Below are 57,671 nucleotides of genomic sequence, written 5' to 3'. Positions count from 1 at the left end.
GGCCCTGCAGGCCGAAGGCATCCCCACCCGGGTCGTGTCCATGCCCTGCGTGGAATGGTTCAACAAGCAGGACGCCGCCTACCGCGAAGCCGTGCTGCCCGCCGCCGTGAAGGCCCGCGTCTCCGTCGAGGCCGGACTGGCCCTGGGCTGGAAGGAATTCGTCGGCGACGCCGGCCGTTCCATCAGCCTCGAGCACTTCGGTGCGTCCGCGGACTACAAGCGCCTGTTCCAGGAGTTCGGCATCACCGCCGAAGCCGTCGCCGCCGCCGCGAAGGACTCCCTCGCCAGCGTCACCAACTGACCCACCCCCTCGGTTCCGGGGGACGCTGTGCCCCCGGAACCCATCATTTCCAGGAGTTATGACATGACTACCCCCACCCAGCAGCTCTCCGACGCCGGCGTCTCGATCTGGCTCGACGACCTCTCCCGCGGCCGCCTGCAGACCGGCACCCTGGCCAAGCTCATCGAAGAGAAGAACGTCGTTGGCGTCACCACCAACCCGTCCATCTTCCACGCGGCCATCACCACCGGTCACGACTACGACGCCGTCATCGCAGCCCAGGCCGCGGCCGGTGCCACCGTTGAAGAGACCGTCTTCGAAATCACCACCACCGACGTCGCCGACGCCTGCGACCTCTTCGCTCCCGTCGCCGCCGCGACCAAGGGCGTCGACGGCCGCGTGTCCATCGAAGTGGACCCGCGCCTGGCCTGGGACACTGCCGGCACCATCGCGGAGGCGAAGCACCTCTACAAGAAGGTCAACAAGGACAACGTCCTGATCAAGATCCCGGCAACCCTCGAAGGCCTCGAGGCCATCACGGCTACTCTGGCCGAGGGCATCAGCGTCAACGTGACCCTGATCTTCTCGCTGGAACGCTACCGCGCCGTGATCAACGCCTTCCAGTCCGGCCTGGAGCAGGCCAAGGGCAACGGCCACGATCTGTCCACGATCCACTCCGTCGCCTCGTTCTTCGTCTCCCGCGTCGACGCCGAAATCGACAAGCGCCTCGACGCCATCGGCACCGACGAAGCCAAGGCACTCAAGGGCAAGGCCGGCCTGGCCAACGCCCGCCTGGCCTACCAGGTTTACGAGGAGCTCTTCTCCACCGAGCGCTGGGCCCTCCTGGCCGAAGCCGGCGCCCTGCCGCAGCGTCCGCTGTGGGCCTCCACCGGCGTGAAGGACCCGGCCTACCCGGACACCCTCTACGTCACCGAACTCGTCGCACCGGGCGTGGTCAACACCATGCCGGAGAAGACCCTGGACGCCACGTTTGACCACGGCACGGTCACGGGCGACACCGTCACCCGCGGCTACGACGACGCCAACGCGACGCTGAACTCCCTCGACGCGCTGGGGATCTCCTACAACGACGTCGTGGCACTGCTTGAGTCCGAGGGCCTGGACAAGTTCGTGGCCAGCTGGAAGGAACTGCTGGGCGACGTCGAAGGCGCCCTGGCCTCTGCACGGAAGGCTTCCTAACCCACCATGAGCACACTCAGCTACGACGCCACCGGCGCAGCCCGCCAGGCCCATGAGCAGCACCTCCCCGCACTGCTGGAGGACCGCATTGCGACCCGGATCTTCGCGAAGGACCATACCCTCTGGGGACCCGACGCCGAGGCCGAATCCGCTGTCCGGCTGGGCTGGGTCGAGGCGGCCACCGTCTCCCAGCCGCTGGTCGGCGACATCCTGGCACTCCGCGACGCACTGAGGGGCGAGGGCGTGACGCGCATCGTCCTGTGCGGGATGGGCGGTTCCTCCCTGGCGCCTGAAGTCATTGCGGGCACCGCTGGCGTCGAGCTGACCGTGCTGGACAGCACCGACCCCGAACAGGTCAGTGCCGCCCTGGCGGACCGCCTGGCCGAAACGGCGATTGTTGTTTCGTCCAAGTCCGGCTCCACCGTGGAAACCGATTCGCAGCGCCGGATCTTCGAGCAGGCTTTCACCGACGCCGGCATCAACGCGAAGAGCCGGATCATCATCGTCACCGACCCGGGTTCGCCGCTGGACAAGGCCTCGCGTGAGGCCGGCTACCGCGCCGTCTTCAACGCCGACCCTAACGTCGGCGGCCGCTTCTCGGCGCTGACCGCGTTCGGACTGGTCCCCTGCGGGCTGGCCGGCGTGGACATCCAGGCCTTCCTGGATGAGGCCGAGGAAGCCGCCGAGATCCTCAACGACGACTCCGAAGACAACATCGGCCTGGCCTTGGGTACCGCCCTGGGCGGCACGAGCCCGCTGCGCAACAAGATCGTCATCGCCGAAGACGGGTCCGGCATCGTCGGTTTCGCCGACTGGGCCGAACAGCTCATCGCCGAATCCACCGGCAAGCTGGGCACCGGCGTCCTGCCGGTGGTGGCCGGTCCCGACTCCCCCGAAGCCACCCTTGGGGCACCGGATGTCCTGGTCGTCCGGCTCGTCTCGGCTGACGCCGACGACGTGCAGCTGCGCGAGAACGAGGTCGCGATCGCCGGCGGCCTGCCGACCCAGATGATGGTGTGGGAATTCGCCACCGCCGTGGCCGGCCGGCTGCTGGGCATCAACCCGTTTGACCAGCCCGACGTCGAGGCCGCCAAGGTGGCCGCACGCGGCCTGCTGGACGCCCAGCCCGAACCCACACCCGCAGCGTTTGTTGATGGTGCCATCGAGGTCCGCGGCGGAGCCTGGCTTGGCAACGCAGCCACCGCGGCAGAGGCCGTCAGCGCCCTGCTGGCCGAGCTGGGCCCGGACAACTACCTCAGCGTCCAGGCCTATTTCGACCGGCTCGCCTATGCCAGCCTCGAGGGCGTCCGGGACGAACTGGCGGCGGTCAGCGGCCGCCCGGTCACCTTCGGCTGGGGCCCGCGGTTCCTGCACTCCACGGGCCAGTTCCATAAGGGCGGACCCGCGATCGGTGTGTTCCTGCAGGTCACGGCTGACTCTGCCACGGACCTCGCCATCCCGGACCGTCCGTTTACTTTCGGCGAGCTGATCTCGGCACAGGCCGCAGGCGACGCCCAGGTCCTGTCCGAGCACGGCCGTCCGGTCCTCCGGCTGCACCTGACCGACCGCGCAGCGGGCGTGAAGCAGCTCCAGGAGCTCGTCACGTCCCTCGCCGGCCACGCCGCATCTTCCACTGAAAGCTAAGGCACCCAAGCAACCATGCCAGAAACCTACAACGGCGGCAGGACCACGGCCGGCCGGAGGCGTAATCCGCTCCGGGACCCCCGTGACCGCCGTCTGAACCGTATCGCCGGACCGTCTTCGCTGGTCCTGTTCGGGGTGACCGGGGATCTCGCCCGCAAGAAGCTCATGCCGGCGGTGTATGACCTCGCCAACCGCGGGCTGCTGCCGCCGAGCTTCGCCCTGGTGGGCTTTGCCCGCCGGAAGTGGGAGAACGAGGACTTCGCTGCGGAGGTCAAGGAGTCCGTCAAGGCCTACGCCCGGACCCCGTTCGATGAAACGGTCTGGAAGCAGCTCTCCGAGGGCATCCGCTTCGTGCAGGGCGAGTTCGACGACGACGAGGCGTTCAAGCGATTGTCCGAAACGATCGATGAGCTCGACGAGCAGCGCGGGACCCGCGGCAACCACGCGTTCTACCTCTCGATCCCGCCGAAGGCCTTCGAGCAGGTCTGCCGCCAGCTCTCCAAGCACGGCCTGGCGCAGGCCGAGGGCGACAAGTGGCGCCGGGTGGTGATCGAGAAGCCGTTCGGGCACGACCTGGAGTCGGCCCGGCAGCTCAACGACATCGTCGAGTCGGTGTTCCCGCCGGACGCGGTGTTCCGGATCGACCACTACCTGGGCAAGGAGACGGTGCAGAACATCCTGGCGCTGCGCTTCGCGAACCAGCTCTTCGAGCCGCTCTGGAACGCCAACTATGTGGACCACGTCCAGATCACCATGGCCGAGGACATCGGCACCGGCGGCCGGGCGGGCTACTACGACGGCGTGGGCGCGGCCCGCGACGTCATCCAGAACCACCTGCTCCAGCTCCTGGCCCTGACGGCCATGGAGGAGCCGATCTCCTTCAACGCCGATGACCTGCGGGCGGAGAAGGAAAAGGTCCTCGCCGCCGTCAGGCTCCCGCACGATCTCTCCACCCACTCCGCCCGCGGCCAGTTCACCGGCGGCTGGCAGGGCGGCGAGGAGGTCCTGGGCTACCTGGAGGAAGAAGGCATCCCGGCCGATTCGAAGACCGAGACGTTCGCCGCGATCCGGGTGGACATCAACACCCGCCGCTGGTCCGGCGTGCCGTTCTACCTGCGCGCCGGCAAGCGGCTGGGGCGCCGGGTGACGGAAATCGCCGTCGTGTTCAAACGCGCACCCAACCTGCTGTTCCGCGACCACAGCGAGGACGACTTCGGCCAGAACGCCGTGGTCATCCGGGTCCAGCCCGACGAGGGCGCCACCATCCGGTTCGGGTCCAAGGTCCCGGGCACCCAGATGGAGGTCCGCGACGTCACCATGGACTTCGGCTACGGCCACTCCTTCACCGAGTCCAGCCCCGAAGCGTACGAACGCCTCATCCTCGACGTGCTCCTCGGCGAGCCCCCGCTGTTCCCCCGCCACGCCGAGGTCGAGCTGTCCTGGAAGATCCTTGACCCGTTCGAGGACTACTGGGCGTCCCTGCCCGAACAGCCCGAGCCGTACCGGCCCGGCAGCTGGGGCCCGGCCTCGGCCGATGAACTCCTTGCCCGCGACGGACGAACCTGGAGAAGGCCATGATCGTAGATCTTCCCGACACCACCACCTCCAAGATCTCCAAGAAGATCATGGCCCTGCGCGAGCAGGGCGGCGTGATCGCCCTGGGCCGGGTGCTGACCCTCGTGGTCGTCACCCGCTCCGGGCTCGAGGAGGAGGCCATCGAGGCCGCCAACGAGGCCAGCCGCGAACACCCGTGCCGGATCATCGTCCTCGCCGACGCCGGGGCCTCCGCCCCGACCCGGCTGGACGCCCAGATCCGGGTCGGCGGCGACGCCGGGGCCTCCGAGGTCATCCTGCTGCGCGGCTACGGCGAACTCGCCGAGGAAAGCGAATCGCTGGTCGCGGCCCTGCTGCTCCCGGACGCCCCGATCGTGGCCTGGTGGCCGCACGGCGCCCCCCGGAACGCCTGCCAGACCTCGATCGGGAGCATCGCGCACCGCCGGATCACCGACTCGGCCAACGAGGCCGACCCGGTCGCGGCGCTGGAAAACATCCGGGCCACGTACAAGGCCGGCGACACGGACCTCGCCTGGACCCGCCTGACCAACTGGCGCATCCAGCTCGCCGCGGTCCTGGACCAGGTCGACGACTCACCGGTCACCGCCGTCGCCGTCGAAGGGGCCTCGGACTCCCCCTCCACCATCCTGCTCGCGGCCTGGCTCACCCTGGCCCTGGATGTCCCCGTGACGATCGTCGCGGACCCGGCCGGCACCGGCATCCGCCGCGTCCGCCTCACCCGGCCAGGCGGCGACATCCAGCTCTTCCGGCCCGGACTGACCATCGCGGAACTGACCCAGCCCGGCCAGCCCGCACAGCGGATCTCCCTGCCCCGCCGCAGCCTCAAGGACTGCCTCGCGGAGGAGCTCCGCCGCCTGGACCCCGACGAAGTCTTCGGCGAAGTGATTACTATGGGACTGCCACGTACCAACCTAAGGAGTGTCCGTCCCAGTGAGCGCTGACCCCAGAGTAAGCATCCATCCTGACTCAACCGTCCTGATGGCTGCAATCGCCGCCCGCCTCATCACTAAGCTGGTCGATATCCAGGACCGGCACGGCGAGGCAACGGTGGTGCTTACCGGGGGCACGATGGGCATCGGTTCGCTCAAGGCCGTGGCTGAATCGCCGGCGGCGCCCGCCGTCGACTGGTCCAAGGTGAACTTCTGGTGGGGCGACGAGCGCTTCCTGCCGGCCGACGACGCCGAACGCAACGCCCGCCAGGCCGACGCGGCTCTCCTGTCCCATATCGCCGTTGATCCGGCGCGCGTCCACGTGCCCGGATCCGCGGATGATTTCGCCAGCCCCGATGAGGCTGCAGCGGATTATGCGCGCCGTCTGGCTGAGGCGGCCGCCGCCGAACATGCTGCGGACATGTCCGACGACAGGCCGGAACGTCCCGGGATGCTGCCCCGCCTGGACATCGTCCTGCTCGGTGTCGGCCCGGACGCGCACGTCGCGTCGCTCTTCCCGGAGCAGGCCGGCATCCGGGAGAAGGAACTGACCGTCGTGGGGGTGCATAACTCCCCCAAGCCGCCGCTGGGCCGGGTGTCACTGACCCTGCCGGCCATCAATACGGCTTCTGAGGTGTGGATGGTGGTTGCCGGTGAGGACAAGGCGGGAGCCGTGGGCCTGGCGCTTGCCGGCGCCAACCCTGTGCAGGTTCCCGCGGCCGGACCCCGCGGCCGCCGGGAAACCCTGTGGCTGATTGACGAAAACGCGGCCTCACGGGTCCCGGAGCAGCTCGTCCGGAAGGGTCCGTCCGGCGCGTAGCCGTTCCAGCGCTCCAGCCAGCACGTCTTCGGCGTCCTGGCTGGAGCGCCGTTCTTTAACGTATTCCAGGTGCGTTTTGAAGCCCTCGGCCGGCACGTCCTCGAGGGCGAATTTCGCTCCGTCGCGGGTTGCCGTGCCGCCGCAGCGACGGCAGTCCCACACCCCCGGGATCTGTTCCTCGGGCAGCTGCGCGAACACGAGCGAGGTTTCATGGCCTTTGGCGCACCGGTAGGAGACGCGAATACGGGGCTGGCGTGCGCCGGCCCCGTTGAGTGGTTCGTGGCGGGGCGAGGCCCCTTCGGTAGCGCCCACACGGATTCCTTTGAATCCGGAAGCAGAATGCAGCATCGGGAACTCCTGGCTACTCAGCTGGTGGAATGGTGCTTGCCTTCAGCAGTGTAGTTCGAGAGTTCCCGATGCAGGGAGGGCCGCAAGGCCCCTTATGAAGTTTTTGAGGACGACTCCTAGGAGTCGGCTCCGGTGCTGAACCGCATCAGCAGGCCCAGCGCAATGATCACGACGCCCCAAGTGATTCCGAGGATGACCGTGAAGCGGTTGAGGTTCCGCTCCGCGACACCGGAGGAGCTCAGGCCCGAACTCATGCCGCCGCCGAACATGTCCGACAGGCCGCCTCCGCGTCCCTTATGGAGCAGGATGAGCAACGTCAGCAGGAGGCTGGTGATGCCCAGGAGGACCTGCAGAATGACATGAAGAACGTCCACGACGGCCTTTCAGAAGATTTGGATTGCGGGGGCCAAAGCTGTGTCCGGACTAATCCGTCAACAGGTGACTCTCGAACCTGACAATATTAGCAAACTCGGCAGCGTCCAGGCTGGCACCGCCGACCAGCAAGCCGTCGACGTCGCGCTCCTTCAGGATCGAGGCCGCGTTGTTGGCCTTGACCGAACCGCCGTAGAGCAGCCGGGTCTTGGCCGCGACGTCGGCTCCGAAGAGTGTGGACAGTTCGGCACGGATGGCTGCGCACATTTCCTGCGCGTCCTCCGGCCCCGCGACCTCGCCCGTGCCGATGGCCCAGACGGGCTCGTAGGCGACGACGAGCTCGGCAGCCTGTTCCGGGGTGAGCCCCTCGACGCCGGCGCGCAGCTGGGCCAGCGTGTGATCCACGTGAGTGCCGGCCTGCCGGACCTCAAGGCCTTCACCGACGCACAGGACCGGCGTGATGCCATGCCGGAAAGCGGCCTTGGTCTTGGCGTTAAGGACGGAGTCTGATTCGTTGTGGATGGTGCGGCGTTCACTGTGGCCGACCAGGACGTAGCCGCAGCCGAGCTTGGCCAGGAACTGGCCGGAGATATCACCGGTATAGGCGCCGGAATCGAACTGGGAGAGGTCCTGGCCGCCGTACGCGACGGCAAGCTCGTCGCCCTGGACGAGGGTCTGGACGCCACGGAGATCCGTGAACGGCGGGAAGACGGCAACCTCCACCCGGCTGAAATCGTGCTTGGCGTCGGACAGGGTCCACGCAAGCTTCTGCAGGAGGGTGATGCCCTGGACGTGGTCCATGTTCATCTTCCAGTTACCGGCGATGAAGGGCTTGCGGTCGAATTTACCGTTGGTTGACGTGGTCACGTGATCTCCAAGAGTGCTTGTCGTGTGAACAGCCCGCAGGGTGCCCGGTTCCTTGCGGAGGGGCACCCTGCCGGCTTGGTTTCCTGCGGCTGGCGCTGATGTGCCGGGCCGCGGCGCTGGTAGTTGGCGGTCAGTGTTAGCGGACGGTTTTAACGGTCCAGGACGCTCAGGCCGGGAAGTTCCTTGCCTTCAAGGTACTCCAGGCTTGCGCCGCCGCCGGTGGAAATGTGGCCGAACTGGTCATCGGCGAAGCCGAGGGTCCGGACCGCGGCCGCGGAATCTCCGCCGCCGACCACCGTGAATGCGTCCGTCTCCGTCAGCGCCTGGGCAATCGCCCGGGTACCGGCGGCGAAGGCCGCGAATTCGAACACGCCCATGGGACCGTTCCAGAACACCGTCTTGGCGCCCTTGATCCGTTCCGCGAAGGCCGCTGCCGATTCCGGTCCGATGTCCAGGCCGATGCCCTGGGCGCCGAAGCTGCTGGAACCGATGGCGTCGGCCGCGACGGTCTCGTGCCCGGCGTCGGCGGCGAACTTGCTGGCCACCACAACGTCGGTGGGCACAACAAACTCGGTACCGGCGTCCGCGGCCCGCTTCAGGTAGTCCTGGACGACCGGGATCTGGTCCTCTTCGAGCAGGCTGCCCGCGACCTCGTGGCCAGCGGCCGCGAGGAAGGTGAACAGCATGCCGCCGCCCACCAGGATCGTGTCCGCCTTGCCGATGAGGTTGTCGATGACGGCGAGCTTGTCCGAGACCTTGGAGCCGCCGAGAACGACGACGTAGGGCCGCTGGGTGTCGGTGGTCAGCTTGCGCAGCACCTCGACCTCCGTGCGGACGAGGTCGCCCTGGTAGGACGGCAGCCGCGTCGCGACGTCGTACACGCTCGCGTGCTTGCGGTGCACGGCACCGAAGGCATCATCGACGAAGGCGCCGTTGTCACCCGTGAGGGCGACGAGCTCGTCCGCGAAGGCGCCGCGTTCGGCGTCGTCCTTGGAGGTCTCCCGGGCGTCGAAGCGCACGTTTTCCAGGACCAGCACTTCGCCGTCCTGGAGCCCGGAGGCCAGTTCCTTGGCCGACTCGCCGACCGTATCGGCGGCAAGCGAGACCTTGAACGCGGCAAGCTCGGCCAGCCGCGCGGCGGCGGGCTTGAGCGAGTACTTGTCCTCGGGGGCGCCCTTGGGGCGGCCCAGGTGTGCTGTAACCAGCACGCGGGCACCGGCGTCCGTGAGCTTCGCCAGCACTGGCAGGGAGGCCTTGATGCGGCCGTCGTCAGTCACTGTAGAGCCGTCGAGCGGCACGTTCAGGTCACTTCTGACCAGAACGTACCGCCCGCGGACACCATCAGCGATCAGTTCGTTGAGGGTGTGGAATGTCATGAGTCTTACCCTAGCCCAGCTTGGACGCGACAAGCTCCGTGAGGTCCACGAGGCGGTTCGAGTAGCCCCACTCGTTGTCATACCAGGACACAACCTTGACCTGGTTGCCGATCACCTTGGTCAGGCCGGAGTCGAAGATGGATGATGCCGGGTCACCGACGATGTCGGAGGAGACGATCGGCTCGTCCGTGTAGGTCAGCAGGCCCTTGAGCTCTTCGCTCTCGGAGGCGGCCTTCAGGGCGGCGTTGACTTCCTCGACGGTGGTCTCGCGGGACACCGTGACGGTCAGGTCGGTGGCGGAGCCGGTGGGGACCGGAACGCGGATGGCGTAACCGTCGAGCTTGCCCTTGAGTTCCGGCAGGACCAGGCCGATTGCCTTGGCCGCACCCGTGGAGGTGGGGACCATGTTGATGGCGGCGGCGCGGGCGCGGCGGAGGTCGTTGTGCGGGCCGTCCTGCAGGTTCTGGTCGGCGGTGTACGCGTGGATGGTGGTCATCAGGCCGCGCTCGATGCCGAAGGCGTCGTTGACTACCTTGGCCAGCGGGCCGAGGCAGTTGGTGGTGCAGGAGGCGTTGGAGATGATGTGGTGCGCGGCGTCATCGTACAGCCCGTCGTTGACACCCATCACGATCGTGATGTCCTCATTCGAGGCCGGGGCGGAGATCAGGACCTTCTTGGCGCCGGCGTCGATGTGCTTCTGCGCGTCTGCAGCCTTCGTGAAGAAGCCCGTGGACTCGATGACGATGTCGACGCCCAGCTCGCCCCAGGGCAGCTTGGCGGGATCGCGCTCGGCGAGGACCTTCACGGTCTTGCCGTCGACGACGATGTTGCCGTCCTTGACCTCGATGGATTCCGCCAGGCGGCCGCCCACGGAGTCGTACTTGAAGAGGTGAGCGAGGGCTTCCGGGCTAGTGAGGTCGTTGACCGCAACGATCTCAAGGTCTGCGCCCTGTGCGAGGGCGGCGCGGAAGTAGTTGCGGCCGATACGGCCAAAGCCGTTGATGCCAATACGGGTCGTCACGTTTTCAGTCTCCTTGGTGCTCTTGCGAGCACGACTAGTTGAGAAGGCGTTCAAGCCAACTAACAGATCCCGCACGCCATTGGGCAGAGATAATTACCAGATCGGAGGACGACCAGCCACGTTGCTGAAGGCTAACCGCCTTCCGTGATCCATCTTACGTTTAACTGGGACTGCCCCCGCAAGTGCGGGGGCAGTCCGTCCACATTTCGGGCCGAACGGCCCGTAATGTGAGGTTTGTTACAAGCAGGTGTCGGCCAGCTCACGCTTAGAGCGTGATGAGACCCGTCGCGTTCTTGCGGGCGGCGTCGAAGCGCTTGGCGACGTCGGCCCAGTTCACGATGTTCCAGAACGCCTTGACGTAGTCGGCCTTGACGTTGACGTAGTCCAGGTAGAAGGCGTGCTCCCACATGTCCAGCATCAGCAGCGGGGTGGTGCCAAGTGCGACGTTGCCCTGCTGGTCATAGAGCTGTTCGATGACCAGGTTGCCGCCGATCGGCTCGTAGGCCAGGAAACCCCAGCCGGAACCCTGCAGGCCCAGCGCCGCGGCGCTGAACTGGGCGCGGAAAGCGTCGAAGGAGCCGAAGGCGTCGTCGATGGCAGCCGCGAGCTCGCCCTCGGGCTTGTCGCCGCCGTCCGGGGACAGGTTCTTCCAGAAGACGGAGTGGTTGATGTGGCCGCCGGTGTGGAACGCGAGGTCCTTGGAGAGGCGGTTGATGTTGGCGAAGTCACCCTTTTCGCGCGCCTCGGCCAGCTGGGCGAGGGCGTTGTTGGCGCCGGCCACGTAGGCGGCGTGGTGCTTGCTGTGGTGCAGCTCCATGATCTTCGCGGAGATGTGCGGCTCCAGCGCCGCGTAGTCATAGTCGAGCTCGGGCAGTACGTACTCGGTCACAAAATCCTCCAATGTCGTGGACAGGTTGTCCGGTTCGGTATATCTCGGATTGTGCATCCGGGTGGCCAGGCACCCGGAAGTATGTGGTGAATCCGGGATCCGGTGGGCATAACCTCCGATGTCGCCGAGGTATTTCCACCGTCTGGATCCGATTCTAGGGGCGGGCTAGTCGTCGAGCATTTCCGGCGTCACATTGGCCTCCGTGCCAGGGATGCCGAGGTCCTGGGCCCGTTTGTCCGCCATGGCCAGGAGCCGGCGGATCCGGCCGGCGATGGCGTCCTTGGTCATGACGGGCTCGGCGAGGCGTCCCAGCTCGTCCAGGCTGGCCTGTTTGTGCGCAACCCTCAGTTCGCCGGCGTACTTGAGGTGGTCCGGGACGTCGTCGCCCAGGATTTCCAGGGCGCGGTCCACCCGGGCGCCGGCGGCGACGGCCGCCTGGGCCGAGCGGCGCAGGTTGGCGTCGTCGAAGTTCGCGAGCCGGTTGGCGGTGGCGCGGACTTCTTTGCGCATGCGCCGTTCCTCCCAGACCATGAGCGCGTCGTGGGCGCCCATCCGGGTCAGCAGCGCGGCGATCGTGTCGCCGTCGCGGATCACCACGCGGTCCACTCCCCTGACCTCGCGGGCCTTGGCCTGGATGCCGAGGCGGCGCGCGGCGCCGACGAGGGCCAGGGCCGACTCGGGGCCGGGGCACGTGACCTCCATGGCGGAGGAGCGGCCGGGCTCGGTGAGCGAGCCGTGCGCCAGGAAGGCGCCGCGCCAGACGGCCTCGGCGTCCGCGGCGGAGCCGTTGACCACCACGGAGGGCAGGCCCCGGACAGGCCGCCCGCGGGTGTCCAGGAGGCCCGTCTGGCGGGCGAGGGCCTCGCCGTCGCGGACCACGCGCACCACGTAGCGGCTGCCGCGGCGCAGGCCGCCGCCGGAGACGACGATGATCTCGCTCTGGTGGCCGTAGACCTCGGCGATCGCGGCGCGAAGCCGCCGGGCGGTCGAGGCGAGGTCGACCTCGGCCTCGATCACGATGCGGCCCGAAATGATGTGCAGCCCGCCCGCGAAGCGGAGCATGGCCGATACCTCGGCCTTGCGGACTGAGGATTTCTTGATATCCAGACGGGAAAGTTCTTCCTTGACTGATGCTGTCAGTGCCATGGCACCTTTCCTAACTATTCCCGAAAATATCGTGGTACGCCGTCGCCAGCCGCAACGGATCGTGGACCGGACGGCGACCAGACGCCCCCACTTTACCCAAGACCACCTCGGCACCGAGCATTCCGGCCGCGTGCTGAAAGTCGGGCACGTCCTGGACCGACGCCGGATCGGCCAGGACGACGTCGATCGTGAAGTCCGGCGCGTACTCGCGCAGCACCCGGAGGTGGTCGGCGGCGCTCATGCCGGCGGTCTCCTTGGTGTCCGTGGCGAGGTTCATCGTCAGGCAGCGCCGGGCCGCCGTGTTGCACAGGGCCTCGCGCATTTCCGGGAGCAGCAGGTGCGGCAGGACGGACGTGTACCAGGAGCCCGGGCCCAGGATCACCCAGTCGGCCAGCTCGATTGCGGTCAGGGCCTCCATGCACGCGGGCGCGTTCTCCGGCAGCAGCCGGACATGCTCCAGTGAGCCGGCCACGGCGCACCTGGCCTGGCCGGTCAGGGTCTGCAGTGCGGTGGTGCCGTCCGGGGCCGTAACCCGGACCTGGCCTTCGATGGTCAGCGGGATGCTGGACATCGGCAGGACCTCGCCGCGCGCGCCGAGCAGGGCTCCGGCCCACTTGAGGCCGGCGACCGTGTCGCCCAGGAGTTCCCAGAGCGTGACGATCAGGAGGTTGCCCATGGCGTGTTCGTCGAGGGAACCGCCGCGGCCCTTGCCGGGGGCGAAACGGTGCTGCATGACGTCCCGCCAGGTGCGGCCCCAGTCCGTGTCGTCACACAGCGCGGACAGGGCCATGCGAAGGTCGCCTGGCGGCAGGACGCCGTACTCCTCACGGAGCCGGCCGGAGGATCCGCCGTCGTCCGCGACAGTGACAATCGCGGTGAGCTCGGAGGTGAGCAGGCGCAGCGCGGACAGCGAAGCGGACAGGCCGTGGCCGCCGCCGAGCGCCACGACCGAGGGGCCCTTGTCCTGCTGGCTGGCGAAGGCCGCGCTGGCGGGCGGGACAAGGGGCAGGGGTCCGGTCAGCAGCGCCATTACTCGCGGCCCAGGTCCCGGTGCGTCGTGGTCACGGTGACGCGCGGGTATTGCGCCAGCCGCCGTGAAAGCTCCACCGCCACCGCCACGGAGCGGTGTTTGCCGCCGGTGCAGCCGACGGCGATTGTGGCGTAGTGCTTGTTCTCGCGCCGGTAGCCGTCCAGGACCGGTTCGAGGGCCAGGACGTAGCGTTCGACGAAGTCGCTGACGCCCTGGGCCTCCAGCACGTAGTCGCTGACGTCCTTGTCCAGCCCGGTATGCGGTCGCAGTTGCGGGACCCAGTGCGGGTTGGGAATAAAGCGGGCGTCGGCCACGAAGTTGGCGTCCACCGGCAGCCCGTATTTGAAGCCGAAGCTCATGACGTTCAGCCGGAGCGCCACGGGCCCGGTTTCGCTGAAGAGCTCGGTGATGGCAGTGGCGAGGCCGTGGACGTTGAGGGAGGACGTGTCCAGGACGATGTCGGCGGTGTCCTTCAGTTCACGGACAAGCTCGCGTTCGGCGGCAATGCCGTCGAGGATCCGGCCGCCGCCCTGGAGCGGGTGGGGCCGGCGGCCCTGCTCAAAGCGCCTGACCAGGACGCCGTCATTGGCGTCGAGGAACAAGACGCGGAAGCTCACGCCGGTCGCCTCCAGGGCGCGGAGTGCCGCGCGCATGTCGACGAACAGTTCCTTGCTCCGGACATCCATCACGACGGCGAGTTTGGACATCGAGTGCGGTGTCCGCGATACCAGCTCGGCGAGCGTGCCGAGCATCTGCGGCGGGAGGTTTTCTACGACATACCAGCCGTGGTCCTCCAGGGCGTCCGAGGCGGTGCTGCGGCCGGCTCCGGACATGCCGGTCACCACGAGCAGTTCCGCCTCGACGGGCTTGACGGGTGTCATGCCGTCCTCATCCGTCCCGGATCCTGCCGTCGACTCTGCCATCAGTGAAGCCCCATCTCTGCCTGTGCGATCTGTTGTTGCCGTGAAGTTCCGGCCGGGCAGCGGTGATGCCGCGCCGGGGCCGTTACCCAAGTCTTTACCCTAGCTAAGTTTGGCGGAGCTAGCTAAGCGTCGAGGATTTCACCGGTCGTCATGTTCACGGCCGGAACCGTGACGGCTTCTTCCCCGTCGGCGCTGAAGTGCCGGACGATCGCGGCGGCCAGCGACGGGCCGATCCCCTTGGCGCCGGTGAGTTCTTCCAGCGTCGCCGCCTTGATGCCCTTGACGGACCCAAACTCGGCCAGGAGGGCTTTGCGCTTCGACTCCCCCAGCCCCGGCACGCCGTCCAGCGCGGAGACGGTCATGGCCTTGCCGCGCTTTTGCCGGTGGAACGTGATGGCGAACCGGTGCGCCTCGTCGCGAATCCGCTGCAGCAGGTACAGGCCGGCGGACGCTCGCGGCAGGATCACCGGGAAGTCGCTGTCCGGCAGCCACACTTCTTCGAGCCGCTTGGCCAGGCCCACCACGTACACGTCCTCGATGCCCAGTTCCGCCAGCGCCCGGGCGGCGGCATTGACCTGCGGTTTGCCGCCGTCGACGACGACGAGGTTGGGCGGGTAGGCGAATTTGCTGCGCGGCGCCGGCGTGGTGGAGTCGGCGACCGCCGCGGCGGTTGCCGCTTCCAGTGCGGCCTGGTGTGCCGGTTTGGCCGCGGCTGCCGCCTGCTCGCGCTTCTCGTCGAGATAGTGGCGGAACCGGCGGGTCAGGACATCGTGCATGGCCGCGGTGTCGTCGGCGGCGGCTGCCCCGGTCACGGTGAATTTCCGGTAGTCGGACTTCTTGGGCAGCCCGTCTTCCACCACCACCATGGAGCCGACCACATTGGTGCCCTGGACATGCGAGATGTCGAAGCATTCGATCCGGAGCAGGGCGACCGGGAGGTCGAGGGCTTCCTGGAGTTCCTGCAGGGCCTGGGAGCGCATGGTGAGGTCGCCGGCGCGTCGGGACTTGTGGAGTTTGAGGGCGTGCTCGGCGTTCTCACGGACCGTGGACAGGAGTGCGGCCTTGTCGCCGCGCTGGGGCACCCGGACGTCCACCCGGGCGCCGCGCAGGCCGCTGAGCCATTGCGCGAGTTCCTCGGCGTTGCTGGGTTCGGTGGGAACCAGGACTTCGCGGGGCAGCCGGCCCTGCAGTCCGGCTTCCTCGCCGTAGACCTGCTGGAGCAGGTGTTCGACCAGCTCGGGCGTGGTGGAGTCCTCGACCTTTTCCACCACCCAGCCGCGCTGGCCGCGGATCCGGCCGCCGCGGACGTGGAAGACCTGGACGGCGGCCTCGAGCTCGTCTTCGTGCAGGGCGAAGACGTCCGCGTCCGTGCCCTCCGCGAGGACCACGGCGTTGCGTTCGAAGACCTTCTTCAGCGCCACGATGTCGTCCCGGAGGCGCGCGGCGCGCTCATAGTCGAGCTCGGCGACTGCCGCGGCCATTTCCCGTTCCAGCCGGTTGACGAACGGCTTGGCTTCGCCCCCCATGAAGGTGCAGAAGTCCTCGGCGAGGGCCCGGTGGTCCTCGGCGGAGATCCGGCCCACGCAGGGCGCGGAGCATTTGTCGATGTAGCCCAGGAGGCAGGGCCGGCCGCTGGCTTCGGCGCGTTTGAGCACGCCGGCGCTGCAGCTCCGCACCGGGAACACGCGCAGGAGGGTGTCCATGGTGTCCCGGATCGCGCCGGCGGTGTATGGGCCGAAGTACCGGGTACCCTTGCGCCGGTCACCGCGCAGCACCTGGACCCGCGGATACTTCTCCCCCATCGTGACGGCCAGGTAGGGGTAGCTCTTGTCGTCCCGGAACATCACATTGAAGCGTGGCGTGAATTCTTTGATCCAGGTGTATTCGAGCTGCAGCGACTCGAGCTCGCTGCCCACCACCGTCCACTCGACGCTGCTGGCCGTGTGGACCATCGCGTAGGTCTTCGGCATGAGCCCGGCGGGGTTGGCGAAGTAGGAGTTCAGCCGCGACCGCAGGTTCTTGGCCTTGCCGACATAGATGACCCGGCCGTGCGGATCGCGGAAGCGGTACACGCCCGGATTGGTCGGAATTTCACCTGTCTGGGGTCGGTAACTCGCTGGATCTGCCACGGTACAAGTCTACTGAGCCGCCGGAGGTGCCGGGCACCGGCCCCCGCCGGGGCCCTGGCCTCGGCCGGGGCCGGCGGTGCTGTTCGGCAGGCAGGCCGGCCAGCCGGGTGCTATTCGGCCGATTTGCTCTGGTTGTAGCTTGTGGAGCGTTCCTGGCCGCTCAGTTCAGCGATTGCATCCATGATGCGGTCCGTGACCTGGCGGCGGGCCGGCAGGGAGTGGTCCGGCCCGGTCTTCTCGAAGTACAGTGGCTCGCCCACTTTCATGGTGAAGTGCTGCGGCTTGACGGATTTGCTGTCCGCCGGCTGCAGGTGTTCCGTGCCGATCAGGCCCACCGGGATTACCGGCGCGCCGGTGGTGAGGGCCAGCCAGCCGACCCCGGTGCGGCCGCGGTAGAGGATGCCGTCGCGGGAGCGGGTGCCTTCGGGGTAGATGCCCACGCCGCGGCCGGCGTCGAGGATGTCCAGCAGCGTCTTCAGGGCCTGGACGCTGGCCGCCTGCTCGCCGCGCTCCACGGGAATGGAGCCCACGGCTTCGAAGAAGGACTTCATGACCTTGCCCTTGACGCCGCCGGTGGTGAAGTATTCGGCCTTCGCGAAGAACGCCACGGGCCGCGGCATGAGGGCCTGGACGATCACGCTGTCCAGGAAGGAGAGATGGTTCGGGGCCACAATAAACGGCCCGTCCTTGGGCACATTTTCCAGGCCGATGACCGTGGGACGGCAGGTGGACGATATGAGCCCGCGCGTGGTCCAGCGGATTACGTCAAACATTTCCATCGGTGTGCACCTCGTTCAGGGCTGTGGTCGCCGGGCGTCCGGCAAGTCGGGTGATCGTCGCGTGAAGCGCCGTGGTGGTGTGCACGATCTCGACGGCGCCGGCCGCCTGCAGTTCGCCGTCGGGCGCAAAACCCCAGCCTACGCCGATGCACTCCAGTCCGTTGGCGGCCGCTCCGGCCACGTCTTGTGCCCGGTCCCCCACCATCACGGCCCGGCCGGCCGTCGCGGGGGATGCTGCCGCCAGGTCCGCGAGGGCGGCCGCGACGATACCTGCTTTGCCTTCGGGCACAGGGACGGCTTCCCTGCGGCCGCCCGCCCCGCCGGCTGCCTCATCGGCCGCAGAGCCCCGGATGCTGTGAAAGAGCCCGGCGATGCCGTGGTGCGCCAGCACCGTGCGGGCCAGTCCCTCCGGTTTCTGGGTGGCGACGGCAATGGGGCGGCCGGCGGCCACGAAGTCCTCGAGGAGGGCGCGGATTCCCGGGTAAAGCCGGCTCTGCGCGATGCCGGTGGCAGCGTAGTGCGCGCGATAGATCCTGATGACATCCTCCAGAAGCGCCGCCGGGACGCCGGCGACTTCAGTGAGGGAATGACTCAGCTTGGGTCCGATCATGGCGTCCAGCCGGGATTTGTCCGGAACCGGCAGGCCAAGTTCGGTGAGGGCCGCTGCGATCCCGCCGGTTATCCCTCCGGCCGGATCGACAAGAGTGCCGTCAAGGTCGAAGATTACGGGCACTGTTGTATGCGTCACCGGCTTAGTTTCTCACGAGTGCGCGAATGCCTGAAATTCGCATGCGCCTTCAGGCATACATCAGGTATGCCCCCGTCGAGGACAGCAGGGAAATACCGTGCCGCAGCGGGGGAAGCGCCCGCCGCAGCCACGCACTTCCCCGCCCGCTTCGCCTGCGGCCGGTCTCTTGGGACGGTCCCAGAGGTCAGAAGCTCAGGCCAGGAGCTCGGCGAGGAACGCGGCAGTGTGGCTGTCGGTGGACTTTGCGACCTGCTCCGGGGTACCCGAGGCGACAACCCGGCCGCCGCCCGAGCCGCCGTCCGGGCCAAGGTCCACGATCCAGTCCGCGCTCTTGATGACGTCGAGGTTGTGCTCGATCGTGATCACCGTGTTGCCCTTCTCCACGAGGCCCTGCAGCACCATGAGGAGCTTGCGGATGTCCTCGAAGTGCAGCCCCGTGGTGGGCTCGTCCAGGACATAGACACTGCGGCCGTTGGAACGCTTTTGGAGTTCGGCGGCGAGCTTCACGCGCTGGGCCTCGCCGCCGGAGAGTGTGGTGGCGGGCTGGCCCAGCCGGACGTAGCCGAGACCGACGTCGACGAGCGTGTTGAGGTGCCGCGCGATCGGGGAGAAAGCCGCGAAGAACTCGGCCCCTTCCTCGATGGGCATGTTCAGCACGTCCGCGATGGTCTTGCCCTTGTAGTGGACCTCCAGGGTTTCACGGTTGTACCGGGCACCGTGGCAGACCTCGCAGGGGACGTAAACGTCCGGCAGGAAGTTCATCTCAATCTTCAGGGTGCCGTCGCCGGAGCAGGCCTCGCAGCGTCCGCCCTTGACGTTGAAGGAGAACCGGCCCGGGAGGTAGCCGCGGACCTTGGCCTCGGTGGTCTCGGCAAAGAGCTTCCGGATGTGGTCGAACACGCCGGTGTAGGTGGCCGGGTTCGACCGTGGGGTGCGTCCGATCGGGCTCTGGTCGACGTGCACCACCTTGTCCAGGTGCTCGAGGCCCTGGACGGATTTGTGCCGGCCGGCCACCTGCTTCGCGCCGTTGAGCTTGTTGGCGAGCACCTTGTAGAGGATCTCGTTGACGAGGGTGGACTTGCCGGAGCCGCTGACACCGGTGACGGCGGTGAAGAGACCCAGCGGGAAGCTGGCATCAACGTTGAGGAGGTTGTTCTCCTTTGCCCCGACCACCTTGAGCTCGCGCTTCTTGTCGTACTTGCGCCGCTTCTTCGGGATCTCAATTTTCTTCCGGCCTGCGAGGTAGTCGCCGGTCAGCGAGTCCGTATTTTCCAGCAGCGCCTGGTAGGAACCGGAATGGACCACCATGCCGCCGTGCTCGCCGGCGCCCGGTCCGATGTCCACTACCCAGTCGGCCTCCTGGATGGTGTCCTCGTCATGCTCCACCACGATCAGGGTGTTGCCGAGGTCCCGGAGCCGGGTGAGCGTTTCAATCAGGCGGCGGTTGTCGCGCTGGTGCAGGCCGATGGACGGCTCGTCCAGGACGTAGAGAACGCCGACCAGGCCGGAGCCGATCTGCGTGGCAAGCCGGATGCGCTGCGCCTCGCCGCCGGACAGGGTCCCGGACGGACGTTCCAGGTTCAGGTACTCGAGCCCGACGTCGAGCAGGAAGGTCAGCCGGGCCTGGATTTCCTTGAGGACCTGGTGGGCGATCTGGGCTTCGCGCCCGGTCAGGACGAGGTTGTCGAGGAAGTGCGCGCATTCGCGCATGGGCAGCGCCGCGACCTCGGCGATCGACTTGCCGTTGATCAGCACCGAGAGCGACGCGGGGTTCAGCCGTGCGCCGTTACAGGCCGGGCACGGGACCTGGCGCATATATTCCTCGTAGCGGTCACGCGCCGAGTCGGAATCGGTTTCGCCGTGCTTGCGGTGGACGTACTGCACCACGCCCTCGAAGCCGGTGCTGTACTTGCGTTCCCGGCCGAAGCGGTTCCGGTACTGCACCACCACCTTGTGGTCCTTGCCGTGCAGCACCGTCTGCCGGACATCGGCGTCGAGCTTCTCCCACGCCGTCGTCATGGAGAAGCCGAGCTCCTTGGCGAGGCCGCCGAGCAGCCGGTTCCAGTACTCGGTGGTGGCGGTGCCCAGCGACCACGGCGCGATGGCGCCCTCCGCAAGCGAGAGCTCCGGGTTCGGGATGATGAGTTCCTCGTCCACTTCGAGCTTGGTGCCGATGCCGCTGCAGGCGGTGCAGGCGCCGAAGGGGTTGTTGAAGGAAAAGGAGCGCGGCTCGATTTCGTCTATGGCGAGCGGGTGCTCGTTGGGGCAGGCAAGGTGTTCGGAGAACGCCCTGATCCGCTCGGGGTCATCCGCGTCGAGGTCGACGAATTCGGCGAGGACACGGCCCTCGGCCAGGCCAAGGGCGGTTTCGACGGAGTCGGTCAGGCGCTGGCTGATGCCTTCCTTGACCACGAGGCGGTCTACCACCACTTCGATGGTGTGCTTGAACTGCTTGCCCAGCTTCGGCGGATCGCTCAGCTGGACGAGCTCGCCGTCCACACGGGCCCGGGAGTAGCCCTTGGCGGTGAGTTCCTTGAAGAGGTCGACGAACTCGCCCTTGCGGCCGCGGACCACGGGTGCCAGCACCTGGAAGCGTGTGCCGTCCGGGAGCTCGAGCAGCTGGTCCACGATCTGCTGCGGGGTCTGCTTCGTCACGGGCTCACCGCAGACGGGGCAATGCGGCCGGCCAACACGGGCCCAGAGCAGGCGCATGTAGTCGTAGATCTCGGTGATGGTGCCGACGGTCGAGCGCGGGTTCTTGCTTGTGGACTTCTGGTCGATGGACACCGCCGGCGAGAGTCCTTCGATGAAGTCGACGTCGGGCTTGTCCACCTGGCCGAGGAACTGCCGGGCGTAGGCCGAGAGCGATTCAACGTACCGGCGCTGGCCTTCGGCGAAGATGGTGTCGAACGCCAGGGAGGACTTGCCGGACCCGGACAGGCCGGTGAAGACGATCATGGCATCGCGCGGCAGGTCGAGGTCGACGTTGCGCAGGTTGTGCTCGCGGGCCCCCTTGACCACCAGCCGTGTCATGTCCGGGCGTTTGACCGCGGGACGGGACGGGACGGCCTCACGGGCTGCCAGCGGTTCGATGGCGGACTGGACTTCAACGGCTGGATCTTCAGCTACAGCTTTAGGCACGAATCTAATGCTAATCGAAAACTTCTTCGAAAAACTATTCCGAGCGCCGCGGGGCGGCCCCGGATGTGCTAGTGCCGGTCGTAAGCGGCGGCCAGCAGCTGCACCGCCTCGGCGAAGCTCGCGCCCTGCGCCTTGGCGGCCGCGGCGAACTCGGCGGCGGCGGCAGACAGCGAGCTCCAGGCGGCGTCGCGGGCGCAGACCACCGTGCCGTTCCGGCCCCGCGTCACCACGACGCCGGCCGCCTCCAGTTCCTTGTAGGCGCGCGCCACCGTGTGGGGTGCCACGCCCAGTTCGCCGGCGAGGCTCCGCACCGCCGGCAGCCTCGTGCCGGGTGCGAGTGTGCCGTTGTCGGCGCGTTCAATGACGTAGAGCCGGAGCTGTTCGAAAAGCGGGACGGAGCTGGCCGGATTGGTCCGCCAGGCACCGGGGAAACGCTCCCCCGCGGTGTCGGCGGGGCTCACAGTTCCGGCTCCGGGGCGGCAGCCACCTGTTCGCGACCGGCGAACTGTGCCGCATACAAATCCTTGTAGAGCCCGCTCCTGGCCAGCAGCTGCTGGTGGGTTCCGTGTTCAACGATCCGTCCGTGGTCCATGACGAGAATTAGATCAGCGTCACGCACCGTGGACAAACGGTGTGCGATCACGAAGCTAGTGTGACCTTGCCGCAGCCGCTCCATTGCGTGCCGGATCTGCACCTCGGTGCGGCTGTCAACGGAACTCGTCGCCTCGTCCAGCACCAGGATGCTGCGCCCCGCGAGCTGCGCCCGCGCGATCGAGACCAGCTGGCGCTGCCCCCGGCTCAGGGAGTCGCCGTCGTTGCCGAGCATCGTGGCGTAGCCGGCCGGCAGGGACCGGACAAACTGGTCCACGTGGCTGGCCCGGGCCGCCTCGACGATGTCGGCGTCGGAGGCCCCGGGCCGGCCGTACTCGATGTTCTCCCTGATGCTGCCGGTGAACAGCCAGGCGTCCTGCAGCACCGTTCCAAAGATGGACCGCAGCTCGTCCCGCGGGATGCCGGCAATGTCGGTTGAGTCCACCAGGATCCGCCCGGAGTCGAGCTCATAGAAGCGCATCAGGAGGTTCACCACGGTGGTCTTGCCCGCCCCGGTGTGTCCCACGATGGCCACAGTCTGGCCCGGCTCCACCGTGAAGGAAAGGTCCTGCACCACGGGGGTCCCGGGGCTGTAGCTGAAGCTAACGTGCTCGAAAGTGACACGGCCCGCCACCGTGCCCGGATGCGGTGGCACATGGGCGCCGCGTCCGTTCGGGGATTTGCGCCCGTTAGGGGATTTGCGCTGGCCGGTGGATTTGAGCGCGCCAGGGATTCTTCGCGGAGCACCTGCGCCGCGGTGCTTGCCGGCGCCGTTTGCTGAACCGGCCGGCACCCCGGTGTCCGGCGGGATCTCCGGAGCGTCGAGCAGCTCAAACACACGCTCCGCGGAGGCCAGGCAGGACTGCAGGAGGGTCAGCATCCCGCCGATCTGGCCCATCGGCTGGCTGAACAGGCGGGAGAACTGAATGAAGGCCTGGATGCCGCCGATCGTCATGGCCCCCGCCGTCACCTGGAGCGCCCCCACAACAGCCACCGCAACGTAGTTGAGGTTGGCGACAAACACCATCAGCGGCTGGACAATGCCGGACAGGTATTGGGCGCGGGCACTGGAACGCGTCAGCTTGTCGTTGCAGTCCCGGAAGCTCGCCGCCGACTCCTCCTGCCGGCCGAAGGCCTTGACCACTTCGTGACCGGTGAAGAGTTCCTCGAGTTGGGCGTGCATGGCTCCTGTGCTGCTCCACTGCTCCGTGAAGTGCGCCTGGGAATGCCGGGCCACCATGACAGTGATGAAAGTGGACACGGGCACGGACAGGACCGCGATCAGTGCCAGCAGCGGCGAGAGCCACAGCATCATGGCGAGTGCGGCGGAGAGCATCAGGACCGACATGATCAGCTGGTTAAGGAGCTGGTTGAGGGCCTGCGAGATGTTGTCGACGTCGTTCGTGGCCCGGCTGAGCACCTCGCCGCGGCGCTGTTCCTCGAAATGGCTGGACGGCAGCACATGAAGCTTTTTTTCCACGGCGCCGCGGAGCCCGTAGCTGAGCCGCTGAACGGCGGTGGCCGTCAGGGCGCCCTGGATCCAGCTGAACAGCGACGCCCCGACGTACATGGCGGAAACCGCCAGTAGCCGTCCCGCCAGCACCTGTTCATCGAGGGAACCGCCCAGGAAACCCGAAACGACGACGTCGGTGGCCTCACCCAGGACTTTGGGGGCCGCCACGTTGAGTGTCACGAAGGCACATGTGGCCGCGATGACACCGGCCATCCGCCACTTCAACGGCCGCAGCAGGCCAATCAGCCGGCGCGCGGCCCGCCACTTGGTGCGCTTGTCAGCCTCCGTCCCCGCAGCCGTCCCGGCCCCCGTGCGGGATGCCCCGCCGCGGCTCACGGGGCTTCCTCCAGCACGAACTGGGAGGCGGCAATTTCCCGGTAGCTTGGCGAGGACTCCATGAGTTCGCTGTGTGTCCCCTGCGCGACGAGGCGGCCGCCCTCCAGCACGAGGATCAGCCCGGCGTCCACGATTGTTGCCACCCGTTCGGCCACGATCAGCACGGTCGCCGAACGCAGCAGCGGCTCAATCGCCGCACGGAGCCTCACATCCGTGCCGTAGTCCAGGGCCGAGAAACTGTCGTCGAACAGGTAGACGGGGGCGTCCTTGAGCAGGGCCCGCGCGATGCACAGGCGCTGCCGTTCGCCGCCGGAGAAGTTGGTGCCGCCCTGGCTCACGGGCGCCTCGAGCCCGAGCGGCAGGTCGCGGACAAAATCGGCGGCCTGGGCGGCCCCGAGCGCCTGCCACAGTTCCTGGTCCCCGGCCGCGGGCGACCCGAGCCGGAGGTTTTCCGCGACCGTGCCCGAAAACAGGTGAGACTGCTGCGGGACCATCGAGATGAGGCCGCGCAGGACATCCAGCGGCATGGCCCGCACGTCGCGGCCGCCGATGCTGATCTCGCCGGCGGTCGCATCCAGGAACCGGGGCAGCAGGTTCAGGAGCGTCGTCTTGCCGCTGCCGGTCGCCCCAATGATCGCCGTCGTGGTCCCCGGTGCGGCGGTGAAGGAGACGCCGTCCAGCACGGGTGCCTCCGCGCCGGGATAGGCGAAAGTCACGTTCCGGAACCCGACGGCATTCCCGGAGCGTGCGGTGCCAGGCAGCGCACGGCCACGCAGCGCACGGCCAGGCCCTGCGGCGCCGCCATCGGGCGTGGCGGGAGCGGCGGGTGCGGCCGGGTCCGCGATGGCCGGCACGGTGTCCAGCACCGCGCGGATACGTTCCGCGCACGCCGCCGCCCGCGGAGCGGTCATGAACACGTACATCGCCATCATGATGGCGATCAAGATCTGCAGGATGTAGGCCATGAACGCCGTGAGGGCACCCAGCCGCATTTCGCCGGCGTCGATCCGGTGGCCGCCGAACCAGACGACGCACACGGAGGACAGGTTGACCACCAGCATGATCATCGGCATCATCCCGGCCACCAGCAGGGCAGAGTGCAGGTTGTTGCGGGTGAGGTCCTTGTTCGCCTCGTCGAAACGGCGCATCTCGTGGTCCTGGCGGACAAAGCCGCGGATCACATTCGCGCCGATGATCTGCTCGCGCAGCACCCGGCTGATCCGGTCCAGGAGCCCCTGGCCCTCACGGTAGAGGGGAATCAGTCGGCGCACGATCATGGCCATGATCACCGTGAGGATCGGGATGACCGCGACCACGATCCAGGACAGGACGACGTCCTGGTGCACGGCCAGCGCGATGCCGCCGATGAAGATGGCGGGGGCTGCAATCAGCATGGTGAAGATCAGGACGGCGAGGTTTTGGATCTGGGCGACGTCGTTGGTGGCGCGGTTGACGAGGCTGGGCGCACCGAAGACGCCGACCTCCTGGGAGGAGAAGGACTGCACCTTGGCGAACAGTTCCCCGCGCAGCTGGCCGCCGAGGTTCATGGCGACAACGGCGCCCAGGTATCCGGCCGCGATGGCCGTGACCACCTGGACGGCAGCGATGCCGGCCATCCAGCCGCCGAGATGAAGGATCTCCCCCGTGTCGCCGCCGATGATGCCGTCGTCGATGATCGCGGCGTTGAGGGTGGGCAGGAGCAGGTTGGCGGTGGTTTGCACGAGCTGGAGCACAACGATGGCCAGCACGCTCCCCTTATGCGCGGACAGCAGCCGCGTCATCAGGCCTGTTAGCACCGAACCTCCATCACTAGCCCAGGGCCCGGAACGGGAAACAGCCTAACGGCTGCCCCCATGCCGCCACGTCATTGTAAGCCCCATTCCGGAGTGCCTCGTGTCACGTCCAAGGCACGCAGCTCACGCGCGTTTTTGCGCCACCGCGAACGTGCGCCGGAACGGGAAGACCGTCCCGTGCCGGCCCGCGGGATACGCGGCGTCCAGCCGCGCCGAGTACTCGGCCTCGAACTCCCCGGCCTCGTCGTGCGGCAGCGCCGCCAGAACCGGCCGGAGCCCGGTGCCGCGGACCCATTCCAGCACTGGGTGGGAGCCCGGGAGCAGCTGCAGGTACGTGGTCTCCCAGGCGTCGGCGGCGCAACCGGCGTCGAGCATGATCTGCAGGTACTCCGCCGCCTCCCCGACGACGTCGTCGTGGCGGAGCACCCCGGCGAGCCGCCCGGCCCAGGCCGGGGACTCCGCCAGCTCCCGCATTATGGTGTGGGAGGGTGCGTTGAAGTTCCCCGGCACCTGGAGCGCGAACCAGGCGCCCGGTTTGAGCGCATCGAGCCATGCCGGCAGCAGTTGTCGGTGGCCGGGCACCCACTGCAGGGCGGCGTTGGTGACCACCACGTCCGTGTCGCCGGACGGCAGCCAATGCTGGATATCGGCCAGTTCGTAGGAGAGATTGGCCGCCGCGGCCGCATGGCCCCTGGACGCGGCCAGCATCTCCTGCGACGAGTCCAGGCCGACCACCTGCGCCCCGGGCCACCGGTCCGCGAGGGTCGCGGTGAGGTTCCCGGGACCGCATCCGAGGTCGACGACGTGCCGCGGAGCTTCGGCATGAATCCGCCCGGTCAGGTCAAAGAAGGGCCTGTCCCGGTAATCCCCGAACTGCACATATTTTTCGGGATCCCACTTCATGGTGCCTCCAGTCCCCGGCTCTGCTGTCCTGTCCGGCTGTTCTCCTAACCGAAGCGTAGTCCGGCCCCGTTGGCCAGCCAAGGAGGCACGCACCCGGCGCGCGCGGCGCACGGCCCGCCGGTGCCGCGGGCATTGAGCGGGCACTAAGCTGGAAAGCAATGAAACTCGTTGATCAGCTCCCCGCCCCGGCCGCCCGAATTCCCGGCAGGACGGCCCTGGACCCGGACGAGCTCTACACCCGGTTTGTGGAGTGGACCGAGACCCGCGGCCTCGCCCTTTACACCGCCCAGGATGAGGCCATCATGGAGCTGGCCGCCGGCTCCAACGTCATCCTCGCCACGCCGACCGGGTCCGGAAAATCCCTCGTGGCCATCGCCGCGCACTTCCAGGCCATGGCCCGCGGAGCGCGCAGCTACTACACGGCCCCGATCAAGGCCCTGGTCTCGGAGAAATTTTTCGCCTTGTGCGAGATTTTCGGGGCCGAAAACGTCGGCATGATCACCGGTGACTCCGGCGTCAACCAGGACGCCCCGATCATCTGCTGCACCGCGGAGATCCTGGCCAACATCGCCCTCCGCGAGGGCGCCGCCGCAGAGCTCGGCGCCGTCATCATGGACGAATTCCACTTCTATTCGGACCCGCAGCGCGGCTGGGCCTGGCAGGTGCCGCTGCTGGAGCTTCCCCAGGCGCAGTTCCTGCTCATGTCCGCCACCCTCGGCGATGTCAGCCGCTTTGAGGCCGGGATCACCCAGCTGACCGGCCGCCCGACGACGACCGTCAGTTCCGCCGAACGTCCCATTCCGCTGCACTACTACTACGAGCAGACCCCGGTGCACGAGACCCTCGAAGAGCTTCTCGCCACCAAGCAGGTCCCGGTCTACGTCGTTCATTTCAGCCAGGTCGAGGCGATCGACCGGGCCCAGAACCTGATGAGCATCAACGTCTGCACCCGCGAGGAAAAAGACAAAATTGCCGAGCTCATCGCCGGATTCCGCTTCGCCGCGGGCTTCGGCAAGACCCTCAACCGGCTGGTCCGGCACGGGATCGGCGTCCACCACGCCGGCATGCTGCCGAAGTACCGCCGGCTCGTCGAGCAGCTCGCCCAAGCCGGGCTGCTGAAGGTCATCTGCGGAACCGACACCCTCGGGGTGGGCATCAACGTGCCCATCCGCACCGTGCTGCTCACGGCCCTGAGCAAGTACGACGGCGTCCGCACGCGGCTGTTGAACTCCCGCGAGTTCCACCAGATCGCCGGACGGGCCGGACGCGCCGGGTACGACACGGCCGGAACCGTGGTGGTCCAGGCCCCGGAGCACGTGACGGAGAACGTGAAGGCGATGGCCAAGGCCACGGCCAAGTTCGGCGACGACCAGAAGAAGCTGCGCCAGGTGGTTAAGAAGAAGCCCCCGGAAGGCTTCGTGTCCTGGGGCGAGCCGACGTACAAACGGCTCGTGGAGTCTGTTCCGGATCCCCTCACGTCCAGTTTCACCGTGACCCACGCGATGCTGATGAACCTCATGGAACGCCCGGGCGACCCGTTCCAGGCCGCCCGCCGCCTGCTTACCGAGAACCACGAGACCCGGTCCTCCCAGCTGCAGCTCATGAAGAAGGCCCTGGGCATCTACCGCGAGCTGCTCGCCGCAGGCGTCGTGGAGCGGATCCCCCCTGAGGAGCAGGGAGCTGACGGCCGCACGGTCCGGCTCACCGTCCACCTGCAGGCAAACTTCGCCCTCAACCAGCCCCTGTCCCCCTTCGCCCTCGCGGCCCTGGAACTGCTGGATCCGGAGTCGCCGTCGTACGCCCTGGACGTCGTGTCCGTGATCGAATCGACCCTGGAGAAGCCGCGCCAGATCCTGTCCGCACAGCAGAAGAAGGCGCGCGGCGAAGCGATCGCAGCGATGAAGGCCGACGGCATCGAGTACGACCAGCGGATGGCGATGCTGGAGGAGGTCACGTACCCGCAGCCGCTCGCGGCGATCCTCGGCGAGGCCTTCGATGTCTACCGCAAGGCCGCGCCGTGGGTCGGCGACTTTGAACTCGCACCCAAATCCGTGGTCCGGGACATGTACGAGCGCGCCATGAACTTCGGTGAATTCGTCCAGTTCTACGGCCTGGCCCGCTCGGAGGGAATCGTGCTGCGCTACCTCGCGGACGGCTTCAAGGCCCTGCGCCAGACCGTCCCGCAGGACGCCCTCCGCGAGGACCTCGAGGACCTCATCGCCTGGCTGGGTGAACTGGTGCGCCAGGTCGACTCGAGCCTGCTCGACGAGTGGGAAGAACTCACGTCCGGCGCCGCGCCCACACCGCACGACGCTCCCCCGCCCCCGCCGCCGTCGCTGACCTCCAACATCCGGGCCTTCCGGGTGATGGTGCGCAATGAGATGTTCCGCCGCGTGGAGCTGTTCGCCGATGAGGCCGCCACCGCCCTGGGTGAGCTCGACGCCGGGTCCGGCTGGGACGCGGAGCGCTGGGAAGACGCCCTGGATGATTACTTCGACGAACACAACGACATCGGCACCGGCCCGGACGCCCGCGGACCCGGGCTGCTGATCATCACCGAGGAACCCGGACTGTGGAAGGTCCGGCAGATCTTCGCCGACCCGGCCGGCCACCACGACTGGGGCATTTCCGCCGAGGTGGATCTGGAGGCATCCGATGAGTCCGGGACCGCCGTCGTTCGCGTCACGGACGTCAACCGGCTCTAACGCCGTGCCTCTGTCGCCGGGCCTCTGGCGCCGGACCCGGCGGCGCCACACGCCGCGGGTAAACTTGGACAATGAGTGTAATCCGGCCTGCCGCCCCGCATGACGTCCCTGCCATCCTGCAGATGATCCACGACCTCGCCCTCTACGAGAAGGAGCCGGACGCCGTCCGGAACACTCCCGAGATGCTCACCGAGGTCCTCTTCGGCGAGAACCCGCGGGTCTTTGCCACGATGGCGGAGAACACTGCAGGCGAGGTCCGGGGCTTCGCGCTCTGGTTCCTGAACTACTCCACGTGGGAAGGCGTCCACGGGATTTACCTCGAGGACCTCTACGTCAGGCCCGAGGCCCGTGGCGAGGGCCACGGCAAGGCGCTGCTGCAGCACCTGGCCGCGACCGCCGTCGACCGCGGGTACGCGCGCGTGGAGTGGAGCGTCCTGGACTGGAACGAGCCGTCCATCAACTTCTACAGGAAGCTCGGCGCCGCCCCGATGCAGGAGTGGTCGACGTTCCGCCTTACCGGCGCCGCGCTGGAGGCGTTCGGCAGCTCCCGCGCCGATTCCCGTGGCAATTCGCGTGCGGAGGCCGCCCGTGGCTGATCTTCCGCTGACGGGGCTCATGGGAGCGGCCCTCCTGGAATCTGCGCCCGCCGCCGGGCACAACGTCCGGCACACCGTCCGGGCACGCCACACCTACCGCGGCATGCGCACCGCAGAACACTACTTCCAGGTGCCCCTGGACCATTTCAGCGAGGCAGGACGCCGCGGTGAATCCGTCACGGTGTTCGCACGCGAGTACGTGTCCACGGAACACAGCGAGGACGAGGCAGCCGAGCTGCCCTGGCTGCTGTACCTGCAGGGCGGCCCCGGCGGCAGGGGCAACCGGCTCCCGGCCCTGGGCGGCTGGAGCAAGGCTGCCGCGCGGAACTTCCGCATCCTCATGCTGGATCAGCGCGGCACCGGACTGTCCTCGGCCGTTGACCGCAACACGCTCCCCCTGCGCGGCACCGGGGCGGAGCAGGCCCGCTACCTGACGCATTTCCGTGCCGACTCAATCGTCGCCGACGCCGAGGCCATCCGGGCGACCCTGGGCTCCGCCCCCTGGACCGTCTACGGCCAGAGCTACGGCGGCTTCTGTGCGCTGAGCTACCTCTCGTTCGCCCCCGAAGGACTCCGCGAAGTGCTCGTCACCGGCGGCCTGCCCCCGCTGGGCGGCTCCGCGGAGCGGGTGTACCGGGCCACGTTCCAGCGGGTCGCGGCCCGGAACGCCGAATACTTCGCCTGGTACCCCGAGGACCGTGCCGCCGTCACCCGGATCGCCCGGCACCTGCGGGACACCGAGGAGTTCCTGCCCGACGGCGACCGGCTCACCGTGGAACGGTTCCAGATGGTGGGCTCCTTCCTGGGCGGCAACACCCGGGTGGACGCGCTGCACCACCTGCTCGAGGACGCTTTCGTGTCCACGCCCGGCGGCAACCGCCTCTCCGATGCCTTCCTGGACCAGGTCCGGGGCCTCGTGTCCCGGGCCGCCAACCCCTTGTACGCGCTGATGCACGAGTCCATCTACGGCCAGGCCGGAGCCACCAACTGGGCCGCCTGGCGGGTGCTGGAGGAATTCCCCGAGTTCCGCCCCGACGCCGGCGAACCTCTCCTGACCGGGGAAATGGTCTACCCCTGGTACTTCGAGCAGGACCCTGCCCTGCGTCCGCTCCGCGACGTGGCCCACCTGCTCGCCGAGAAGGACGACTGGGCGCCGCTGTACGATCCGGAACGGCTGGCCCTCAACACCGTGCCCGTCGCCGCGGCCGTCTACACCGACGACATCTACGTGGACCGCGGTCTCTCCCTGGAAACGGCGGCCGCCGTGCGCGGCCTGCAGGTGTGGGAGACCGACGAGTTTCACCATGACGGCATCGCGGACGACGGCGAGGCGATCTTCGGCCGCCTGCTGGGCATGGCCCGCTCCGCCCGCCGCTGACCGGACTGCCCTGACCGCAGCCGGGTGCCCCCTCGAGAGGGCATATAACGGCAGTGATTTCTCCCAACACTGCCGCGATCTGCAACCTCGGCGCCGGCTAGGCCGTCAGGCGTGCCCCGCGGCCCCGCGCCACCGCCGGGACGGCGACGGCGAGCACCGCCGCGGCCAGTGCGGCCGCCGCGAGGTTGAGGCCCTGGTAGCCGACCCCGCTCATCACCAGGCCGGAGAAGCCCGCGCCGAGTGCCCCGGCGGCTCCCATGAGGGTGTCCGAGACGCCCTGGACGAGGATCCGGTCCTCGGCGGAAACGCTCTCGGCGAGGAGCGTGGAACCGGCGATGGTGGCCGCCGACCAGCCCAGGCCGAGCAGCACCAGTCCCACCGTGACCAGGGCAGGCTGCTGCTGTCCGAAGCCCGCGACGCAGACGGCGAGCAGAATCAGCCCGTGGCCGAGGACGATGACGGGGAGGCGCCCGGTCTTGTCGGTGAGCCAGCCCATCACCGGTGACAGGGCGAACATGCCGGCGATGTGCAGCGAGATGGTGAAGCCGATCAGGACCAGGACATCCGTGCTGGCGGCATGCACGTGGCCCGCCGGCATGCCGGCCATCGGCCCCTCGGTGACGAGTTGGAGATGCAGCGGCGTCATCGACATGACGGCCACCATGCAGCCGTGCGCGGCCACGATCGCGAACAGGGCCAGGCGGGCGCGCGGCGAGTTCCCGACGGCCCGGAGTCCGGCGCGCAGGCCGTGCCGGCGTCGGACGCCTGTGGCGCCTTTCGCCGCCTGCGGCTCGCCTGCGGTCCGAAGCCGGGCGGCCAGCAGCAGTGGATCCGGCCGCAGGCCGATCGTCAGCAGCAGGGCGGCCAGAGCCAGCCCGGCGGCGGAAAACACGAACGGGCCGGCCAGCGCCGGCAGGCCCAGGGCCTCCCCCACCGCCGCCCCGGGACGGATCAGGTTGGGTCCGGCGACGGCGCCGATCGTCACCGCCCACACGACGATGGCCAGCGAGCGTCCGCGGTGCCCGGCGTCGGACAGGTCGACGGCGGCGAAACGGGCCTGGAGGTTGGCGGCGGTCCCCAGACCCAACAGTGCGGCTCCGAGCAGCAGCACCGGGAAGACGCCGGACACTGTGGACGCGATGATGACCAGGGACCCCGCGAGGGCGGCCAACTGGCCGGTGACAAGGGCTGCGCGGCGGCCGCGGCGTCCGGCCAGGCCGGCGAGCGGCAGGGCTGCGACGGCGGCGGCCAGCGTCACTGCTGTGGTCACCGATCCGGCCCAGGCGTTGGAGCCGGAGAGCTGGACGGCCAACAGCGAACCCACAGAAAGGCTGGCGCCGCTGCCAACGCTGCTCAGGAGCTGCGCAACGCTCAAGACGGAAACGGTACGGCGCTGGACCCTCTGCAGGTCCAGCGCCGTACCGTCATGTGGTGCCGGGTAGAAGGTCTTCACGGTCCGAGCATAGCGCCTCGGGCCTGCGCCGGCGCCGCCCGGATCCGCCGCCCGGATCCGCCGGCCGGGGCCACCGGCCGGGGACCCGCGAGGCCGGGGCTACTCGACGTCGCTCAGGCTCTTCCGGGCGTCCTCTTCCAGCCGGGCGTCCAGCTTGGATTTGGACGCCTTGGAGCTGACCAGGCTGGCGACGACGGCAATGATGATGGTGCCGATGATCACGCCGAGCGAGACGTATGTGGGGATCTCGGGAGCCCATTCGATGTGCTGGCCGCCGTTGATGAAGGGCAGCTCGTTGACGTGCATGGCGTGCAGGACCAGCTTGACGCCGATGAACGCCAGGATGACGGACAGCGCGTGCTTGAGGTAGATGAGCCGGTTCATGAGTCCGCCGAGCAGGAAGTAGAGCTGGCGCAGACCCATGAGGGCGAAGATGTTGGCGGTGAAGACGATGAACGCGCTCTGGGTCAGGCCGAAGATGGCCGGGATGGAGTCGACGGCGAACAGCAGGTCCGTCATGCCGATGGTTACGAAGACGATCAGCATCGGGGTGAAGACCTTCTTGCCGTCCACCACGGTGCGGAGCTTGCCGCCGTCGAACTTCTCGGACATCGGCAGAACCTTGCGGATCCGGGCGATCAGCGGGTTTTCCTTGTCTTCCTCGTCCTCGCCCTCATCCTGGGCCTGCTTCCACGCGGTCCACAGCAGGAAGGCGCCGAAGATGTAGAAGACCCAGCTGAACTGCTCGATCACGATCGCGCCGAGCATGATGAAGATGCCGCGGAGGATCAGGGCGATGATGATGCCCACCATGAGCACTTCCTGCTGGTACTTACGCGGTACCGAGAAGCGCGCCATGATGATGATGAAGACGAACAGGTTGTCGATGCTGAGGCTGTACTCCGTCACCCAGCCTGCAATGAACTGCCCGCCGTATTCCGGTCCGGTGAAGGCGAACATGGCGCCGGCGAACACCAGGGCCAGGGCCACGTAGAACGTGACCCACAGTCCGGCTTCTTTCATGGAGGGCTCGTGCGGGCGTTTGAGGACCATCAGCAGGTCGATGGCCAGGATGACGCCGAGGACGACAAACGAGCCGATCTCGAACCACAGTGGAAGTTCGGGCACGGGGAAAGCCTTTCGTAGGGTACGGCAAAGCGGTGTAAGTCTCTCCGACCGCCGGCGCGTGATGCCGCCTGGCTGCCCGCTACGCCCGGCACGGCATCGTAGCCGTGCGTGTTGACGATCGTAGCGCTTGGGATACTCCCCTACGTCTGACCGAGTTTACCCTAGGCGTGCCCCGCCGACTGCATTTGCCGCAGCTCCTTCTTCAAGTCGCCCACCTCGTCGCGGAGCCGGGCCGCGAGTTCGAACTGCAGTTCCCCGGCCGCGGCGTGCATCTGCTCGGTCAGCTGTTCGATCAGCCCCACGAGGTCCTCCGCCGGGGCGGCAGCCAGACCGTCTTCCCGGATCACCGAGGCGCCCTTGCCCTTGCCGCGGTTCTTGCCGGCCGCGGCCAGTAGCTCGCGGGTGTCCGCGTCCTCCTTGGCCAGCTGGTCGGTGATGTCCGCGATCTTCTTCCGCAGCGGCTGGGGGTCGATGCCGTTCTCCGTGTTGTAGGCAACCTGGATGGCGCGCCGGCGGTTCGTCTCGTCGATCGCGTGGGCCATCGAGTCTGTGATGCGGTCCGCGTACATGTGGACCTGGCCGGACACGTTTCGTGCCGCACGGCCGATGGTCTGGATCAGGGAGGTCGAGGAGCGCAGGAAGCCTTCCTTGTCCGCGTCCAGGATGCTGACCAGCGACACCTCCGGGAGGTCGAGTCCTTCCCGGAGCAGGTTGATGCCGACCAGGACGTCGAAGACGCCCATCCGCAGTTCGCGCAGGAGCTCCACCCGGCGCAGGGTGTCGACGTCGGAGTGCAGGTACTCCACCTTCACCCCGTGGCCCAGCAGGTAGTCGGTGAGGTCCTCGGCCATCCGCTTGGTCAGGGTGGTGACCAGGACCCGTTCGTTCTTTGCCGTGCGGGTGCGGATTTCGCCCAGCAGGTCATCGATCTGGCCCTTCGTGGGCTTGACGATGACCTCGGGGTCGATCAGGCCGGTGGGGCGGATGATCTGCTGGACGAAGCCGTCGGACTTGCCGAGCTCGTACTTGCCCGGAGTGGCGGAGAGGTAGACGGTCTGGCCCACCCGTTCGAGGAACTCGTCCCATTTCAGCGGCCGGTTGTCCATCGCCGAGGGCAGCCGGAAGCCGTGGTCCACGAGTGTGCGCTTGCGGGACATATCGCCCTCGTACATGGCGCCGATCTGCGGGACCGTGACGTGCGATTCGTCGATCACCAGGAGGAAATCGTCCGGGAAGTAGTCGATGAGGCAGTGCGGCGCGGTGCCGCCCTCGCGGCCGTCAATGTGCCGGGAGTAGTTCTCGATGCCGTTGCAGAAACCCATCTGCTGCATCATTTCGAGGTCGTAGGTGGTGCGCATCCGCAGCCGCTGGGCTTCGACGAGCTTGTTCTGGCTCTCCAGGACCTTGAGCCGCTCGGCGAGCTCGTCCTCGATCTTCTTGATGGCCCGGCCCATGCGTTCGGGACCGGCGACGTAGTGCGAGGCCGGGAAGACGTACATCTCGGTCTCGTCGCGGATCACCTCGCCGGTCAGCGGGTGCAGGGTGTAGATGTTCTCGATCTCGTCGCCGAAGAACTCGATCCGGATGGCGAGTTCCTCGTACATCGGGATGATTTCCACGGTGTCGCCGCGGACCCGGAACGTGCCGCGGTGGAAGTCCATGTCATTGCGGGTGTACTGCATGGCGACGAATTTCCGGAGCAGGTCATCACGGTTCATCTCCGATCCCTTGCGGAGCGTCACCATGCCGGCGATGTACTCTTCCGGGGTGCCGAGGCCGTAGATGCAGGACACCGTGGCGACCACGATGACGTCGCGGCGGGTCAGCAGGGCATTCGTCGCGGAGTGGCGGAGCCGTTCGACTTCCTCATTGACGGAGGAGTCCTTCTCGATGAAGGTGTCCGTCTGGGGCACGTAGGCCTCGGGCTGGTAGTAGTCGTAGTAAGAGACGAAGTATTCCACTGCGTTGTTGGGCAGCAGTTCCCGGAATTCGTTGGCGAGCTGCGCTGCGAGGGTCTTGTTCTGCACCATCACCAGCGTGGGGCGCTGGACCTGCTCGATCAGCCATGCCGTGGTCGCGCTCTTGCCGGTACCCGTGGCACCAAGCAGCACCACGTCCTTCTCGCCGTTGCGGATCCGCTCGGTGAGTTCGGCGATCGCCGCCGGCTGGTCTCCCGCGGGCTGGAACTCGCTGATGACCTCAAAGGGTGCCACGACACGGTTGATCTGCTGGGCAAGGCTCATGTATCTAATCTACCGCCGGCCCCCGACAGGATGCCCTGATTCAGCTTTGGGCAGTACCGGTGCGGGCAGTACCGGTGTGGGCAGTACCGGTGCGGGCGTCATGGCCGGCGGCAGTGGCGGCGACGGCCGCTTCGCCGGCGGTGCCGCCGTCGTCAGTGTCGCCGTCGTCAGTGCCGTCGTCGGAGGTGTCGGTGTACGACGGCGGCTGCCAGCCCGTGCGCTGCACCCAGGCTTCCATCCGGGGCCAGGCGTAGCCGGTGAACCAGCCCTCCTTGTCCGCCGCGTAGCCTGCTGTGGATTTGTCGACGCCGTGGAGCCCGGCAACCCGCTGCTTCTCGGCGACGTAGTCCGACCGGGCCACGGCATCGGCGCGGAGCCAGTCGCGGAAGCACAGGGCGTACCGCCAGCCGGGCGAGCCGGCGACGCGGATGTGAAGGTTGACCGGCCTGCCGGGATCGGCGTTGCCGTGGAGCCGTTTGGACCAGTCGGCGGGGTCCGGGTGCGAGGGCTTGGGGTTGTCGGAAATGATGCCGGGCCAGCGCGGAAATCCCGCCCCGGCCAGCAGCGGCGCGAGCCGGTCCGCGCCGTCGAGGTCGCTCACGCTGAGCTGCAGGTCGATCACGTCCTTCGCGTCAAGCCCCGGGACCGCTGTGGACCCGATGTGGTCCACGGCCAGGACGTCCTCCCCGACGGCGGCGCGCAGCCGGGCGATCAGCCGGCCGGCCTGGGCGGCCCAGGACGGATCAGCACGGGCCAGGACCGGACCGCCGGTCCGCGGGGCGATCTTTTGCTCCTTGAGGTTCAGTGCGAACGGCGTCAGCCGTCCCTCCCACAGGGCGTCCACGGCGCGGCGGAGCATTTCCGGGGTGCCCGAGTTGTCCAGCACGACGTCCGCGGCCGCCAGCCGCTCCTCCCGGCTCGCCTGGGCGGCCATCCGGGCGTGCGCCTCCTCGACGCTCATCTTGCGGTGTTCGGCCATGCGCCGGAGCCGGACGTCGTCCGGGGCGTCGACCACGACCACCAGATGGAAGTTTTTCCCTTGTCCGGTCTCCACCAGCAACGGGATGTCCTGAACCACGACGGCGCCAGCCGGGGCGGATGCCACCATCGCTGCGGCGCGCTCCCGCACCAGGGGATGGATGATTCCGTTGAGGACGGCCAGGCGTTCCGGGTTGCCGAAGACGAGGGCGCCCAGCCGGGGCCGGTCCAGCCGGCCGTCCGGCGTCAGGATGGCGGCACCGAAGGCGTCGACCACCTTGGCCAGTCCGGGTGTGCCCGGTTCCACGACCTCCCGGGCCAGCGCATCGGCGTCGACCAGCACGGCGCCGCGTTCGTGCAGGCGCGCGGCAACCAGGGACTTCCCTGAGGCGATCCCGCCGGTCAACCCGATCTTCAACACGACACCAGCCTAAACTGAACCGGTGGCAGATGAGACGGATTACCCCGAGAGCAGGACTTCCGTATACACCACCCTTGCTGCGGGACCCGGCTTCCGCCACGAAATCGAAGTCAAGCGGTCCCGGTTCATCACCGTCCTGGCGCGCACGGCGGACGAAGACGCCGCCCGCACCGTCCTGTCCGGCCTGCGCCGGGAATTCCATGACGCGCGGCATCACTGCTTCGCCTTCGTGCTCGGCCCTGACCGGAACGTGCAACGGTCCAACGACGACGGCGAGCCGTCCGGAACTGCCGGCATCCCCATGCTGGAGGCGCTGCTGAAGCGCGAGACCGCACCCGGCGTCGCCGACCTGAGCGACGTCGCCGCGGTGGTGGTGCGCTATTTCGGCGGGGTCCTGCTGGGGGCCGGCGGCCTGGTGCGCGCATATTCCGAATCGGTGTCCGGGGCGCTGGAGCTTGCTCCGCTCGTGCGGCGCCGCCGGCTGCGGATCTGCTCGGTGCCGGTGCCTCATGCCGCGGCCGGGCGGCTGGAGAACGATCTGCGCGCCGCGGGCTATGTTATGGCCGAAACCGGTTATGAGGCGCAAACTACTGTCCTGCGGCTGGCGCTGCCGGATGATCCGGAGGAGCTGGCCCGTGCCGCGGACCGCGTGGCCGCGATGACTGCCGGCAGCGCATCAGTGTTCCCCGGAGAAACGGAGTGGATCGATGTCCCCATCAGCTGAGCCGACGCCCGAGGTTGCCCTGATTGACGTCACCGAGGCCGTGCTTGAGCAGCTCCTCGAGCTCGCCCTTCGGGAGGCCGACGCCGACGAGGTCACCCCGCCCCTCGGCACGGCCGCCGGCTGGAACACCGACCGGATCAGCTGGTTCCGCGAATTCCACCGCGCCGCCGCGGCCGGTCTGGACGGTCCCGCGCGGCAGAAGAGCTGGGCCATCGACTGCGGCGGCCAATTGGCCGGGTCTATCCGGCTGCAGTGGAAGGGCGCTGAGCCGACGGATGCTGCCGGCGGGGGCGTGGCCGGCGGGCCCGGTTTGCCCGGTGGCGGGGCTGGTGCTGGGGGCGGGTTGGCCGTTCTGACCGGTGTCTGGGCCGCAGCTGATGCTGGCAGCGGGGTTACTGGTGGCGGGGTTTCTGTTGGCGGGGTTTCTGGTGGCGGGGTTTCTGGTGGCGGGGGTTTGGCCGGCTTGACCCCTGGCGGGGCCGGTAGCGAGGCCCCGCCTGATGCTGAAGCCGGGGGTGCTGGTGGTGCGGGCCTTGGCAGTGGCGGCAGCGACGCTGCTGGCGGCACGCTCGAAACCGGAATCTGGCTGGCCCGGAGCTTCCGTGGCCGCGGCGTTGGCCGTGAAGCGCTGCGGCTCGTGAAGGACCGAGCTACGTCGGCCGGGGCAGCCGTTCTGGTGGCCGACACCACCGCCGGCAACGTGGGCGCCCTCGCCCTGCTGAAATCCGCCGGCGCCGAACTGGTGGCAGGTGCCGCCTCGGACAATGCGACAGTCCCGGTGAAGGGCAGGATCCCGCTGCGTTGACATCTTCGTGCCCGGGCCAACCCCGCCACCACCGGACATGCCCCGCGCTCACCGCGAAGAATGGGCATAGTGCGCCTGTGCCCATCGGGCGAACCCAGGACTGGACATGCCCTCCCGCAGCCAACCCTTCCACCACCGGACATGTCCCGCGCTCACCGCGAAGATGGGGCATAGTGCGCCTGTGCCCATCGGGCGAACCCAGGGCTGGGCATGCCCTCCCGCAGCCAACCCTTCCACCTCCGGACATGCCCTCCGCTGCGCGAGTCTAAAGTGGCAGCACCAGCCTGGTTCCTAGGGGGCGATTTCCCAGACACGTCCGGTGGGTCGCGAAAAGAGGAGGTGCGGATGCCCCACAGCCGGTCCATCGGGGCGCTAAGGTCGGCTCCGCGGCGTGACAGCTTGGCGCAGATGACGTCGACTTCGTCCACTTCGATGGTGAACTGAAAGCGTGCGCCGGAATCCGTCTTGGCGACCATGGTCGGTTCAATGAGACCCGCGGCCTCGTCGACGTCAAGCAGATTGATCAACGTGTTTGCGAACTTGAAAACGGCAGAGACATCGTCTTCGAAGATGAGCAGCAGCCTGAATATGTCCTGGTAAAAGCTCTTCGCAACGGCAAGGTCTTCCACAACAGGGTGACGGCACCAATGCCCCGCGGCCACGGACCCGCGGTTTCCGGCCGTGTCCTGCGATTCAACGGTGCCTAATGCTTCAGCCATGGAAGTTTCCGGGTCTTCGGCCGGAAATCTCAACCTGCCGAGCCTGCGCCTGACGCCGGGTAGCCGTCAAGGACAGCGCCGCGGGCCCATTCCCGCGGACAGCTGTCCGTCCTGGGCGCACAGCCAACCTTGTCGCCCAGGTGTCCGGGTGTCCAAGAGGCGGGGCCAGAGATGGACATGTCCCGCGCGCCGGGCCAGGAGCGGGCATGATGCCCACATGCCCACCGGACCAGTCCTGGAATGAGCATGTCCCTAAGGGTTTTGCGGCAAGGCCGGACATGTCCGGAATCAACGGAACGGCATCGCTCTCCGGCCAATGAGCATGTCCGTAAGGGGTGCTCCCGAGGAATGGACATGTCCCATGCGCGGGGCCAGGAATGGGCGCCCTGCCCACATGCCCTCCAAACGGGCCCAAAAATGAGCATGTCCCGGACAGGAATGAGCATGTCCCCAAGGGGAGGGCGCGACGAATGGGCATGTCCCGTGGGGACTGCGGCCGCGGAGCATGTCCCGCAACACAAACGTGGCCGCCCACGGCCGGGGAACGCAAAGGTGGCCGCCCCAGAGGGACGGCCACCTTTGCTGTGCGCCTGACTGCTGCGCACCTTGGTTATTGCGCACCGCGACGGTGCCGCTTCAAGCTACTTACTGCCTGGTCTCAGGGAGCGGACTCCCCGAGGAACAAGGGCAATTAGTTGCCGGTCAGCTTCTCGCGCAGAGCCGCAAGAGCCTCGTCCGAGGCAAGCGTGCCTGCACCGGCTTCGGCGGCAGCCGGCTCGGAGGAGTAGCTGGTGGTGCCGGAGTCGCTCTCACCGGACGTTGCAGCTGCAGCGTCGTCGGCAGCGTGCTGGGCAACCTGCTTCTTGTGGGCTTCCCAGCGGGTCTGGGCGTCAGCGTACTGCTGCTCCCAGGCGGCGCGCTGGTTCTCGTAGCCTTCAAGCCACTCGTTGGACTCCGGGTCGAAGCCCTCCGGGTACTTGTAGTTGCCCTCTTCGTCGTACTCGGCGGCCATGCCGTAGAGTGCCGGGTCGAATTCGGTGCTGTCGGCGTCGACGCCCTCGTTAGCCTGCTTGAGGGAGAGCGAGATGCGGCGGCGCTCGAGGTCGATGTCGATGACCTTGACGAACAGCTCGTCGCCAACGGAGACAACCTGCTCGGCCAGTTCAACGTGACGCACGGCGAGCTCGGAGATGTGGACCAGGCCTTCGATGCCGTCTTCAACGCGAACGAACGCGCCGAACGGAACGAGCTTGGTGACCTTACCCGGAACAACCTGCCCGAGGGCGTGGGTGCGGGCGAAGGTCTGCCACGGGTCTTCCTGCGTAGCCTTGAGCGACAGGGAGACGCGCTCGCGGTCCAGGTCGACCTCGAGAACCTCGACGGTGACTTCCTGGCCAACTTCGACAACCTCGGACGGGTGGTCGATGTGCTTCCAGGACAGCTCGGAAACGTGAACCAGGCCGTCTACGCCGCCCAGGTCCACGAAGGCACCGAAGTTGACGATGGAGGAAACGACGCCGGGACGGACCTGGCCCTTTTCCAGCTTGTTGAGGAACGTGGAGCGGACCTCGGACTGGGTCTGCTCGAGCCATGCACGGCGGGAAAGAACAACGTTGTTGCGGTTCTTGTCCAGCTCGATGATCTTGGCTTCGATCTGCTGACCGATGTACGGAGCAAGGTCGCGCACACGGCGCATCTCGACGAGGGATGCGGGCAGGAAGCCGCGCAGACCGATGTCGAGGATAAGACCACCCTTGACAACCTCGATGACGGTACCGGTGACAACACCGTCTTCTTCCTTGACCTTCTCGATGTCGCCCCAGGCACGCTCGTACTGAGCGCGCTTCTTGGAGAGGATCAGGCGGCCTTCTTTGTCTTCCTTGGTGAGCACCAGGGCTTCGACCTGATCGCCAACGGAGACGACGTCTCCGGGGTCAACGTCGTGCTTGATGGAAAGCTCGCGGGAGGGAATGACACCTTCGGTTTTGTAACCGATGTCGAGCAGAACTTCGTCGCGGTCGACCTTGACGACGGTACCTTCGACGAGGTCTCCGTCGTTGAAGTACTTGATGGTGGCGTCGACAGCTGCGAGGAAGTCCTCAGCGGTACCGATGTCGTTAATGGCGACTACGGGGGTACCGGGCTTCTCGGTGGAGGTGATGGTCATGTAGTAGGGGCTCCGTTGTGGATAGTTAGTCGGTCAGGCAAACCGCTTTGCCCGCATTATGGAATGCAGGCCAAGAATACGGCGTAACAACAAGTGATCCGCCGGGTCATCCTGATTTTGTGGATTGTAGATGCGCGCACGTAGTACACGCCCGTTTAGTCTAGTCGTTTCCGTGAACGCGGGTCAAAGCGCCCAGGGCCGTTCCCGCGGGGGCCGGCCCCGGGCCGCGCGGCCGGCCGGCTAGAAGTGGGTGGGGCAGTGCGGTGAGCGTTCGACGGCGAACATGAGTCTCGCCGTCAGCGCCGCCCCGGTTGTGTGTTCGGTGATCCGGCCGGCGGCTTTCAGCGTCACGGGACAGACGGCTCCCAGGTAGATGGAGCCGAGGTCCGCGACGTCCAGCGACAGGTCCGGCAGGGCCTCCGGAGCCGGCGTCACCGAGGCCTCTCCCCCGCTGACCGTCAGGGCGAAGGTGCCGGCGGCGAAACCCAGGCTGTCCCGCACGGCCAGAACCAGGGTTCCGTCGGTCGAGTAGCGCCGGGCGCCCAGAACCCGCGCGGGGTCCAGGACGCGCAGCCACAGCATGTCCCGGTGGTCCGAGGACTCGACGCAGCGGGGATCCTCGAGGGCCCAGGTCAGGGGGTCGTCCACCGGCGCCTCCTGCCAGCTGATCCGCTCCACGAGGTCGATGCTGCCCAGGAACTGCCACAACTCCAGGTACGCGGCGTCGGTCGCCGCCACGAGGTCGACAACCTCCATCGTGTACGGCTTGGTTTCCCAGCCGGCGAACTTGTAGGCCACATAACCGTCCACGGTGCCCGCGGCGTCGTAGTGCAGCGCACAGCGAATGGCCTCGTCTTCGCCGCCGTCGCGGCTGAGCATGCCCGAAGACCGCAGCCGGTAGGCCTCCTGCCGCGAGATCGACCCGGGCAAGGCGCTGTGGACCCGCCCAAAAACTTCCGGGGCAAGGTCCAGCAGGACCTTGCGGTCGGCGATCTCCACCGAGCCGGTGGGCTCGTGGCGCAGCCGGAAGCGCGGCCCGGTGTCGACCTTGATGCTGCGCTCAAAGGTCGCCACACCGTAGCCGAACCGGCCGTAGATCGACGCCTCCGAGGCCGTGAGCGCCGCCATCGCGACGCCGTCCGCCTTGGCCGCGGCGAGGTCACCGGTCATCATCCGCCGCAGCAGGCCCTGCCGGCGGTGGGTCCCGCGCACCGTGACGGCGGTGACGAGCTGGGCTTCCAGCTGCCGGCCGTAACCGATGTTCAGGTCCTTGCGCAGGGTGGCGAACGTCGCCACCGGGACGTCCGCTGCCAGCGAGTGGGCCGCGACGGCCCCGGACTGGTAGACGCCGGTCATCTCACGGTCGTCCACGCGGTACATGGCCATGACCTTGTCCACGAAGTCGTCCTTGCGGGGCTCGTCGTAAAAACCGATCCCGACGCCCCGCAGCCACGCGGCGCCCCGCGCGTAGTCCGGCGAGTCCTTTTCAGCCGCGCGGAACCGCCTGAGTTCGTACTTTTCTGCCACGTGTTTCTCCCCCTGAGAACTGCTGAGAACTGCTGAGAACTGCTGAGAACGACTGAGAACTGCTGAATCCCGCGGTCCCGGCGGCGCCCGAACCGGTTAACCGTTAGTGGCCGGCCTCGTACCAGCTGGAGCCGATGCCGATCTGGACGTCTAGCGGCACGCTCAGGTTCGCGGCCGAACCCATCTGCTCGGTCACAAGCCTTTCAACGGCCTCGCGCTCGCCCTTGGCGACTTCGAGGACCAGTTCATCATGGACCTGCAGCAGCATGCGAGATTTCAGGCCCTGCTCGGCCAGCGCGCCGGAGACGCCCAGCATGGCGCGCTTGATGATATCCGCCGCGGACCCCTGGATGGGTGAGTTCAGGGCCACCCGCTCGGCTATTTCGCGCAGTTGCCGGTCGGTGCTGGTCAGGTCCGGCAGGTAGCGGCGGCGGCCCTCGATCGTGGCTGTGTAGCCGTCGATCCGGGCCTGTTCCACGACGCCTCGGAGGTAGTCGCGGACAGCGCCGAAGCGTTCAAAGTATTCCTTCATGAGCGTCCGGGCCTCGTCCACGGAGATTTCCAGCTGCTTGGAGAGCCCGAAGGACGTCAGCCCGTAGGCCAGCCCGTAGGACATCGCCTTGACCTTGGAGCGCATGGCGCTGGTGACCTCGGCCGGCGGCACGTGGAAGATGTGAGAACCGACGAAGCGGTGCAGGTCCTCGCCCTCCTTGTATGCCGCGATGAGGCCGGCGTCGCCGGAGAGGTGCGCCATGATCCGCATTTCGATCTGCGAGTAGTCCGCAGACAGGAGGCAGTCATAGCCCTCGCTCACCACGAAGATGCTGCGGACCCGGCGGCCCTCCTCGCTGCGGACCGGGATGTTCTGCAGGTTCGGGTTGTTGGAGGAAATGCGGCCGGTGGCGGCCACGTTCTGCGCGTAGGTGGTGTGGATCCGGCCGTCGTCCGCCACGGACTTCTTGAGGCTTTCCACCATCTGCCGCAGCTTCGAGGACTCACGGTGGGCCATCAGCTGAACCAGGAATTCGTGGCCGGTCTTCTCCAGCAGCGTCTTGAGCGAGGCCGCGTCGGTGGTGTAGCCGGATTTGATCTTCTTCGTCTTGGGCAGGCCGAGTTCGTCGAACAGCACGGTCTGCAGCTGCTTGGGCGAACCGAGGTTGACTTCGTGCCCGATCGCGGCGAAGGCCTGCTCCTGGGCGTTGTCGATCACCTTGGCGAGGTCGGCGAGCTGGTCGTCCATGCGCTCCATGGAGACGGCGATACCGGTGAGTTCCATCTGGGCAAGGACCCGGCCGACGGGCAGTTCGAGGCTCGTCAGAAGCTCCTGGGCTTTGCGGGCCCTCAGTTCCGTTTCGAAGTGGTGGCTCAGGACATGCACGACGGCGGCCTGCTGGACCAGCGCGCCGGCCGCGGCGGCCTCGTCCTCGCCGCCGAACGCGAGCTCCAGCTGGCCGGTCTTGGCCGCCTCCGTGGACACGGTCATCTTCAGGTGGTGCTGGGCGAGTTCGGCCAGTTCATAGCTGCGGCGGTCCGGCTGGATGAGGTAGCCGGAGATCGCCGTGTCGTCCACCACGCCGTCGAGATCGAGCCCGCGGGCGGTGAAGGTCTTCAGCGCGGGTTTGAACCCGTGAATCACCTTCGCGGCGCCCGGATCGCGGAGCCAGGCGGCCAGTATGGCGTCGGCTTCGGCGTCCAGGCCGGTGAGCTCGATGTACGCGGCGGCATCCTTGCGGACCACGGCGAGGGCTGAAGCGTCGTCCACGATCCGGCCGGGCACAAACTCGAGGGCGAGGGCCGAGCGCAGCCCCGTGCCGGCGTCGAAGAACGCCTGCAGCTCGGCCGCGGAGCCCAGGGTCGAGTACTCGGGCACCTCGATGCTGTCCGGTTCGCCTTCGGTGGGCTCGTTGCCGTAGAGGGCGAAGAGCCGGGTGCGGAGCGTCTTGAATTCCAGGCGGTCGAAGATTTCCTCGATCGCGTCGTGGTCCGGACGCGGCTCCTCCAGGTCATGGAGGGTCACGGGCAGCTCAAGGTCCGTCAGGAGGCGGTTGAGCCGGCGGTTCCGCTTGACGGAGTCGATGTGCTCGCGGAGGGCGTCGCCGACCTTCCCGCCGATCGAGTCGAGATTCTCCAGGATGCCTTCGAGGCCGCCGTACTGGTTGATCCATTTCGCGGCCGTCTTTGGTCCGACGCCGGGAACGCCCGGTAGGTTGTCCGCGGTCTCGCCCACGAGTGCGGCGAGGTCCGAATAGCGCGGCGGCGAGACGAAGTACTTCGCCTCGATCGCATCGGCGTCCATCCGCGGGATATTGCTGACGCCCTGCTTCGGGTACAGGACGAAGACGTTGTCGGTAATGAGCTGGAAGGTGTCCCGGTCGCCGGAGACGAGCAGGACCTCGAAGCCGGCCTCATCGCCCTGGGCGGCGAGGGTGGCGAGGATGTCGTCGGCCTCATAGCCGGGCATCTTGATGGTCTTGATGCCCCAGGCGGTCATGACTTTTTCGATCAGGTCGATCTGGCCGCTGAACTCGCGGGGGGTCTCGTTGCGGCCGCCCTTGTACCCGTCGTACTCGGCCTTACGGAACGTGGTGTCGTCCGAGACGTCAAACGCGACGGCGACGTGCGTGGGGTTTTGCTCCTTGATGAGGTTGATCAGCATGGACGTGAAGCCGTGGACGGCGTTGGTGTGCTGGCCGGTGGAGGTGGCGAAGTTTTCGGCGGGCAGGGCGTAGAACGCGCGGAACGCCATCGAGTGGCCGTCCAGGACCAGGAGCCGGGGCTGGTCCGTGAGGGGTATCACGGGCGCCTCGGTCGCGGAGACCTCCGACAACACGCGGCGCGGTTTCTTGGCACGCGCCGCGGCCGGGGCGGCTGGCGGCTCGGCCACCAGCACAGGGGCGGCAGCGCCTACGCCGGCATCTGCGCCGGACGCGATGACATCACCTGCGCCAGGGGCCGTGATGGGGGATGGGGCCGGTTTGGTAGTTTCACTCACAGGTGCCAGCCTAGTTCCCATGATGGACAATTTCACGCCGGCCCCGTACGCGGCCGAGCTCACAGCCGCCGGCGTTCCCGAGGACATGCACGATTGGCTGGGCCAGTTTGGCGTCGGCGCCCTCGTGGTGAAGATGGGCATCCACTTCCTGGAAATGAGTCCGGAGCGGACCGTTGCCACCATGCCGGTGGAGGGCAACACGCAGGTTGCCGGCATCCTGCACGGCGGGGCGCACGTGGTCCTGGCCGAAACCCTGGGTTCCTTCGCCGCCGGCCTGCATGCGGGTCCCCACCGGCAGGCGCTGGGGATCGAGGTCGGAGCGACGCACCACCGGGCGATTTCCGAAGGCACCGTTACCGGCACCTGCACGGCCATCCACCTGGGCCGGACCCTCACGACGCACGAGATCGTGATGACGGACGAGCGGGGCCGCCGGCTCTCCACGGCCCGGATCACGAACCTGATCCGCGATATCGCGCCCTAGCAGACGCTAGGAGGTGCGGCCGGGAAAGCGGTAGCGCAACTCCACGATGCCGCGCCCCATGGTCCGGGACGAGGTCAGCTCCAGCGGCGGCGTCGGGCCCGTCATGGGCAGCAGCGGCTTGCCGCTGCCCAGCACTACGGGAATGACCGAGAGGATCAGTTCGTCCAGCAGGCCCGCGTCCGCGAATTGCGCTGCGAGGACTCCCCCGCCCACAACCCAGACGTTCCGGCCGGCGGCTTCCTCCGTGAGGTCGTCGACGAACTCGCGGACGGCCCCGCGCACGAACGTGACGTTGGCGCCCTTCGGGGCAGAGTGTTCGTGGTGGGTGAAAACCCAGCAGGGCGTGCCCGGGTAGGGCCAGTCGCCCGGTTCGTGCGCGAGAAGCCAGGCGTAGGTCTCGCCGCCCATGACGATGCAGCCGACGTCGGCGAGAAACGCGTCGTAGCTGTCCTGGCCGCCCTCAAAGCCGTCAAACTGGAGCAGCCAGGCAAGGTTGTCATCGTCGGTGGCGATGAAGCCATCGAGTGAGGATGCCACGAAGTACTGAAAGCTCGCCATGGACCCCAGCCTAGCCAATGCGGCCCCGCGTTCCCATCCCCGGATGCCCGGACACCGGACAGACGGACGCCCGGACACCGACCCCGGAGGGGAGAAGCGTCCGGAGCCTCTTTGCGGAGCTTCAGCTCATGTGTGGAACTTCAGCCTATTTGTGGAAGTACGGAATGATCAGGTAGAGCCCGAAGAGGATCGCGGCGCCGCACACGGCGAAGCACGTGTATGCCATTGGCCGGGTCCAGGACGCCGGAGAGTTTTTGGTGTCGCCCGCGATGGCTGTCAGCCGGACACCAAGGGAGTAGAGCACTACGACTGTCACTGCGGACACGAGGGTGGCACCCGCCACGCTGACAAGTTCCAACCACTTCATCGCTGGGCACCCCCATTCTTGATCGCCTTCGCGGCGGACTTCTTCTTACGGAATTGCACGGCTTGGCCCACTTCCTCGATCTCGACGGCGTTGTGGTGCCCGACATGGGATTTCCGTGAGTGGACGAACATATAGGCCACTGCGGCGGTGCCGGCCACAGCCGCGATGACCACCCCGACGACGCCGGTCTGTACGAGCATGGTGGTCAGCGCGCCGACGATGCCGGCCGCCGGGAGCGTGAACAGCCATCCCGTGGCAATCCGGCCCGCGGTTCCCCACCGCACGGTGGTGCCGCGGCGTCCCATGCCGGAGCCGATGACCGAGCCTGACGCCACCTGGGTGGTGGACAGGGCGAAGCCCAGGTGCGATGAGGCCAGGATGGCTGCCGCGGTGCTGCTCTCGGCGGAGAAGCCCTGGGCGGGCTTCACTTCGGTGAGTCCGGCGCCCATGGTGCGGATGATCCGCCAGCCGCCGGCGTAGGTGCCGATGGCAATCGCGAAGGCGCAGGCCGTGATAACCCACCACTGCGGGCCGGAGCCGGCGGGCTGGGTCCCCGCGGAGATCAGGACCAGGGTGATGATGCCCATGGTCTTCTGGGCGTCATTGGTGCCGTGGGCCAGGGCCACGAGGCTGGACGTGAAGACTTGGCCGGTGCGGAATCCGCCGCGCTTCTGGGTGAGTTTGTCACCCGTTTCCGGGTCGTGGCGGGCGGTCAGTCCGTAGGCCAGCCGCGTGCACAGGTAGGCCACGCCGCCGGCGATGATCGGCGCGAACACGGCGGGAAGAATGACCTTCTGCAGGAGCGACTCGAAGTTGACGGAGTGAATGCCGATGCCGGCGATCGCGGCGCCGATCAGGCCGCCGAAGAGAGCATGGGAGGAACTTGAGGGCAGGCCCTTAAGCCAGGTGATCATGTTCCAGAGGATGGCGCCCATTAGCCCGGCGAAGATGATGTCCGGCGTGATTTGGACGCCGTCCGCGCCCTCCTTGATGATGCCGCCCGAGACGGTCTTGGCGACTTCCGTGGAGAGGAACGCCCCCACGAGGTTCAGCACCGCCGCGAGGGCGACTGCCGTCTTCGGTTTGATGGCACCGGTCGCGATGGGGGTAGCCATGGCGTTCGCGGTGTCGTGAAATCCGTTGGTGAAGTCGAAGAACAGCGCCAGCAATATCACTAGCACCACCATTACGGTGATTTCCACCTGTTGCCCAATCTGCAGTGTCCATGGTCAGCAGTTCCATCCCCGGTGCCGCAAGGCCACCGCGCCCATCTGATGCCTATCCCGATGAACGCGCAGTGGTCGCTAAAGCAGCTTGAAACCTTATCGATGGTACGTGGGAATGACGGCAGGGCAAAACATGCCGGAAGACCCTAATTTGCGGGCCCCTCGCAGGGGGCCGGCTTTCATGGCGGCGGAGCGACACGGGTCACAGGACGCTAGACCACCCGGCGCACGTCAGGGGCCGGACCGGCGTCGAGCATGGAGGCGATTTTGTCCTCGAGCGCGGCGAGCGTAGCCTCCGGCAGGACGATAAGCCCGTCGAGTTCCCGGCGGGCGCGCCGGTAGGCCGTCTGCCGTTCGGCGGGAGTCGCCGCTGCGTCCGATGCGATCCTCAGGAGCTTCCGGGCCGTTTCCAGGCGCTGGCGTTCCGGGCCCGTGAATTTGCTGTCCCGGATCCGTTTGGCTTCCCGCTCGGCGACGTCGAAGGCGAGCTCGAAGCTGGTGACGGCGGCACGGTACTCCGCGAGCCGTCCGGCAGTCCTGATCTCGCCGGGAGCGGCGGGGCGCAGGCCGTCGGCCTCGCGCTTGGCCCGCAGGAAACCCACGGTCAGGGGCTCCCGGACGTCGGTCATCACAGGAAAGTCGATCAGCTTCCCCACGTCCAGTTCGTAGTCCAGCCAGCGCCTGTTGACGCTGTCGTGTGCCCTCATGAGGTTCAGCACCTCGGCCTGGCTGGCCTGCTCCGCCTGCGCCGCCTGGTTCTTGAGCGTATAGAGCTCCACCCGGCGGCGGTGCCGGCGCTCAGCGGCTTTGGACCAGGACCGTGCCCAGCCGCCGACCAGCCCGCTCATGGGGAAGACGAGCCACCAGAAGTGGGTGACAAAATTGAAGAAGGGGTCCACGGCAACATCCTCCCACCCGCCGGCGGCGGCGGAAAGCCCCCTCCGCGAAGGGGGCTTCCCAGCCAATTACGGGCCCTGCCGGGGCAACGGACCACTTGCCGGGGTCAGTCCTGGTGCTTGACCTTGTGCACCCGCGTGACGATAGTGGGGCACGGCACGTTCAGCAGGACAGCGTGAGCCGTAGAGCCGAGCACTGTCCGGGAGAATCCGCCGCGCCCGCGGCTTCCGATCACCAGCAGCCTGGCATCCGCAGCGATGTCCACGAGGGCCTTTGCCGGTTCGGTGTTCGTCTCAAGTCGCTGATGGACGACGAGGTCGGGATATTTGTCGCCGAGTCCGGCCACCGATTCGGCGAGCACAATCCGGTTCTCTTCCACAATGCTCTCGGCCAGGCCGCTGGAGGGCAGTTGCTTCTCCACCCACCGAGCGGGGCTCTTGAACGCGAGGACCACGCTGAGTTCGTCCCCGCCCAGGTCGGCTTCTGCGGCCGCGAACGCGACGGCTTGCAGCGACTCCTCAGAGCCGTCGACGCCGACCACCACGCCTTTGGCTGCGGCGCCAGGTTTCGCCGGCACGACGGCGACCGGGCATTCCGAAGCGGCGACGACCTGCAGGGCGCGGTCCGTCATGGGGCCGCCGTCGATCCGGCGCTTCTCATGCCCGCCAACCACGATCATGGTTGCCTCTTTGGAGACCTCCCGCAGCACGGAGCCGCCGCTGCCATGGCGGAGCTGGATGTCGACCTTGACGTCCGGGGCCTGCTCGCCTGCACTCGTCTGCGCTTTTTGCAGCAGCTCCATCCCCGATTCCCGGATGAGCTCGTGGTACTGGAAATCCGGGGACATCCAGCGGTCATCCACAGCGTGGACGGCGATGACCGGAAGCTTGTCCCGGGCCGCCCGCTGAAGGGCCCAGGTCATTGCGGCGTCGCTGCCCGCAGACCCGTTGATACCGACGACGATTGCTTTACTCATTCTGAATCCCGCTCTTCCGAAGTGGAGTGATGGCCACGCACCGCGTAACCTGACAAGTCCCCTGACACTTCAGTGTGCTCCGCCTGCCAAAGGCAGGCTTAGGGCCTTAAGCCCCTCACTTGCCCTCCATCGCCGCGCCCCGGCCTCGCGCCCTGGCCTCACACCCTGGCCTCACACCCTGGCCTCACACCTAGCCCCGACGCTGTCCCTGATCCCGGCGGAGAGGCCATTGTCCCGACGGGAGCCGCATCGGCCTAGAAGCCTGTGGGCTCGGTTTCCAGTTCCGGTTCCCGGGGCGGCCCCTCATGATGCACCGGCCTCAGCGCGGCGGTATGTTCAAGCCAGATCAGCGCATCGTAGCGCTCCCCCATCCGGGTCGGAACGTAGTTCCCGGCTTCCCGCTCCGGGTGGTACACGACGCCGATCGCCCGGTGCCCGAGCCAGGTCGAGAGCCACGGCCCGGTTCTGTCGTCACCGAACTCCAGCACGGACGGCACGCCGAGGGCCTGGTGCAAGAAGTCCTCGTGGCTGCCCGGGCGCGCTTCCGGCACCGTCAGGATGCGCTCCGGGCGCCCCCACGCGTCGGCGGCAACCACGGATCCCCGGTGCGCCGCGAAGCCGACCAGCAGCACCCCTTCACCTGCATGACGTTCGCGCAGCAGCTGTCCCACATTGACCAGGCCGTCCTGCGCCATGTCGGTGGCCCGCGCATCCCCGACGTGCGTGTTGTGCTCCCAGATCAGGCCCTTCGACGCCGGGCCGAGGTGCCTGCTGACCCGGTCGATGGTGTCCGCCATGTGATGGTCGCGGACGTTCCAGGACTGCCGGTCGCCGCGGACCATGATGCGGTAGTAATGCTCGGCGTTGGCCGCCACTTCGGCGTTTTGGACGGCGTCGAAGGCGTCCTCGTCGTGGGGGCCGGGACTGAAGACCCGGTTCCTGACCTCGGTGAGGAGGGCCACGACGTCGGCCTCGCAGGACTGCGGCACCAGCCGTGTGCTCCACGCGTACTGGTGCGGGTCCTCGTGATGCGGCAGGAAGCACTGCCAGGCACGCATGGCCGCCGGCACGGCGTCGGGGACGTTCTCCTGCAGCCAGCTGATGATTTCCCGCAGCGAGTCCCAGAGGGAGTAGACGTCCAGTCCGTAGAAGCCCACGCGCTTGTCCATGGGCCGCGCCGCGTTCCAGGTGCGCAGCCAGTCCAGGAAGGCCGCGACTTCCTCGTTGGCCCACATCCAGGTCGGCCAGCGTTCGAAGCCGGCCAGCAGGGCGTGGACCCCCTGGTCCTTCCCGTCCTGGCCGCGGACCCACCGGTTGATGCGCCAGCAGTCGGGCCAGTCGCCTTCCACCCCGATCCAGGTGTAGCCCTCCTCTGCGATCAGCCGCCGGCTGAGGGTGTCGCGCCAGGTGTAGAACTCGTGCGTTCCGTGGGACGCCTCCCCGATGGCGACAAACCGGCAGTCGGCAGCCCGCCGCACCAGCCCGTTGAGGTCCCGGTCGCTTTTCAGCGGCCGGGCTAGATCATGGATCTCCTTCAGTACGGAGGTCCGGGTGACGGCGCCGGGGTTCATCGCGGATCCTCAATGTCGATCGTCTCCAAATGCTCGGGAACCCGGGCCCGCCAGCCGAGCTCGCGTTTGATCCGGATACGCAGGGCATCGGACGCGTCGGGGTCGCCGTGCGTGATGTAGGTCATGCGGGGCTCCTTTGCTGCCGCTCTCATCCACGCAATGATGCCGTCGGCGTCGGCATGCGCGGACAGGCTTTCCATTTGGATCACTTCCGCCCGCACCGAGACGTCCTCCCCGTAGATGCGCAGTTCGCGTTCGCCGGCGGCCAGGGTGGCCCCCCTGGTGCCGCCGGCCTGGTAGCCGCTGAGGATGATGGCGTTTTTCGGGTCGGGGCCGTAGGCCGCGACGTGGTGCAGGATCCGTCCGCCGGTCAGCATGCCGCTGGCCGAGATGATGATCATGGGTCCCCCGCGCAGGTTCAGCAGTTTGGACTCGTCCACGGTGCGGGTGAGCTTGGCCAGCTTGTACATTTGCGTGTATTCCTCCGGCTTGAGCCGGTGTTCTTCGGGGTGGCGCTGGTACATTTCCGAGGCATCGATCGCCATGGGGCTGTTCAGGTATACCGGGATGCGCGGAATCGCGTTCTTTCGGACGAGCCGGGACAGGTACAGCATGAGCGTTTCGGCCCGCCCGACGGCGAACGCGGCGAACATGATGACCCCGCCGCGCTTCGCGACACGGTTGATGATCTCCCCCAGCTGCTTCTCCGGATCCTCGGTGGAGTGTTTCCTGTTGCCGTAGGTGGACTCGGTCACCAGGACGCCCGTTTCGCCGAGCGGCCGGGGCGGATACATGAAGGGATCATCGGCACGGCCCAGGTCTCCGGTGAAATGTACGGAATGGGAGCCGAGCCGCACATGGACCTGGGCGGCGCCAAGGATGTGCCCGGCGGGCACGAACGTCAGTTCCAGGCCCCCGCCCAGATCAAGGGGATCGTCAAACCCGCACACCTTGAAGCTGTTGAGGGACGCCACGGCGTCGGCCGCCGTGTAGAGCGGCAGCGCAGGATCGTGCGCGGAGGAGCCCCGATGCGAGGCGTACCGGGCTTCCTCCTCCTGCAGGTGGCCGCTGTCCGGCAGGATGAGTTTGCAGAGATCTGTGGTGCCGTCCGTGGCGTAGACGGGGCCGTCAAACCCGTCCCTGACCAGGGCGGGCACGTAACCTGTGTGGTCCAGGTGCGCATGGGTCAGGACCACGGCGTCGATGGACCGGGGTGGCACCGGGAACGGTATCCGATTGCGCTCGCGGCTGCGCTTGTAGCCCTGGAAGAGCCCGCAGTCCACCAGCACGCGCCTGCCGCCGGCGTCTATCAGGTAGCGGGAACCGGTCACGGTGTCGGTGGCACCCAGGAACTTCAGGCTCGGCTGCTGCTGTTTCATGGCGCTCCCGTGGACCTCTACCCCGTAGATCTGTGCAATGCGCGGACCTGTGAGATGCGCAGACCTGCGGCTCGCGGTGTACGCCTCAGCTTCCGCCCGGGTCCGACGGGTGCCAAGGGCCTAAAGTCACCTCCGGCCCGGCAGTGCCGCCGCACGGCGGCACTGCCGGGGGCTCCGAGGGGACCGCGGGCCGGGGCCGCCCCCGGTAGGATTTCCTGACGGGTCCTGCCGGGCCCGAGGCCGGAAGCCCGGCGCACCCCAGTGGCGAGGACACACCATGAGCACCAGATCCGCCGGGCCCCGGCGTCCCGACCGCCCCTGGACCCGGCATTACAGTCCCGGGGTTCCCGCCGATCTCAAGATTCCCGCGGGATCCCTTGTGGACCTCATCGACTCATCCGTCAGGCGCTACGGGCACAAGACGGCGCTGGAATTCTTCGGGGCGCGGACCAGCTACCGCGAACTCGGTGCCGCCATCAGCAGAGCGGCCGCAGGCCTGATGAGGCTTGGCGTCCGGGCCGGTGACCGGGTGGCGCTGGTTCTGCCGAACTGTCCGCAGCACGTCATCGCGTTCCATGCAGTGCTGCGCCTGGGCGCCGTCGTCGTCGTCGTCGAACATAATCCCCTATATACAGACCGTGAGTTGCGTCATCAGTTTGAGGACCACGGCGCCACCGTCGCGGTGGTCTGGGACAAGGCCGTCGACAAGGTGCGGCAGTTGCCGGCCGACGTCGGGCTCAAGAGCATCATCTCCGTGGAGATGATTCCAGCGATGCCGTTGCGGCAGCGGCTGGCGCTGCGGCTCCCGGTGCCCGCCGCCCGCGCGGCCCGGGCGGCGCTGGCCGCCGGCAAGCACACGCCCCGGCACGTCCCGATGCCGGCGCCCCGGACCGTGGTGCCGTGGAAAGAGCTCCTGGCCGCCGGCGAGCTGAGGAAGAAGCATCCGCGCCCGGCCGCCGGTGATCTCGCCGTCATCCAGTACACCAGCGGCACGACGGGCCAGCCCAAGGGCGCCATGCTGACCCATGCCAATTTGCAGGCCAATGCCGCACAGGGGCGCGCCTGGGTGCCCGGGCTCAAGGACGGCCGGGAGTGCGTGTACGCGGTGCTGCCGATGTTCCACGCGTACGGTCTGACGCTGTGCATGACATTTGCCCTGAGCATCGGCGCGAGGCTGGTGCTGTTCCCCAAGTTCGACGTCGATCTCGTGCTGAAAGCGCACAGGAAGTCGCCGGCCACCTTCCTGCCGGCGGTGCCGCCGATCTACGACCGCATCGCGGCCGCCGCGGCGGAGCGCGGTGTCGCGCTGGACAGCATCCGGTTTTCCATCTCGGGGGCGATGAACCTGCCGCTGGCGACGGTGGAGACCTGGGAGCGGGCGACCGGGGGCTACCTGATCGAGGGTTACGGATTGACGGAAACCTCGCCCATCGCCCTGGGCAATCCCTTCGGTCCGAGCCGGAAACCGGGGACCGTGGGTGTCCCGTTTCCCCTGGCCGACATCCGCGTGGTGGACCCGCGGAACGTCCTTCTGGACCGGGCGCCGGGCGAGGAAGGCGAGCTCCTGATCCGCGGCCCTCAGGTCTTTGCCGGCTACTGGAACCGGCCGAAGGAGACGGAGGAGGCGCTGCTGGAAGGGGGCTGGTTCCGCACCGGGGACATTGTGTCGGTGGACAAGGATGATTTCGTGACCGTCCGGGACCGGATCAAGGAGCTGATCATCACGGGCGGCTTCAACGTCTCCCCCACGGAAGTGGAGGACGTCCTTCGCGAATACCCCGGCGTCCTGGACGTGTGCGTGGTGGGCCTCCCCCGCGCCGGCGGCGGCGAAGACGTGGTCGCCGCCGTCGTCGCCCCCGCGGGCTCCGACGTCGATCCGGCGGCACTGCTGGCGTTCGCCCGGGAGAACCTGGCGGCCTACAAGGTGCCGCGCCGCATTGCCGTGGTGGACGAACTCCCGCGTTCACTGATCGGCAAGGTGCTGCGCCGCGAAGTCCGGGACGCACTCGTGGCCGGCCGGTAGCGTTCCCCTTGCCCCGGCCGGCCACTGGTGCGGTCAGTGTCCGGGCTCCTCAGCGTCCGGGCTCCTCAGTGTCCGGAATCGTCGGTCCCCGTGTGGTCCGTCCCGGTGTCGTGCGAGTGAGTCCCGCCGTCCTCCGGCGACGGTTCGGGTTCCGTTGCCGGTTCCGGTTCGCGGGACATGTCCACTCCCTCGCCCGTGGTCGAGCGGGGAGCCAGCGCAACGTCGGCCGGATCCCCTCCGGCGCCGCGGGCCATGCCGTTCCGCACGGATTCCACCAGAGCGTCGCTGAGCAGCGGTCCCGTGTACGTGACGGTCAGGACGCCGCTGCCCAGGGACGTGGCGTAGTTCCCGAGCGCGTCCGAGAGTATGCCTTCCTCGGCGATGGCAGCCGTCAGGGCTGCCGGATCCGCCGCGGCCACGGTGAACCGGAGGTCGTGGACCAGGACTGACGAGACATGGACGTGCTCCACGCCGGGGTAGCTTCCCTCCGGACCGAAGGCCACTTCAGCCAGCTTCTGTGCGTCGTCGCCGGTGCTGCCGGGCGGAAGCGCCAGGATCAGTTCCGGCGAGATGTGCTCCAGGATCGCCGGTTCGAGTACGTCCGGGGCGATGTCGGAGAGCACGACGCCGCCGGCGGCTGCGGCCTGCTCGAGCCGTGCGCGCGCCGGGCCGAGGTCTGCCCCGGCGGCCGGGTGGACGGCGATGACCGCGCGCCGCCGCACCATCAGCCCGTCGTGGCTCACGGCCGGACGGCCGTTGCCGACGTCGGTCCCCGTCTCTAGGGAGACGGGCGCGGCGCTGCCCGCCGGCGACGGCGCGGGCGGGGCCGGGGCCGGCGTTCCGCCCGTGCAGGCGCTCAGCGCCAGCACGAGCAGGGCCGCCACGCCCATTGTCCCAACGCGGCCCATCTCAGGTCCCCGCGGGCAATCCGGGCCGGTACACCGGCGGGAACGCGTTGGCGGCGGTGGTGTCCAGGACCGGCGGGTCGGAGGTGATGGGGTCGTTGGCGCGGAGGTCGCCCACGGAGAACTGCACCATCATGTCGTGGTCCTCGTGGACCAGGTTGTGGCAGTGGATCATGTAGCGCCCACCCCCGCCGGTCCCGGTGTCGAACTGCATGAGGGCCGTGATGGACTCGTTCTCGCCGGCGTAAAACACATCCTTGGGGCCCTTCTCCCAGGCAAACGGCAGGCCCCCGTTGGTGTTCCTCGCGATGATCTTGGCGTCGATGAGGTGGATGTGCACCGGATGGAACCAGCCCCCGGACGCGTTGATGATGGTCCATTGCTCGACGTCGAACGGCTGGGGGTTGCCGAACAGCTTCGTAAATCCGGATTTCTCCACATCGGCCCAGGTGACGCCGTTGACGGTCCACTGTCCGTTGGCCCGGAAGAATTTCAGCTCTCGCTTTGCCTTGGCCATCGCCGGCGTAAGGCTCATGGTGGGGATGCCCCCCCGGGCCGCGTTGACGGAGCCGCCGTCCTCGAGCGTGGTGGGGATGCTGGAGATGGAACCGGCCCCCGAGCCGGAGTCGGCCACCACCTGGAAGCGCATGATCTTGTTGGTGTTCGCGAAGTCGATGTTGTTCTTGTTGCTGAGGTTGCGCAGTTCGATCAGCTGGCCGGTCCGGTATTTGCGGAAGTCGATCAGGACTTCATAGCGCTCGGCCGTCCCCTGCCGCCAGGACTTCACGGCCTGCACGCTGGGAACCATGCCTGCGTCCGTGGCCACCACGTAGACGGGGTCCCCGGTGGACAGTGTGGGCCGGTACGACCGTGAAATCGAGGCGTCGAGCACCCTGAACCGGTAGATCCGCGGCTTGACCTTCATGGTGGGCCACGGCACCCCGTTGACCATGATGATGTCGCCCCAGAGGCCCTTCTGGTCGTTGTCGTTGTAGGCGAGCGAGCCGTCGGCGTTGAACATGGCGTCCGAGATCATGAGCGGGACGTCGAATTCACCCTGGGGCAGCTGAGCCCGGTCGTACTTGTCGGAGAGCGG

Annotated in this window: 47 protein-coding genes (2 of these 47 only partly in view); 13 read left to right on the top strand and 34 right to left on the bottom strand. The window is 67.7% G+C overall.

Annotated features, from left to right (window positions below):
* The 6 genes from tkt to pgl all read left to right on the top strand — a co-directional run.
* Positions 1 to 301: the end of a transketolase gene (gene tkt / locus LDO15_RS11010; RefSeq protein ID WP_223987276.1), read on the top strand. Its footprint begins 1,817 nt before the window's first position; only the last 301 of its 2,118 coding nucleotides appear in the window; its start codon lies off the left edge, out of view; it ends in the stop codon at positions 299 to 301.
* Positions 302 to 364: 63 nt separating this feature from the next.
* The gene (tal, locus tag LDO15_RS11005; RefSeq protein ID WP_223987008.1) at positions 365 to 1,480 is read left to right on the top strand and encodes a transaldolase; all 1,116 of its coding nucleotides are present in this window, start codon (positions 365 to 367) and stop codon (positions 1,478 to 1,480) included.
* A gap of 6 nt (positions 1,481 to 1,486) precedes the next feature.
* Complete coding sequence (locus LDO15_RS11000) at positions 1,487 to 3,124, top strand: glucose-6-phosphate isomerase (protein WP_223987005.1); 1,638 nt, start codon at positions 1,487 to 1,489, stop codon at positions 3,122 to 3,124.
* Positions 3,125 to 3,139: 15 nt separating this feature from the next.
* The gene (zwf, locus tag LDO15_RS10995) at positions 3,140 to 4,702 is read left to right on the top strand and encodes a glucose-6-phosphate dehydrogenase (protein WP_223987003.1); all 1,563 of its coding nucleotides are present in this window, start codon (positions 3,140 to 3,142) and stop codon (positions 4,700 to 4,702) included.
* Entirely contained in the window at positions 4,699 to 5,640 is a 942-nt protein-coding gene (locus tag LDO15_RS10990; RefSeq protein WP_223987000.1) for a glucose-6-phosphate dehydrogenase assembly protein OpcA, read from the top strand. The genes zwf and LDO15_RS10990 overlap by 4 nt, the downstream gene beginning before the upstream one ends.
* Positions 5,641 to 5,677: 37 nt before the next feature.
* A complete protein-coding gene (gene pgl, locus LDO15_RS10985) occupies positions 5,678 to 6,448 on the top strand; it encodes a 6-phosphogluconolactonase (protein ID WP_263428368.1) in 771 nt (256 codons plus the stop codon).
* On the opposite strand, the gene LDO15_RS10980 is transcribed toward pgl, so the two are convergent.
* The 17 genes from LDO15_RS10980 to LDO15_RS10900 form a co-directional block, all read right to left on the bottom strand.
* Entirely contained in the window at positions 6,401 to 6,796 is a 396-nt protein-coding gene (locus LDO15_RS10980; protein WP_223986993.1) for an RNA polymerase-binding protein RbpA, read from the bottom strand. The two genes, pgl and LDO15_RS10980, sit on opposite strands and share 48 nt — an antisense overlap.
* Positions 6,797 to 6,912: 116 nt before the next feature.
* Complete coding sequence (gene secG, locus LDO15_RS10975; RefSeq protein WP_018772994.1) at positions 6,913 to 7,170, bottom strand: preprotein translocase subunit SecG; 258 nt, start codon at positions 7,168 to 7,170, stop codon at positions 6,913 to 6,915.
* Between the two features lie 49 nt (positions 7,171 to 7,219).
* Positions 7,220 to 8,035 (bottom strand): triose-phosphate isomerase, encoded by an 816-nt coding sequence (gene tpiA / locus LDO15_RS10970; RefSeq protein WP_223986990.1) that lies wholly within the window; start codon positions 8,033 to 8,035, stop codon positions 7,220 to 7,222.
* A gap of 149 nt (positions 8,036 to 8,184) precedes the next feature.
* Positions 8,185 to 9,411 carry a phosphoglycerate kinase gene (locus LDO15_RS10965; RefSeq protein WP_223986988.1) on the bottom strand — a complete coding sequence of 409 codons (1,227 nt, stop codon included), beginning with the start codon at positions 9,409 to 9,411 and terminating at the stop codon, positions 8,185 to 8,187.
* Positions 9,412 to 9,421: 10 nt separating this feature from the next.
* Positions 9,422 to 10,432 carry a type I glyceraldehyde-3-phosphate dehydrogenase gene (gap, locus tag LDO15_RS10960; protein ID WP_223986986.1) on the bottom strand — a complete coding sequence of 337 codons (1,011 nt, stop codon included), beginning with the start codon at positions 10,430 to 10,432 and terminating at the stop codon, positions 9,422 to 9,424.
* 265 nt (positions 10,433 to 10,697) lie between these two features.
* Entirely contained in the window at positions 10,698 to 11,321 is a 624-nt protein-coding gene (locus tag LDO15_RS10955) for a superoxide dismutase (protein ID WP_028276840.1), read from the bottom strand.
* Positions 11,322 to 11,486: 165 nt separating this feature from the next.
* Positions 11,487 to 12,467 (bottom strand): DNA-binding protein WhiA, encoded by a 981-nt coding sequence (whiA, locus tag LDO15_RS10950; protein WP_223986984.1) that lies wholly within the window; start codon positions 12,465 to 12,467, stop codon positions 11,487 to 11,489.
* A 10-nt stretch (positions 12,468 to 12,477) separates the two neighbouring features.
* Positions 12,478 to 13,497 (bottom strand): uridine diphosphate-N-acetylglucosamine-binding protein YvcK, encoded by a 1,020-nt coding sequence (gene yvcK / locus LDO15_RS10945; RefSeq protein WP_223986982.1) that lies wholly within the window; start codon positions 13,495 to 13,497, stop codon positions 12,478 to 12,480.
* Positions 13,497 to 14,420, bottom strand: a complete 924-nt coding sequence (gene rapZ, locus LDO15_RS10940; protein ID WP_223986981.1) for an RNase adapter RapZ — start codon at positions 14,418 to 14,420, stop codon at positions 13,497 to 13,499. Before rapZ ends, yvcK begins: the two co-directional genes overlap by 1 nt.
* 122 nt (positions 14,421 to 14,542) lie before the next feature.
* On the bottom strand, positions 14,543 to 16,549 hold the full coding sequence (gene uvrC / locus LDO15_RS10935) for an excinuclease ABC subunit UvrC (RefSeq protein ID WP_223986980.1): 2,007 nt from the start codon (positions 16,547 to 16,549) through the stop codon (positions 14,543 to 14,545).
* A 110-nt stretch (positions 16,550 to 16,659) separates the two neighbouring features.
* Positions 16,660 to 17,328: a lysophospholipid acyltransferase family protein gene (locus tag LDO15_RS10930; RefSeq protein ID WP_223986978.1), complete on the bottom strand. Its 669-nt coding sequence runs from the start codon at positions 17,326 to 17,328 to the stop codon at positions 16,660 to 16,662.
* Positions 17,315 to 18,076 (bottom strand): HAD hydrolase-like protein, encoded by a 762-nt coding sequence (locus LDO15_RS10925; RefSeq protein WP_223986976.1) that lies wholly within the window; start codon positions 18,074 to 18,076, stop codon positions 17,315 to 17,317. Before LDO15_RS10925 ends, LDO15_RS10930 begins: the two co-directional genes overlap by 14 nt.
* Positions 18,077 to 18,268: 192 nt before the next feature.
* Positions 18,269 to 21,109, bottom strand: a complete 2,841-nt coding sequence (gene uvrA / locus LDO15_RS10920; protein WP_223987274.1) for an excinuclease ABC subunit UvrA — start codon at positions 21,107 to 21,109, stop codon at positions 18,269 to 18,271.
* A gap of 176 nt (positions 21,110 to 21,285) precedes the next feature.
* On the bottom strand, positions 21,286 to 21,678 hold the full coding sequence (locus tag LDO15_RS10915; protein WP_223986971.1) for a GntR family transcriptional regulator: 393 nt from the start codon (positions 21,676 to 21,678) through the stop codon (positions 21,286 to 21,288).
* The gene (locus LDO15_RS10910) at positions 21,675 to 23,534 is read right to left on the bottom strand and encodes an ABC transporter ATP-binding protein (protein WP_223987272.1); all 1,860 of its coding nucleotides are present in this window, start codon (positions 23,532 to 23,534) and stop codon (positions 21,675 to 21,677) included. The genes LDO15_RS10915 and LDO15_RS10910 overlap by 4 nt, the downstream gene beginning before the upstream one ends.
* 119 nt (positions 23,535 to 23,653) lie before the next feature.
* On the bottom strand, positions 23,654 to 25,438 hold the full coding sequence (locus LDO15_RS10905; RefSeq protein WP_223987269.1) for an ABC transporter ATP-binding protein: 1,785 nt from the start codon (positions 25,436 to 25,438) through the stop codon (positions 23,654 to 23,656).
* Positions 25,439 to 25,573: 135 nt separating this feature from the next.
* Positions 25,574 to 26,353: a trans-aconitate 2-methyltransferase gene (locus tag LDO15_RS10900; RefSeq protein ID WP_223986968.1), complete on the bottom strand. Its 780-nt coding sequence runs from the start codon at positions 26,351 to 26,353 to the stop codon at positions 25,574 to 25,576.
* Between the two features lie 158 nt (positions 26,354 to 26,511).
* Here LDO15_RS10900 and LDO15_RS10895 point away from each other — a divergent pair, with 158 nt between their 5' ends.
* The 3 genes from LDO15_RS10895 to LDO15_RS10885 all read left to right on the top strand — a co-directional run bounded on the left by LDO15_RS10895 (position 26,512) and on the right by LDO15_RS10885 (position 31,032).
* Entirely contained in the window at positions 26,512 to 29,058 is a 2,547-nt protein-coding gene (locus tag LDO15_RS10895; protein ID WP_223986965.1) for a DEAD/DEAH box helicase, read from the top strand.
* A 71-nt stretch (positions 29,059 to 29,129) separates the two neighbouring features.
* Complete coding sequence (locus LDO15_RS10890) at positions 29,130 to 29,654, top strand: GNAT family N-acetyltransferase (protein WP_223986963.1); 525 nt, start codon at positions 29,130 to 29,132, stop codon at positions 29,652 to 29,654.
* 19 nt (positions 29,655 to 29,673) lie between these two features.
* Positions 29,674 to 31,032, top strand: coding sequence for an alpha/beta fold hydrolase (locus tag LDO15_RS10885; RefSeq protein ID WP_223987266.1), 1,359 nt, complete (start codon positions 29,674 to 29,676; stop codon positions 31,030 to 31,032).
* A 97-nt stretch (positions 31,033 to 31,129) separates the two neighbouring features.
* On the opposite strand, the gene LDO15_RS10880 is transcribed toward LDO15_RS10885, so the two are convergent.
* From LDO15_RS10880 to coaE, 4 genes are all read right to left on the bottom strand, one after another.
* Entirely contained in the window at positions 31,130 to 32,485 is a 1,356-nt protein-coding gene (locus LDO15_RS10880; protein ID WP_223986960.1) for an MFS transporter, read from the bottom strand.
* 99 nt (positions 32,486 to 32,584) lie between these two features.
* Positions 32,585 to 33,613 (bottom strand): TerC family protein, encoded by a 1,029-nt coding sequence (locus LDO15_RS10875; protein ID WP_223986956.1) that lies wholly within the window; start codon positions 33,611 to 33,613, stop codon positions 32,585 to 32,587.
* 161 nt (positions 33,614 to 33,774) lie between these two features.
* Positions 33,775 to 35,856, bottom strand: a complete 2,082-nt coding sequence (gene uvrB / locus LDO15_RS10870) for an excinuclease ABC subunit UvrB (protein ID WP_223986953.1) — start codon at positions 35,854 to 35,856, stop codon at positions 33,775 to 33,777.
* A 40-nt stretch (positions 35,857 to 35,896) separates the two neighbouring features.
* Positions 35,897 to 37,255, bottom strand: coding sequence for a dephospho-CoA kinase (gene coaE, locus LDO15_RS10865; protein WP_223986950.1), 1,359 nt, complete (start codon positions 37,253 to 37,255; stop codon positions 35,897 to 35,899).
* A 22-nt stretch (positions 37,256 to 37,277) separates the two neighbouring features.
* Here coaE and LDO15_RS10860 point away from each other — a divergent pair, with 22 nt between their 5' ends.
* Entirely contained in the window at positions 37,278 to 37,979 is a 702-nt protein-coding gene (locus LDO15_RS10860) for a YigZ family protein (RefSeq protein WP_223986948.1), read from the top strand.
* Positions 37,963 to 38,784, top strand: coding sequence for a GNAT family N-acetyltransferase (locus tag LDO15_RS10855; protein WP_223986946.1), 822 nt, complete (start codon positions 37,963 to 37,965; stop codon positions 38,782 to 38,784). The genes LDO15_RS10860 and LDO15_RS10855 overlap by 17 nt, the downstream gene beginning before the upstream one ends.
* Before the next feature lie 152 nt (positions 38,785 to 38,936).
* On the opposite strand, the gene LDO15_RS10850 is transcribed toward LDO15_RS10855, so the two are convergent.
* The 4 genes from LDO15_RS10850 to polA form a co-directional block, all read right to left on the bottom strand.
* On the bottom strand, positions 38,937 to 39,503 hold the full coding sequence (locus LDO15_RS10850) for a VOC family protein (RefSeq protein ID WP_223986944.1): 567 nt from the start codon (positions 39,501 to 39,503) through the stop codon (positions 38,937 to 38,939).
* A 691-nt stretch (positions 39,504 to 40,194) separates the two neighbouring features.
* Complete coding sequence (gene rpsA, locus LDO15_RS10845; protein ID WP_223986942.1) at positions 40,195 to 41,670, bottom strand: 30S ribosomal protein S1; 1,476 nt, start codon at positions 41,668 to 41,670, stop codon at positions 40,195 to 40,197.
* A gap of 240 nt (positions 41,671 to 41,910) precedes the next feature.
* Positions 41,911 to 43,197 (bottom strand): GNAT family N-acetyltransferase, encoded by a 1,287-nt coding sequence (locus LDO15_RS10840; RefSeq protein ID WP_223986940.1) that lies wholly within the window; start codon positions 43,195 to 43,197, stop codon positions 41,911 to 41,913.
* A gap of 103 nt (positions 43,198 to 43,300) precedes the next feature.
* Positions 43,301 to 45,943 (bottom strand): DNA polymerase I, encoded by a 2,643-nt coding sequence (gene polA / locus LDO15_RS10835; protein WP_263428386.1) that lies wholly within the window; start codon positions 45,941 to 45,943, stop codon positions 43,301 to 43,303.
* Positions 45,944 to 46,208: 265 nt separating this feature from the next.
* Between polA and LDO15_RS10830 the strand changes: the two genes are divergently transcribed.
* Positions 46,209 to 46,673 carry a hotdog fold thioesterase gene (locus LDO15_RS10830; RefSeq protein ID WP_223986936.1) on the top strand — a complete coding sequence of 155 codons (465 nt, stop codon included), beginning with the start codon at positions 46,209 to 46,211 and terminating at the stop codon, positions 46,671 to 46,673.
* A 6-nt stretch (positions 46,674 to 46,679) separates the two neighbouring features.
* Here LDO15_RS10830 and LDO15_RS10825 read toward each other — a convergent pair whose 3' ends face one another.
* From LDO15_RS10825 to LDO15_RS10795, 7 genes are all read right to left on the bottom strand, one after another.
* Positions 46,680 to 47,231, bottom strand: a complete 552-nt coding sequence (locus LDO15_RS10825; RefSeq protein WP_223986934.1) for a dihydrofolate reductase family protein — start codon at positions 47,229 to 47,231, stop codon at positions 46,680 to 46,682.
* A 145-nt stretch (positions 47,232 to 47,376) separates the two neighbouring features.
* On the bottom strand, positions 47,377 to 47,598 hold the full coding sequence (locus LDO15_RS10820; RefSeq protein ID WP_223986931.1) for a hypothetical protein: 222 nt from the start codon (positions 47,596 to 47,598) through the stop codon (positions 47,377 to 47,379).
* A complete protein-coding gene (locus tag LDO15_RS10815; RefSeq protein WP_276572948.1) occupies positions 47,595 to 48,800 on the bottom strand; it encodes an inorganic phosphate transporter in 1,206 nt (401 codons plus the stop codon). Before LDO15_RS10815 ends, LDO15_RS10820 begins: the two co-directional genes overlap by 4 nt.
* Before the next feature lie 236 nt (positions 48,801 to 49,036).
* Positions 49,037 to 49,723, bottom strand: a complete 687-nt coding sequence (locus tag LDO15_RS10810; protein WP_223986929.1) for a hypothetical protein — start codon at positions 49,721 to 49,723, stop codon at positions 49,037 to 49,039.
* A 104-nt stretch (positions 49,724 to 49,827) separates the two neighbouring features.
* The gene (locus tag LDO15_RS10805; RefSeq protein WP_223986927.1) at positions 49,828 to 50,697 is read right to left on the bottom strand and encodes a universal stress protein; all 870 of its coding nucleotides are present in this window, start codon (positions 50,695 to 50,697) and stop codon (positions 49,828 to 49,830) included.
* Between the two features lie 254 nt (positions 50,698 to 50,951).
* A complete protein-coding gene (locus LDO15_RS10800) occupies positions 50,952 to 52,268 on the bottom strand; it encodes an erythromycin esterase family protein (protein WP_223986925.1) in 1,317 nt (438 codons plus the stop codon).
* Entirely contained in the window at positions 52,265 to 53,647 is a 1,383-nt protein-coding gene (locus tag LDO15_RS10795) for an MBL fold metallo-hydrolase (RefSeq protein ID WP_223986923.1), read from the bottom strand. The genes LDO15_RS10800 and LDO15_RS10795 overlap by 4 nt, the downstream gene beginning before the upstream one ends.
* A 277-nt stretch (positions 53,648 to 53,924) precedes the next feature.
* On the opposite strand from LDO15_RS10795, the gene LDO15_RS10790 reads away from it, so the two are divergent.
* Positions 53,925 to 55,670, top strand: a complete 1,746-nt coding sequence (locus LDO15_RS10790; RefSeq protein ID WP_223986921.1) for a long-chain-fatty-acid--CoA ligase — start codon at positions 53,925 to 53,927, stop codon at positions 55,668 to 55,670.
* Between the two features lie 65 nt (positions 55,671 to 55,735).
* On the opposite strand, the gene LDO15_RS10785 is transcribed toward LDO15_RS10790, so the two are convergent.
* On the bottom strand, positions 55,736 to 56,554 hold the full coding sequence (locus LDO15_RS10785; protein WP_223986918.1) for a hypothetical protein: 819 nt from the start codon (positions 56,552 to 56,554) through the stop codon (positions 55,736 to 55,738).
* 25 nt (positions 56,555 to 56,579) lie between these two features.
* On the bottom strand, positions 56,580 to 57,671 hold the 3' portion of the coding sequence (locus LDO15_RS10780) for a multicopper oxidase domain-containing protein (protein WP_223986916.1). Its footprint extends 618 nt past the window's final position; 1,092 of the gene's 1,710 nt are visible here — the last part of the coding sequence; its start codon lies off the right edge, out of view; the stop codon is at positions 56,580 to 56,582.

It is taken from the genome of Arthrobacter sp. NicSoilB8, assembly GCF_019977355.1.
GTDB lineage: Bacteria > Actinomycetota > Actinomycetes > Actinomycetales > Micrococcaceae > Arthrobacter.
This window is presented reverse-complemented; position numbering and strand designations above follow the sequence as displayed.

Bases quoted from the DNA above. Each gene is read 5' to 3' on its own strand.
- whiA (WP_223986984.1), bottom strand. From the start codon at position 12,467: ATGGCACTGACAGCATCAGTCAAGGAAGAACTTTCCCGTCTGGATATC.
- LDO15_RS10910 (WP_223987272.1), bottom strand. From the start codon at position 23,534: ATGGCCGGTGTCATCGCGGCCACATGTGCCTTCGTGACACTCAACGTG.
- LDO15_RS10885 (WP_223987266.1), top strand. From the start codon at position 29,674: ATGGGAGCGGCCCTCCTGGAATCTGCGCCCGCCGCCGGGCACAACGTC.
- tal (WP_223987008.1), top strand. From the start codon at position 365: ATGACTACCCCCACCCAGCAGCTCTCCGACGCCGGCGTCTCGATCTGG.
- zwf (WP_223987003.1), top strand. From the start codon at position 3,140: ATGCCAGAAACCTACAACGGCGGCAGGACCACGGCCGGCCGGAGGCGT.
- rapZ (WP_223986981.1), bottom strand. From the start codon at position 14,420: ATGGCAGAGTCGACGGCAGGATCCGGGACGGATGAGGACGGCATGACA.
- LDO15_RS10890 (WP_223986963.1), top strand. From the start codon at position 29,130: ATGAGTGTAATCCGGCCTGCCGCCCCGCATGACGTCCCTGCCATCCTG.
- LDO15_RS11000 (WP_223987005.1), top strand. From the start codon at position 1,487: ATGAGCACACTCAGCTACGACGCCACCGGCGCAGCCCGCCAGGCCCAT.
- LDO15_RS10990 (WP_223987000.1), top strand. From the start codon at position 4,699: ATGATCGTAGATCTTCCCGACACCACCACCTCCAAGATCTCCAAGAAG.
- uvrA (WP_223987274.1), bottom strand. From the start codon at position 21,109: ATGACACGGCTGGTGGTCAAGGGGGCCCGCGAGCACAACCTGCGCAAC.
- LDO15_RS10930 (WP_223986978.1), bottom strand. From the start codon at position 17,328: ATGGAAATGTTTGACGTAATCCGCTGGACCACGCGCGGGCTCATATCG.
- LDO15_RS10905 (WP_223987269.1), bottom strand. From the start codon at position 25,438: ATGACGCGGCTGCTGTCCGCGCATAAGGGGAGCGTGCTGGCCATCGTT.
- LDO15_RS10855 (WP_223986946.1), top strand. From the start codon at position 37,963: ATGTCCCCATCAGCTGAGCCGACGCCCGAGGTTGCCCTGATTGACGTC.
- pgl (WP_263428368.1), top strand. From the start codon at position 5,678: ATGGCTGCAATCGCCGCCCGCCTCATCACTAAGCTGGTCGATATCCAG.
- LDO15_RS10795 (WP_223986923.1), bottom strand. From the start codon at position 53,647: ATGAAACAGCAGCAGCCGAGCCTGAAGTTCCTGGGTGCCACCGACACC.
- yvcK (WP_223986982.1), bottom strand. From the start codon at position 13,497: ATGGCGCTGCTGACCGGACCCCTGCCCCTTGTCCCGCCCGCCAGCGCG.
- LDO15_RS10980 (WP_223986993.1), bottom strand. From the start codon at position 6,796: ATGCTGCATTCTGCTTCCGGATTCAAAGGAATCCGTGTGGGCGCTACC.
- uvrB (WP_223986953.1), bottom strand. From the start codon at position 35,856: ATGAGCCTTGCCCAGCAGATCAACCGTGTCGTGGCACCCTTTGAGGTC.
- LDO15_RS10850 (WP_223986944.1), bottom strand. From the start codon at position 39,503: ATGGCTGAAGCATTAGGCACCGTTGAATCGCAGGACACGGCCGGAAAC.
- LDO15_RS10805 (WP_223986927.1), bottom strand. From the start codon at position 50,697: ATGAGTAAAGCAATCGTCGTCGGTATCAACGGGTCTGCGGGCAGCGAC.
- LDO15_RS10900 (WP_223986968.1), bottom strand. From the start codon at position 26,353: ATGAAGTGGGATCCCGAAAAATATGTGCAGTTCGGGGATTACCGGGAC.
- LDO15_RS10790 (WP_223986921.1), top strand. From the start codon at position 53,925: ATGAGCACCAGATCCGCCGGGCCCCGGCGTCCCGACCGCCCCTGGACC.
- LDO15_RS10825 (WP_223986934.1), bottom strand. From the start codon at position 47,231: ATGGCGAGCTTTCAGTACTTCGTGGCATCCTCACTCGATGGCTTCATC.
- LDO15_RS10820 (WP_223986931.1), bottom strand. From the start codon at position 47,598: ATGAAGTGGTTGGAACTTGTCAGCGTGGCGGGTGCCACCCTCGTGTCC.
- polA (WP_263428386.1), bottom strand. From the start codon at position 45,943: ATGGCGTTCCGCGCGTTCTACGCCCTGCCCGCCGAAAACTTCGCCACC.
- LDO15_RS10830 (WP_223986936.1), top strand. From the start codon at position 46,209: ATGATGGACAATTTCACGCCGGCCCCGTACGCGGCCGAGCTCACAGCC.
- LDO15_RS10800 (WP_223986925.1), bottom strand. From the start codon at position 52,268: ATGAACCCCGGCGCCGTCACCCGGACCTCCGTACTGAAGGAGATCCAT.
- rpsA (WP_223986942.1), bottom strand. From the start codon at position 41,670: ATGACCATCACCTCCACCGAGAAGCCCGGTACCCCCGTAGTCGCCATT.
- LDO15_RS10895 (WP_223986965.1), top strand. From the start codon at position 26,512: ATGAAACTCGTTGATCAGCTCCCCGCCCCGGCCGCCCGAATTCCCGGC.
- LDO15_RS10965 (WP_223986988.1), bottom strand. From the start codon at position 9,411: ATGACATTCCACACCCTCAACGAACTGATCGCTGATGGTGTCCGCGGG.